38 protein-coding genes, 1 tRNA gene and 1 pseudogene are annotated in these 43,067 nt (G+C 59.2%); 29 read left to right on the top strand and 11 right to left on the bottom strand.

The genetic code is table 11. From position 1 onward, the window contains the following. Positions 1-18 precede the first annotated feature (18 nt). The 3 genes and pseudogenes from GV818_RS30235 to GV818_RS30225 form a co-directional block, all read right to left on the bottom strand. Complete coding sequence (locus tag GV818_RS30235) at positions 19-786, bottom strand: TerB family tellurite resistance protein (RefSeq protein ID WP_161778337.1); 768 nt, start codon at positions 784-786, stop codon at positions 19-21. Between the two features lies 1 nt (position 787). Then, positions 788-1,462 (bottom strand): N-acetylmuramate alpha-1-phosphate uridylyltransferase MurU, encoded by a 675-nt coding sequence (gene murU / locus GV818_RS30230; protein WP_161778336.1) that lies wholly within the window; start codon positions 1,460-1,462, stop codon positions 788-790. Positions 1,463-1,719: 257 nt separating this feature from the next. Further along, positions 1,720-2,484, bottom strand: a pseudogene (locus GV818_RS30225) (aminoglycoside phosphotransferase family protein); the annotation flags it as partial. A gap of 131 nt (positions 2,485-2,615) precedes the next feature. On the opposite strand from GV818_RS30225, the gene GV818_RS30220 reads away from it, so the two are divergent. The 11 genes from GV818_RS30220 to GV818_RS30170 all read left to right on the top strand — a co-directional run bounded on the left by GV818_RS30220 (position 2,616) and on the right by GV818_RS30170 (position 16,739). Then, positions 2,616-5,441, top strand: a complete 2,826-nt coding sequence (locus tag GV818_RS30220; protein WP_161778334.1) for an LPS-assembly protein LptD — start codon at positions 2,616-2,618, stop codon at positions 5,439-5,441. Beyond that, positions 5,422-6,738: a peptidylprolyl isomerase SurA gene (gene surA, locus GV818_RS30215; protein ID WP_161758425.1), complete on the top strand. Its 1,317-nt coding sequence runs from the start codon at positions 5,422-5,424 to the stop codon at positions 6,736-6,738. The genes GV818_RS30220 and surA overlap by 20 nt, the downstream gene beginning before the upstream one ends. Next, positions 6,735-7,724, top strand: a complete 990-nt coding sequence (gene pdxA / locus GV818_RS30210) for a 4-hydroxythreonine-4-phosphate dehydrogenase PdxA (protein WP_161778333.1) — start codon at positions 6,735-6,737, stop codon at positions 7,722-7,724. The genes surA and pdxA overlap by 4 nt, the downstream gene beginning before the upstream one ends. Next, positions 7,721-8,533: a 16S rRNA (adenine(1518)-N(6)/adenine(1519)-N(6))-dimethyltransferase RsmA gene (gene rsmA, locus GV818_RS30205; protein ID WP_161778332.1), complete on the top strand. Its 813-nt coding sequence runs from the start codon at positions 7,721-7,723 to the stop codon at positions 8,531-8,533. The genes pdxA and rsmA overlap by 4 nt, the downstream gene beginning before the upstream one ends. 125 nt (positions 8,534-8,658) lie before the next feature. Continuing rightward, the gene (gene apaG, locus GV818_RS30200; RefSeq protein ID WP_161758428.1) at positions 8,659-9,039 is read left to right on the top strand and encodes a Co2+/Mg2+ efflux protein ApaG; all 381 of its coding nucleotides are present in this window, start codon (positions 8,659-8,661) and stop codon (positions 9,037-9,039) included. Further along, complete coding sequence (locus tag GV818_RS30195; RefSeq protein ID WP_161778331.1) at positions 9,039-9,908, top strand: symmetrical bis(5'-nucleosyl)-tetraphosphatase; 870 nt, start codon at positions 9,039-9,041, stop codon at positions 9,906-9,908. Before apaG ends, GV818_RS30195 begins: the two co-directional genes overlap by 1 nt. A 34-nt stretch (positions 9,909-9,942) precedes the next feature. After that, entirely contained in the window at positions 9,943-10,272 is a 330-nt protein-coding gene (gene glpE, locus GV818_RS30190; protein WP_161758430.1) for a thiosulfate sulfurtransferase GlpE, read from the top strand. Between the two features lie 299 nt (positions 10,273-10,571). Further along, positions 10,572-12,494, top strand: coding sequence for a PrkA family serine protein kinase (locus GV818_RS30185; protein WP_161758431.1), 1,923 nt, complete (start codon positions 10,572-10,574; stop codon positions 12,492-12,494). A gap of 115 nt (positions 12,495-12,609) precedes the next feature. Next, positions 12,610-13,884: a YeaH/YhbH family protein gene (locus tag GV818_RS30180; protein ID WP_161758432.1), complete on the top strand. Its 1,275-nt coding sequence runs from the start codon at positions 12,610-12,612 to the stop codon at positions 13,882-13,884. Further along, positions 13,881-15,443 carry a SpoVR family protein gene (locus tag GV818_RS30175; protein WP_161758433.1) on the top strand — a complete coding sequence of 521 codons (1,563 nt, stop codon included), beginning with the start codon at positions 13,881-13,883 and terminating at the stop codon, positions 15,441-15,443. Before GV818_RS30180 ends, GV818_RS30175 begins: the two co-directional genes overlap by 4 nt. Positions 15,444-15,509: 66 nt before the next feature. Next, positions 15,510-16,739, top strand: coding sequence for a multifunctional CCA addition/repair protein (locus GV818_RS30170; protein WP_161778330.1), 1,230 nt, complete (start codon positions 15,510-15,512; stop codon positions 16,737-16,739). A 48-nt stretch (positions 16,740-16,787) separates the two neighbouring features. Here GV818_RS30170 and folK read toward each other — a convergent pair whose 3' ends face one another. Together folK and folB are read right to left on the bottom strand one after the other, a co-directional pair. Then, a complete protein-coding gene (gene folK / locus GV818_RS30165) occupies positions 16,788-17,303 on the bottom strand; it encodes a 2-amino-4-hydroxy-6-hydroxymethyldihydropteridine diphosphokinase (protein ID WP_161778329.1) in 516 nt (171 codons plus the stop codon). Then, entirely contained in the window at positions 17,294-17,647 is a 354-nt protein-coding gene (gene folB, locus GV818_RS30160; protein WP_161758436.1) for a dihydroneopterin aldolase, read from the bottom strand. The genes folK and folB overlap by 10 nt, the downstream gene beginning before the upstream one ends. A 74-nt stretch (positions 17,648-17,721) precedes the next feature. Here folB and plsY point away from each other — a divergent pair, with 74 nt between their 5' ends. Then, the gene (gene plsY, locus GV818_RS30155) at positions 17,722-18,291 is read left to right on the top strand and encodes a glycerol-3-phosphate 1-O-acyltransferase PlsY (RefSeq protein ID WP_161758437.1); all 570 of its coding nucleotides are present in this window, start codon (positions 17,722-17,724) and stop codon (positions 18,289-18,291) included. A gap of 47 nt (positions 18,292-18,338) precedes the next feature. Here the strand turns inward: plsY and tsaD are convergent, their stop codons facing one another. Further along, on the bottom strand, positions 18,339-19,364 hold the full coding sequence (gene tsaD, locus GV818_RS30150) for a tRNA (adenosine(37)-N6)-threonylcarbamoyltransferase complex transferase subunit TsaD (protein WP_161778328.1): 1,026 nt from the start codon (positions 19,362-19,364) through the stop codon (positions 18,339-18,341). Positions 19,365-19,564: 200 nt separating this feature from the next. Here tsaD and rpsU point away from each other — a divergent pair, with 200 nt between their 5' ends. From rpsU to GV818_RS30125, 5 genes are all read left to right on the top strand, one after another. Then, positions 19,565-19,780, top strand: coding sequence for a 30S ribosomal protein S21 (gene rpsU, locus GV818_RS30145; RefSeq protein ID WP_002551877.1), 216 nt, complete (start codon positions 19,565-19,567; stop codon positions 19,778-19,780). Between the two features lie 478 nt (positions 19,781-20,258). Then, the gene (gene dnaG / locus GV818_RS30140; protein ID WP_161778327.1) at positions 20,259-22,232 is read left to right on the top strand and encodes a DNA primase; all 1,974 of its coding nucleotides are present in this window, start codon (positions 20,259-20,261) and stop codon (positions 22,230-22,232) included. A 67-nt stretch (positions 22,233-22,299) separates the two neighbouring features. Continuing rightward, the gene (gene rpoD, locus GV818_RS30135) at positions 22,300-24,147 is read left to right on the top strand and encodes an RNA polymerase sigma factor RpoD (RefSeq protein ID WP_161758440.1); all 1,848 of its coding nucleotides are present in this window, start codon (positions 22,300-22,302) and stop codon (positions 24,145-24,147) included. Positions 24,148-24,259: 112 nt separating this feature from the next. Beyond that, positions 24,260-28,003 carry a bifunctional diguanylate cyclase/phosphodiesterase gene (locus GV818_RS30130; RefSeq protein WP_161778326.1) on the top strand — a complete coding sequence of 1,248 codons (3,744 nt, stop codon included), beginning with the start codon at positions 24,260-24,262 and terminating at the stop codon, positions 28,001-28,003. A gap of 15 nt (positions 28,004-28,018) precedes the next feature. Beyond that, positions 28,019-28,095 (top strand) — tRNA-Ile (locus tag GV818_RS30125). A gap of 48 nt (positions 28,096-28,143) precedes the next feature. Here the strand turns inward: GV818_RS30125 and GV818_RS30120 are convergent. Continuing rightward, the gene (locus tag GV818_RS30120; RefSeq protein ID WP_161778325.1) at positions 28,144-29,208 is read right to left on the bottom strand and encodes a phage integrase; all 1,065 of its coding nucleotides are present in this window, start codon (positions 29,206-29,208) and stop codon (positions 28,144-28,146) included. A gap of 2 nt (positions 29,209-29,210) precedes the next feature. After that, a complete protein-coding gene (locus tag GV818_RS30115; protein WP_161778324.1) occupies positions 29,211-29,447 on the bottom strand; it encodes a helix-turn-helix domain-containing protein in 237 nt (78 codons plus the stop codon). 92 nt (positions 29,448-29,539) lie between these two features. On the opposite strand from GV818_RS30115, the gene GV818_RS30110 reads away from it, so the two are divergent. The 6 genes from GV818_RS30110 (at position 29,540) to GV818_RS30085 (ending at position 34,494) form a co-directional block, all read left to right on the top strand. Continuing rightward, the gene (locus GV818_RS30110) at positions 29,540-29,776 is read left to right on the top strand and encodes a hypothetical protein (protein WP_161778323.1); all 237 of its coding nucleotides are present in this window, start codon (positions 29,540-29,542) and stop codon (positions 29,774-29,776) included. A gap of 117 nt (positions 29,777-29,893) precedes the next feature. Then, the gene (locus tag GV818_RS30105) at positions 29,894-32,467 is read left to right on the top strand and encodes a bifunctional DNA primase/helicase (protein ID WP_161778322.1); all 2,574 of its coding nucleotides are present in this window, start codon (positions 29,894-29,896) and stop codon (positions 32,465-32,467) included. 466 nt (positions 32,468-32,933) lie between these two features. After that, on the top strand, positions 32,934-33,227 hold the full coding sequence (locus GV818_RS30100; RefSeq protein ID WP_161778321.1) for a hypothetical protein: 294 nt from the start codon (positions 32,934-32,936) through the stop codon (positions 33,225-33,227). 8 nt (positions 33,228-33,235) lie between these two features. After that, positions 33,236-33,487 carry a hypothetical protein gene (locus GV818_RS30095; protein WP_161778320.1) on the top strand — a complete coding sequence of 84 codons (252 nt, stop codon included), beginning with the start codon at positions 33,236-33,238 and terminating at the stop codon, positions 33,485-33,487. Between the two features lie 62 nt (positions 33,488-33,549). After that, complete coding sequence (locus GV818_RS30090; protein WP_161778319.1) at positions 33,550-33,846, top strand: hypothetical protein; 297 nt, start codon at positions 33,550-33,552, stop codon at positions 33,844-33,846. A 393-nt stretch (positions 33,847-34,239) separates the two neighbouring features. Then, positions 34,240-34,494 carry a hypothetical protein gene (locus GV818_RS30085; RefSeq protein WP_161778318.1) on the top strand — a complete coding sequence of 85 codons (255 nt, stop codon included), beginning with the start codon at positions 34,240-34,242 and terminating at the stop codon, positions 34,492-34,494. Between the two features lie 791 nt (positions 34,495-35,285). Here GV818_RS30085 and GV818_RS30080 read toward each other — a convergent pair. From GV818_RS30080 to GV818_RS30070, 3 genes are all read right to left on the bottom strand, one after another. Further along, complete coding sequence (locus tag GV818_RS30080) at positions 35,286-35,549, bottom strand: ogr/Delta-like zinc finger family protein (protein WP_041984720.1); 264 nt, start codon at positions 35,547-35,549, stop codon at positions 35,286-35,288. 81 nt (positions 35,550-35,630) lie between these two features. Further along, a complete protein-coding gene (locus tag GV818_RS34680; RefSeq protein ID WP_372242137.1) occupies positions 35,631-36,497 on the bottom strand; it encodes a phage portal protein in 867 nt (288 codons plus the stop codon). Next, positions 36,409-38,466 carry a terminase large subunit domain-containing protein gene (locus GV818_RS30070; RefSeq protein WP_161778316.1) on the bottom strand — a complete coding sequence of 686 codons (2,058 nt, stop codon included), beginning with the start codon at positions 38,464-38,466 and terminating at the stop codon, positions 36,409-36,411. Before GV818_RS30070 ends, GV818_RS34680 begins: the two co-directional genes overlap by 89 nt. Positions 38,467-38,626: 160 nt before the next feature. Here GV818_RS30070 and GV818_RS30065 point away from each other — a divergent pair, with 160 nt between their 5' ends. From GV818_RS30065 to GV818_RS30040, 6 genes are all read left to right on the top strand, one after another. Continuing rightward, the gene (locus GV818_RS30065) at positions 38,627-39,574 is read left to right on the top strand and encodes a GPO family capsid scaffolding protein (protein WP_161778315.1); all 948 of its coding nucleotides are present in this window, start codon (positions 38,627-38,629) and stop codon (positions 39,572-39,574) included. Next, on the top strand, positions 39,574-40,596 hold the full coding sequence (locus GV818_RS30060) for a phage major capsid protein, P2 family (protein ID WP_161778314.1): 1,023 nt from the start codon (positions 39,574-39,576) through the stop codon (positions 40,594-40,596). Before GV818_RS30065 ends, GV818_RS30060 begins: the two co-directional genes overlap by 1 nt. Then, entirely contained in the window at positions 40,593-41,315 is a 723-nt protein-coding gene (gene gpM, locus GV818_RS30055; protein WP_161778313.1) for a phage terminase small subunit, read from the top strand. Before GV818_RS30060 ends, gpM begins: the two co-directional genes overlap by 4 nt. Before the next feature lie 99 nt (positions 41,316-41,414). After that, positions 41,415-41,876: a head completion/stabilization protein gene (locus GV818_RS30050; protein WP_161778312.1), complete on the top strand. Its 462-nt coding sequence runs from the start codon at positions 41,415-41,417 to the stop codon at positions 41,874-41,876. Beyond that, complete coding sequence (locus GV818_RS30045) at positions 41,873-42,316, top strand: phage tail protein (protein WP_065365545.1); 444 nt, start codon at positions 41,873-41,875, stop codon at positions 42,314-42,316. Before GV818_RS30050 ends, GV818_RS30045 begins: the two co-directional genes overlap by 4 nt. After that, the gene (locus GV818_RS30040) at positions 42,306-42,986 is read left to right on the top strand and encodes a phage virion morphogenesis protein (RefSeq protein ID WP_161778311.1); all 681 of its coding nucleotides are present in this window, start codon (positions 42,306-42,308) and stop codon (positions 42,984-42,986) included. The genes GV818_RS30045 and GV818_RS30040 overlap by 11 nt, the downstream gene beginning before the upstream one ends. The last annotated feature ends 81 nt before the right edge of the window (positions 42,987-43,067 follow it).

Here is a 43,067-nt window from a genome sequence, read left to right as displayed (position 1 = left end):
ACCCAACACCCCTCCCCTTCAGCGAAAGTCCCGTCGCTGGCGTATCAACGCATAGGCACTGTGCAACTCACGGGTCTTTTCCGTGGCGTCACGTACCTGGGCTGCACTGGCGCCGCTACCGGCGATCTTGTCCGGATGATGACGACTGAGCAGCCGACGATAGGCGTGCTTGATTTGCGCCGGCTCACTGGTGGCGGCAACCCCCAACACACTCAATGCTTCCTGATAGGTGATGGTCCCTTCCCCCAGGTTCTTTCTGGCCGGCCCATAGTCTTGTGCCAGCGCCTGAATCTGCTCCGTGGTCCAGCCTAGCCATTTACCCCAGAGCTGGATCAGCTCGCGCTCCGCTGGCCCCACCCGGCCATCGGCCCAGACCATACGCCAACAAGCCCGCAGCACACCTTCTGCGGCGTGAGGCTGGGTACCAAGACGCCGCAGGTACCCGCGCAGGCGATCATTGCCCGACTTGCCACGGTTAAAGGCAGCAATGGCCCGGCGCTGCCCGGCATCATTCATCTCCAGCGAACGCATTTCCTGACGCGCCTGCTGAATATGCCCATCGACTACCCGGCCATCACTTTTCGCCAGCCGTCCCAACAGTACGAACAGCAGTTCATCGTTGCGCAACGCCGGGCGACCACCCAGGCGTTCACGTACCTGCGCCCAGCTGCGCAGTTGCAGACGCCGGTCCAGCGCCTGCCCCAACAACGCACCAAGCATGGCCCCCGGAATGCTGGCAATTGCAAAACCCGCTCCGGCTCCGATCAGAGTCCCTGGCCACCACATATCAGCGACTCGCTTGCAGCAAGTGTTCAACCTGCGCCAAGCGCTCGACAGTGCCGACATCAATCCACTGCCCCTGCATATGCTCGCCGCTGACCTGTCCCTGGGCCATGGCTTCGCGAAGCAGCGGCGCCAGTTTGAAGGGGCCGGCGACACAATGCTGGAACAGCCGAGGATGCAGAACGGAGATGCCGCTGAACGTCAGGGCCGCAACGCCAGGCTGGGCATCGTGCAACAGGCCGTTCTTCAGGCAGAAATCACCGCCGCTGGGATGGTGCGCCGGGTTGTCGACCATCACCAGGTGAGCCAGCCCGGCCAGGGGGCGACGCAGAGAGGCAAAGTCGTAGTCGGTCCAGATGTCGCCGTTGACCACCAGGAACGGCTCTTCGCCCAGCAAGGGCAACGCCTGGAAAATGCCACCGGCAGTTTCCAGAGGTTGGCTTTCCGCCGAGTACTGGATATTCAGGCCCCAACGCTGACCATCGCCCAAGGCATCCTCGATCTGCTGGCCAAGCCAGGCATGGTTGATGACGATATCGCGAAAGCCCGCTGCCGCCAGGGCCCGCAGGTGGTATTCGATCAAGGGCACGCCAGCTACAGGCAGCAGCGGTTTGGGAGTGGTCAAGGTCAAGGGGCGCATGCGTTCACCCTTACCGGCGGCCAGAATCATCGCCTTCATGCATTGGCTCCCACCGGCTGGCGCAGGCTGAGCAGCAACTGCGACAACTCCACCAGTTCGGGGCGGCGAGCCAGCACTGCTTCTATATAGGCAAAGAAGCGCGGGACATCCGCCAGGTAGCGAGGCTTGCCGTCGCGATGGCAGATTCGCGAGAAGATGCCGATTACCTTGAGATGACGCTGAACGCCCATCAGATCACTGGCCCGAAGAAACTCGTCAAAGTCCTCATGGACCGCAATCCCTCGTGCCCGTGCCTGGTTCCAGTAGTCGTTCAACCAGCCCTGAACTCGCGATTCCGGCCAGCTGAGGAAGGCATCCTTGAACAAACAGGTCACGTCGTAGGTCACCGGACCGTAGACCGCATCCTGAAAGTCCAGTACCCCCGGGTTCGGCTCGCTGAGCATCAGGTTACGTGGCATATAGTCGCGATGCACCAGCACCTTGGGTTGCGCAAGGGCACTGTCGATCAGCAAATCGGTAACCTTTTGCCACTGCTCGCGCTGCTGTTGATTGAAGGTAACGCCCAACTCACGCCCGACGTACCACTCAGGGAACAGTTCCAGTTCGCGGCGCAGCAAGGCGACATCGTAGCTGGGCAATGGCGCATCCATCGGCAGTTGCTGAAAGGCCAGCAACGCTTGCAGCGCATCGTCGAAAAATGCGTCGGCATTGTTCTCGTCGATCACGTCAAGATAGGTCTGGTTGCCCAGGTCATTGAGCAAAAGAAAGCCACGAGGCAAATCTTGTGCATAAATTTTCGGCACGTTAATGCCGGAAGTCGCCAGCAAATGGGCGATATCCACGAAGGGTTTGCAGTTTTCCTGGGGCGGCGGAGCGTCCATGACCACGAAGCTGCGGCCCGCCCCCTGCCAGCGGAAATAACGGCGGAAACTCGCGTCGCTGCTGGCCGCGGTCAACGTTGCCGAGGGCACCTCGCCCCAGCCTTGTGCTGCATAAACAATCGCCAACTGCTCATCGAGCCAAACTTTCAGGTGTTGCAAGCGTACATCTTGGTCAGGCATTACAAGGGTCTCCGACGGCGCTAGCCGTCAAGCGGGTCATGCTTTATTATCCAGCATCTTTTTCAGACCATCGAGAGGCGTGCGGCCCACCACCGCGGGCAGATGGCACGCAGGAAGCCCGGACTAATAAGATGGCATTGAAATCCCCCGCGTTTCGTAAAAAATTTCCGTTGCTGGTTACCGGCAGTTTGCTGGCCCTGCAACCTCTAGCCACTTCCTTCGTGGTCGCCGCGGAACAGTATGACTGCTCGGTCTCTGCTTCGGGTGGCTGGGCCTGTGCGCCGAAAAGCAGCGCAGCCCAACTGCCTCCGCGCCCGGTCCACGACGCCAGCTCGGTCAGTTCCAGCGGTTCCACCGCGGCCGAAAGCGTAGGCTCCGGCGAAGCCAGCGGCGACAAGCCAGCACTGGTGACCCAGGCCAAAGGTCGTGGTCTGAAGTCCCGCAGTACGGACTACAGTCACCTCGACTGGGTGCCGCGTGAAAAGCTCACCGCCGCTCAATTGGCTGAAACCGGTCCTTACTGCTCTGGTTCCTATATCGAACCGATTCGTCCTGGCATGAATGACAAGACGAATAAAAGTGACGCGCCGACCTTTATCGGCGCCAAGGCTTCGCGTTATCAGCAGGAAGAACAAGTTGCGACCCTGGCCGGTGACGTGGTCATGCGCCAAGGCAGCATGCAGGTCGAGGCCGATGAAGCAAGCCTGTACCAGGCCGAGAATCGTGGCGAACTGAGCGGTAACGTGCGCGTACGCGACAATGGCGCGCTGCTGGTCGGCGACCACGCCGATGTCCAGCTGGACACCGGTGAAGCCAAGGTCGACAACGCCGAGTACGTCCTGCACAAGTCTCGGGTCCGTGGTAACGCGCTGTACGCCAAGCGTGCAGAAAACGCCATCATCCGCCTCAAGGATGGTACGTACACCACGTGCGAGCCGAATAGCAACGCCTGGCAGCTCAAGGGCAACAACATCACCTTGAACCCGGCCACCGGCTTCGGTACTGCGACCAACGTGACCCTTCGGGTCAAAGATATTCCGGTGCTCTACACCCCATATATCTACTTCCCGATCGACGATCGTCGCCAGTCCGGCTTCTTGCCACCGAGCTTCAGCTCCGGCAGCGATACCGGCTTCATGCTGGTCACACCGTACTACTTCAACCTGGCGCCAAACTACGATGCCACGTTGTATCCGCGCTATATGGCCAAGCGCGGCCTGTTGATGGAAGGCGAGTTCCGTTACCTGACCAAGAGCAGCGAAGGTCAGTTCGGCGCCGCGTACCTCAACGACGACAACACCGATCGCAGCAAGCAGACCGACTACGAAAAAACCCGCTACATGCTCAACTGGCAGCACAAGGGCGGGCTTGATTCGCGTCTGATGACCGAGGTCGACTACACCAAGATCAGCGACCCGTATTACTTCCAGGACCTGCAAACCGACCAGATCGGCGTAAAGACCACCGACTACGTCAACCAGCAAGGCGCCGTGACCTATCGTGGCGATGACTACACCGCACGCCTCAACGTGCAGGCGTATGAACTGGCGAGCGTGTCCAACATCACCCCGTACAACCGGCTGCCGCAGATCACCTTCAACGGTGCGCTGCCGTACCATCCGCAAGGTCTGGATTTCACTTACGAAACCGAACTGGTGCGCTTTGAGCGGGATCTGTTGACAGGTAACTTCACGGATAAAGATGGCGGCCCTATCGATCCGGTCAAAGGTACAGTGGGCACTCCACGACTGGATACCAATGTCGCCGGCCTGGCTCGTTCAAACGGTGACCGCTTGAACCTCAAGCCTGGTGTCAGCCTGCCGTTGAACTGGAGTTATGGCTACCTGACGCCGTCCCTCAAGTACATGTACACCCAATACAGCTTGGATCTGGATGCGCAGGGCAAACAAGACCTGCGCCTCAACAAGAACAATTCGGCAGCCTTGGGCGAATCGTTCAACAGCTCGCAGAATCGTGGCGTTCCGATCGCCAGCGTCGACGGCGGCCTGTACTTCGACCGTGACACCCATTGGTTTGGCAAGAACTACCGCCAGACCCTGGAGCCACGGGCGTTCTACCTCTATGTACCTGAGGAAGACCAGAAGAACATCCCGGTATTCGATACCGGCGAGTCCACCTTCAGCTACTCCTCGCTGTTCCGTGACAACCGTTTCTCCGGCTCCGACCGTGTCGGCGACGAGAACAAGCTGTCTCTTGGCCTGACCAGCCGCTGGATCGAAGACAACGGCTTCCAGCGCCAACGCATCAGCGTCGGTCAAGCCGTGTACTTCAAGGACCGCACCGTCCAGTTGCCAGGCATCGATTACCGTACCCGTGCTGACGCTACGTCCAACGTCTCGCCTTATGCGCTTGAGTACGAATACCGCTTCAACCGCGACTGGCGCGCCAACACAGAGTACAACTGGGATCCGGATAGCCACAGCACGCGCTCCGGCAGTGCAATGTTCCACTACCAGCCTGAAGACAACCCGAACAAGGTGGTCAACGCCGGTTATCGCTATCGCAACGACCAGATTCGTTACGACCAGAACAGCGGTACCTGGAAAATGGGTGGCGACTACGGCACCCCGGGCACTCCGGGCTACGTGAAGGACTACTACAAGATCCAGCAGCATGACTTCTCGGTGATCTGGCCGATCGTGCCGCAATGGAACGCCATCAGCCGCTGGCAGTACGACTACAACCGTAACCGCACGCTCGAGGCCTTCGGTGGTTTCGAATACGACAACTGCTGCTGGAAACTGCGCCTGATCAGCCGTTACTGGGTCAAGTATGACGAGTTCAGTCAGAACGCTCCGGAAAACGAGAAAGGCGACCGCGGCATCTTCCTCCAAATTGTTCTGAAGGGACTCGGTGGCGTCATGGGCACCAAGGTAGAGAGCTTCCTCGACAAAGGCATTCAAGGTTATCGTGAACGTGAAGACCAAGCTTTCTGATTGTCTGCGCCCGCTGATGCTGGGCGCGCTGTTCCTGAGCACTGCGGCCAGCGCCGCCGTGCAGTCCATCGACAAGGTCGTGGCCATCGTCGACAACGACGTGGTCATGCAGAGCCAGTTGGACCAGCGGGTTCACGAAGTTCAGCAAACCATCGCCAAGCGTGGCGGTGGCGTGCCGCCGACCAGCGTCCTGGAACAACAGGTTCTGGAGCGTCTGATCGTTGAAAACCTGCAACTGCAGATTGGCGAACGCTCAGGCATCCGTATCACCGACGAAGAACTGAACCAGGCCATTGGCACCATTGCCCAGCGCAACAGCATGAGCATCGAGCAGTTCCGTGCAGCCCTGGCTCACGACGGTTTGTCTTATGACGACGCTCGTGACCAGGTTCGCCGTGAGATGATCATCAGCCGTGTGCGTCAACGCCGCGTGGCTGAGCGCATTCAGGTATCGGAGCAGGAAGTGAAGAACTTCCTCGCCTCGGACCTGGGCAAGATGCAGCTCTCCGAAGAATTGCACCTGGCCAACATCCTGATTCCGACCCCGGAAAGCGCCAACTCCGAGGCCATTCAGAACGCGGCCCGTCAGGCCATGGATGTGTACCAACAGCTCAAGCAAGGTGCGGACTTCGCGCAACTGGCAATTGCCCGTTCCGGCAGTGACAACGCTCTGGAAGGCGGTGACATGGGCTGGCGTAAAGCCGCTCAATTGCCCCCTCCGTTCGATCGTGAACTGAGTGCAATGGCAGTGGGCGAAATCACTCAACCAGCGCGCACCCCAGGCGGCTTCATCATCCTCAAGCTGCTGGACAAGCGTGGCGGCGGCAATCAGGTGCGTGACGAAGTGCATGTACGCCACATCCTGATCAAGCCAAGCGAAATTCGTAGCGAAGAAGAGACCAAGCGCCTGGCGCAGAAGCTCTACGATCGCATCGAAGCCGGCGAAGACTTTGCCGAACTGGCGAAAAGCTACTCGGAAGACCCGGGCTCGGCGCTCAACGGCGGCGACCTTAACTGGATCGACCCGAACGCTCTGGTGCCGGAATTCCGCGAAGTGATGGCCAAGACCCCGCAAGGCCAGCTGTCCAAGCCGTTCAAGAGCCCTTATGGCTGGCATGTCCTGGAAGTCCTCGGCCGTCGTGCCACCGACAGCACCAGCCAGGCCCGCGAGCAGCAAGCCATGACCGTCCTGCGTAACCGTAAATACGACGAAGAGCTGCAGACCTGGCTACGCCAGATCCGTGATGAAGCCTATGTCGAGATCAAACTGCCAGGCGCGGAACAGGCGGCACATTGAAACCCAGACGTTTCGCACTGACACCCGGTGAGCCTGCGGGCATAGGTCCTGACCTTTGCCTGCTGCTCGCCTCGCAACCCCAGCCACATCCCCTGATTGCCATTACCAGCCGTGACCTGCTCCTTGAGCGGGCCACGCAACTGGGTGTGGCAGTCGATCTGCTACCGGTGACCCCGGACCAACTACCGACGGTACCCGCTCCGGCGAACAGCCTGTATGTCTGGGATACACCTCTGGGCAAACCAGTGGTCAGTGGCCAACTGGACAAGGCCAATGCCGCCTTTGTCCTGGAAACCCTGACTCGCGCTGGCCAGGGCTGTCTCGATGGGCATTTCGCCGGCATGATCACCGCCCCCGTACATAAGGGCGTGATCAACGATTCCGGGATCGCCTTTTCCGGCCATACCGAATTCCTCGCCGACCTGACCCACACCGAACAGGTCGTGATGATGCTCGCCACCCATGGCTTGCGCGTAGCACTGGTGACCACTCACCTGCCCCTGCGGGAGATCGCCGACGCGATTACCGTCGAGCGACTGGAACGAGTCACACGGATTCTGCACGCCGACCTGCAGCACAAGTTCGGGATCGCCCGGCCGCGCATCCTGGTTTGCGGGCTCAACCCCCATGCCGGCGAAGGCGGGCACCTGGGCCGCGAAGAAATCGACATTATCGAACCCACCCTAGAGCGCCTGCGCAATGAAGGCATGGACCTGCGTGGCCCATTGCCTGCCGACACTCTGTTTACCCCCAAATATCTGGAGCACTGCGACGCAGTGCTGGCGATGTACCACGACCAGGGCTTGCCTGTGCTGAAATACAAAGGTTTCGGCGCGGCTGTCAACGTAACGCTCGGCTTGCCGATCATCCGCACTTCAGTCGACCACGGCACCGCCCTGGATCTGGCCGGCAGCGGCAAGATCGACACCGGCAGCCTGCAGGTCGCCTTGGAAACCGCCTACCAGATGGCCGAGAACCGTTTATGAGCGAGCAATACCAACACCGGGCGCGCAAGCGCTTCGGCCAGAACTTCCTGCACGACGCGGGCGTCATCGACCGTATCCTGCGGGCCATCCATTCCAAGCCCGAAGACCGTCTGCTGGAAATCGGCCCGGGCCAGGGCGCCCTGACCGAAGGCCTGCTGAACAGCGGTGCGCAGCTGGATGTGGTGGAGCTGGACAAGGATCTGATCCCGATTCTCAACCAGCAATTCGCCGACAAGAGCAACTTCAACCTGCACCAGGGCGATGCCCTGAAGTTCGACTTCAATACCCTGGGTGCAGCACCCAGAAGCCTACGGGTAGTCGGCAACCTGCCCTACAACATCTCTACCCCGCTGATCTTTCACCTGTTGCAGAACGCCGGTCTGATCCGCGACATGCACTTCATGCTGCAAAAGGAAGTGGTCGAGCGCCTGGCTGCCGGCCCTGGCGGTGGTGACTGGGGTCGCCTGTCGATCATGGTTCAGTATCACTGCCGCGTGGAACACCTGTTCAACGTCGGCCCCGGCGCCTTCAATCCCCCACCGAAGGTCGATTCGGCGATCGTACGACTGGTACCGCACGCGGTACTGCCGCACCCGGCCAAGGACCACCGCCTGCTGGAGCGCGTCGTTCGCGAAGCCTTCAATCAGCGTCGCAAGACCCTGCGCAACACCCTCAAGGCCCTCCTCAGCAACGCCGAGATCGAGGCCGCAGGCGTCGACGGCAGCCTGCGCCCCGAGCAGCTCGACCTGGCGGCCTTCGTGCGCTTGGCCGACCAGTTGGCAGACCAGGTCAAGCCCGACGTCAACTGAAACGCCCCGGGCCGATAACGGGTAGGACGCCAGACAGGATGTCTGGTTTACTACCTGATACTTGACCTAGACTGACCTCCATCAGTTTTGTCCCGCGCCCGCTTTGCTTTGAAAGGCCTTTTTGCATGTCCGATCCTCGTTATCAGGTCGACGTCAGCGTCGTCACCCGCTTTCTGGCAGACCAATCGCAACCCGAGCAAAACCGCTTCGCCTTCGCCTACACCATCACGGTCCAGAACAACGGCTTGCTTCCAGCCAAGCTGCTGTCACGGCACTGGGTGATCACCGACGGTGACGGGCATGTCGAAGAGGTCCGCGGCTCTGGGGTGGTTGGCCAGCAACCGCTGATCGCCGCGGGTAAAAGCCACACCTACAGCAGCGGCACGGTAATGACCACCCGGGTTGGCAATATGCAGGGCAGCTATCAGATGGTGGCCGAAGACGGCAAACAGTTCGACGCCATCATCGCGCCCTTCCGCCTCGCAGTACCCGGAGCCTTGCACTGATGGCGACCTACGCTGTCGGCGACCTGCAAGGCTGCCTGGAGCCGCTGCAGTGCCTGCTTGAACAAGTTGCCTTCGACCCAGCCCGGGACCGCCTGTGGCTGGTGGGCGACCTGGTCAATCGCGGCCCGCAGTCGCTGGAAACCCTGCGCTACCTCTATTCAATCCGCGACTCGCTGGTCTGCGTGCTGGGCAATCACGACCTGCACCTGCTGGCTGCCTGGCGCAACATCGAGCGCCTGAAAAAATCCGATACCCTGCGCGAGATCCTGGAAGCTCCGGATTGCGAAGCGCTGTTGCAGTGGTTGCGCCGGCAAAAGCTGATGCACTACGACGAAGCCCGCAACGCCGCCCTGGTACACGCGGGCATCGCACCACAGTGGTCGTTGAAGAAAGCCCTGAAATGCGCTTCCGAGGTTGAAGAGGCGCTGCGTGACGATAACCTCTTCGAGCCTTTCCTGGACGGCATGTACGGTAACGAACCTGTGAAATGGAATAGCGAGCTCAAAGGCGTGACTCGCCTGCGAGTCATCACCAACTATTTCACCCGCATGCGTTTCTGCACCAGCGAGGGCAAGCTCGACCTCAAGAGCAAGGAAGGACTGGACACCGCACCACCAGGCTACGCCCCCTGGTTCAGTCACAAGGAGCGCAAGACCCGCAACCTGAAGATCATCTTCGGCCATTGGGCGGCCCTGGAAGGCCATTGCAACGAACCCGGCATCTTTGCCCTGGACAGCGGTTGTGTCTGGGGTGGAACCATGACCTTGCTAAATGTCGACACCGGCGTGCGCCTGACCTGCGACTGCGATGCACACGGCCACACAGCACCTCTTTCCCCAGACCCCTTGCCCGTCCCGGCAACGCGCTAAACGCGCGCTGATCATCAGGCTTCAGGAGCCCGCCATGAGCGAATTCAAACGCATCCCCCCAGAACAGGCCCAGGCATTGCGCGAGCAAGGTGCGGTAGTGGTGGACATCCGTGATCCGCAGACCTATGCACTGAACCACATCAGCGGCTCGCACCATCTGGATAACCACTCCATATCCGACTTCATCCGCGGTGCCGACCTTGACGCCCCGCTGGTGGTGGTCTGCTATCACGGCAACTCCAGCCAGAGTGCAGCGGCGTACCTGGTCAGCCAGGGCTTTTCCGACGTTTACAGCCTCGATGGAGGCTTCGAACTCTGGCGTAGCACCTACCCTGCGGAAATCGCCCAAGGCAACGCCGAATAATTTTTTTCTGCAGCTCTAGCCCGCGGATTACACGGGCTGACGCTGCACCAGACGAACGGTAGTCCGCAACTAATTCCCCATCTCTCCTTGACCTCTCGGATTCCGAACTATCCTTAGCCTCAGGCCATCCAAATCAGGGGAGAGCCGGTACACCGGCGAGCGGGTCATCGGTACTAGCTTTCAAGGTCGATAGCTTTGAAAGTGTTCTGGGGGGTAAACAGCAGCTGGAAACTCAGCTGCATGCCAGCACTTGACTGACTGATCCGACGCCGGCTCCACGTATCGAGCGAGGTGACGTCATGAGTATTTTTAGCCACTTCCAACAACGCTTCGAATCCACACGCCAGGAAGAGCTTTCGCTGCAGGAATACCTGGAACTGTGCAAAAAGGACCGCAGCGCCTATGCCTCGGCCGCCGAGCGCCTGCTATTGGCCATCGGCGAACCCGAACTGCTGGACACCTCGACCAACTCGAGACTGTCGAGAATCTTCTCCAATAAGGTGATCCGGCGTTATCCGGCCTTTGAAGACTTCCATGGCATGGAAGAGTGCATCGACCAGATCGTCTCCTATTTCCGCCACGCCGCTCAGGGCCTGGAAGAGAAGAAACAGATTCTTTACCTGCTGGGCCCGGTGGGCGGTGGCAAGTCGTCCCTGGCCGAAAAGCTCAAGCAACTGATCGAGAAAGTGCCTTTTTACGCCATCAAGGGCTCCCCCGTCTTTGAGTCGCCACTGGGCCTGTTCAACGCCACGGAAGATGGTGCGATTCTAGAAGAGGACTTCGGCATCCCCCGGCGCTACCTCAACACCATCATGTCGCCTTGGGCCACCAAGCGCCTATCAGAGTTCGGCGGCGACATCAGTCAGTTCCGAGTGGTGAAACTGTATCCATCGATTCTCAACCAGATCGCCGTGGCCAAGACCGAGCCGGGGGACGAGAACAACCAGGACATCTCGGCCCTGGTGGGCAAGGTGGATATCCGCAAGCTGGAAGAGTTCCCGCAGAACGATGCTGACGCCTACAGCTACTCCGGGGCACTGTGCCGGGCCAACCAGGGCCTGATGGAATTCGTCGAGATGTTCAAGGCGCCGATCAAGGTGCTGCACCCCTTGCTGACCGCGACCCAGGAAGGCAACTACAACAGCACCGAAGGCCTGGGCGCAATTCCGTTCACCGGCATTCTGCTGGCCCACTCCAACGAATCGGAGTGGCATACCTTCCGCAACAACAAGAACAACGAAGCGTTCATCGACCGGATCTATATCGTCAAGGTGCCGTACTGCTTGCGGGTCACTGATGAGGTGAAGATCTACGACAAGCTGCTGTTCAACAGCTCCCTGGCCAAGGCCCATTGCGCGCCCGACACCCTGAAGATGCTCGCGCAATTCACCGTGCTCTCGCGCCTCAAGGAGCCAGAAAACTCCAATATCTACTCGAAGATGCGGGTCTATGACGGCGAAAACCTGAAAGACACCGACCCCAAGGCAAAGTCGATTCAGGAATACCGCGACAGCGCCGGTGTAGATGAAGGGATGAACGGCCTATCAACCCGCTTTGCCTTCAAAATCCTGTCGAAAGTCTTCAACTTCGACCCCCATGAGATAGCCGCCAACCCGGTGCACCTGCTGTATGTACTGGAACAACAGATCGAACAGGAGCAGTTCCAGGCGGAAACCCGCGAGCGTTATCTGCGCTTCCTCAAGGAATACCTGGCACCACGCTACATCGAGTTCATCGGCAAGGAGATCCAGACCGCCTATCTCGAGTCCTACAGCGAGTACGGCCAGAACATCTTCGACCGTTATGTGCTGTACGCAGATTTCTGGATTCAGGATCAGGAGTACCGCGATCCCGAAACCGGCGAGATTCTCAACCGCGTAGCCCTCAACGAGGAACTGGAAAAGATCGAGAAGCCGGCGGGCATCAGCAACCCGAAAGATTTCCGCAACGAGATCGTCAATTTCGTCCTGCGCGCCCGAGCCAACAACAATGGCAAGAACCCTACCTGGCTCAGCTACGAGAAGCTGCGGGTGGTTATCGAGAAGAAGATGTTCTCCAACACCGAGGACCTGTTGCCGGTCATCAGCTTCAACGCCAAGGCCAGCAAGGAGGATCAGCAGAAGCACAACGACTTCGTCACGCGGATGGTCGAGCGCGGCTACACCGACAAACAGGTACGCCTGCTATCCGAATGGTATCTGCGGGTCAGAAAATCGCAGTAAGGCAGTGAAGCAGCAGCCAGCAGCAAGCTGAAAGCACCAAGTACGTCCATCGTGATTGCGCTTGCGCTTGCTGCCTGGAGCTGCTGGGAACTTGAAGCTGCCCGGAGGGCTCCCCATGAGCTATGTGATCGACCGACGACTCAATGGCAAGAACAAGAGCACGGTTAACCGCCAGCGCTTTCTGCGGCGCTACCGTGACCACATCAAGAAGGCCGTCGAAGAGGCCGTCAGCCGCCGTTCCATCACCGATATGGAACATGGCGAACAAATCAGTATTCCCGGGCGGGATATCGACGAACCGGTGCTTCACCATGGGCGTGGCGGCAAGCAGACCGTCGTTCACCCCGGCAACAAGGAGTTCACTGCAGGCGAGCATATAGCCAGACCCCAAGGGGGCGGCGGCGGAGGCGCAGGCCGTGGCAAGGCCGGTAATTCTGGCGAGGGCATGGACGAATTCGTGTTCCAGATCACCCAGGAGGAATTCCTCGAATTCATGTTCGAGGACCTTGAACTACCCAACCTGGTCAAACGCAACCTGACCGGCACCGACACCTTCAAGACCGTACGCGCCGGCATCAGCAATGAAGGCAACCCAGCACGCATCAACATCATCCGCACCCTGCGTTCAGCCCACGCCCGAAGGATTGCCCTCTCTGGCAGCAGCCGGGCGAAACTGCGGGAAGCCAAGGAAGAACTGGCGCGGCTAAAACGTGAAGAACCAGACAATTTCGGCGATATTCAGGAAGTCGAGGCGGAAATCGAACGTCTTAGCGCCCGAATTCACCGCATTCCGTTCCTCGACACCTTCGACCTGAAGTACAACCTGCTGATCAAACAGCCCAACCCCAGTTCCAAGGCCGTGATGTTCTGCCTGATGGACGTGTCGGGCTCCATGACCCAGGCCACCAAAGACATCGCCAAGCGCTTCTTCATCCTGCTTTATCTGTTCCTGAAACGTAATTACGACAAGATCGACGTGGTCTTCATTCGCCACCACACCAGCGCCCGCGAGGTGGATGAGGAAGAGTTTTTCTACTCCCGGGAAACCGGCGGCACCATTGTCTCCAGTGCCTTGAAGCTGATGCAGGAGATCATGGCCGAGCGTTATCCGAGCAACGAGTGGAACATCTACGCCGCCCAGGCTTCCGATGGCGACAACTGGAACGACGACTCACCCATCTGCCGCGATATCCTGATCAATCAGATCATGCCGTTCGTGCAGTACTACACCTATGTGGAAATCACCCCACGGGAACACCAGGCCCTGTGGTTCGAATACGAGCGAATTGCCGAGGCCTTTGCCGACACCTTCGCCCAGCAACAACTGGTATCGGCCGGGGATATCTATCCGGTCTTCCGTGAACTCTTCCAGCGCAGGTTAGTGACATGACCGCCAGAGAGCAGAAGCGCCAACCCATCTCCACCGGCTCGGAATGGACCTTCGAGCTGATCCGGGCCTACGACCGCGAAATCAGCCGTATCGCGGCACGCTATGCCCTGGATACCTACCCCAACCAGATCGAAGTGATCACTGCCGAGCAGATGATGGATGCCTATGCCTCGGTGGGCATGCCACTGGGTTACCACCATTGGTCCTATGGCAAACACTTCCTAAGCACTGAAAAGTCCTACACCCGCGGCCAGATGGGCCTGGCCTACGAAATCGTCATCAACTCAGACCCCTGCATTGCCTACCTGATGGAGGAAAACACCATCTGCATGCAGGCCCTGGTAGTGGCCCATGCCTGCTACGGGCACAACAGCTTCTTCAAGGGCAACTATCTGTTCCGCACCTGGACCGATGCCAGCTCGATCATCGACTACCTGGTGTTCGCCAAGCAGTACATCATGCAATGCGAGGAGCGCCACGGGATCGATGCCGTGGAGGACCTGCTGGACTCCTGCCACGCCCTGATGAACTACGGAGTCGATCGCTACAAGCGCCCTTACCCGATTTCCGCCGAAGAAGAGCGGCGGCGACAGAAGGACCGGGAAGAACACCTGCAGAAACAGATCAACGACCTGTGGCGTACGATCCCCAAAGGCGCAGACAAGTACAGCGATAAGGACAATGCGCGGTTCCCCAGCGAACCCCAGGAAAACATCCTGTATTTCATTGAAAAACACGCACCGCTACTGGAGCCCTGGCAGCGGGAAATAGTGCGCATCGTGCGCAAAATCGCCCAGTACTTCTATCCGCAGCGCCAGACCCAGGTGATGAACGAAGGCTGGGCGACCTTTTGGCACTACACCCTGATGAATGACTTGTACGACGAGGGCCTGGTGACCGACGGCTTCATGATGGAGTTCCTCACCTCCCACACCAGCGTGGTGTTTCAACCCGGCTTCGACAGCCCTTACTACAACGGCATCAACCCCTATGCCCTCGGGTTTGCCATGTACCGCGATATCCGGCGCATCTGCGAAGACCCCACCGAAGAGGACCATCGCTGGTTCCCGGAACTGGCAGGTACCGACTGGCTGTCGAGCATCAAGTTCGCCATGAGCAGCTTCAAGGACGAAAGCTTCATCCTGCAGTACCTCTCGCCCAAAGTAATCCGTGACCTCAAGCTGTTCAGCATCATGGATGACGACCAGAAGGACGACCTGCTGGTGCCCGCCATCCACGACGAGAGCGGCTACCGGATCATCCGTGAAACCCTGGCTGCGCAATACAACCTGGGCAACCGCGAACCCAACGTGCAGATCTGGAGCATCGATCGGCGTGGAGACCGCTCGTTGACCCTGCGGCACCAGCAACATGATCGCAAACCTCTGGGAGACTCCACCGACGAAGTGCTCAAGCACCTGCACCGTCTCTGGGGCTTCGATATCCATCTGGAGACCCTACAGGGCGATCAGATAATGAAAACCCTCCACGTGCCGCCAAAGAGCGATCACAACGAAAATGACTATGGTCGGCTGGACCTGGCTGTAATCCACCTCTAAGCCCGACAACAAGCCTCCGAAAGCGCGACACAAGGGTTATCCTTGTCGCGCTAACGGAGGTTTTTTATGCAGATTTACAAAGTCGGCGGTGCCGTACGAGATCGCCTGCTGGGCAGGCCGGTCACTGACATCGACTGGGTGGTGGTCGGTGCCAGCGCGGAAGAAATGGTCGCCAAGGGTTTTCGCCCAGTGGGCGCCGACTTCCCAGTGTTCCTGCACCCAAAAAGTGGCGAGGAATACGCCCTGGCCCGAACCGAGCGCAAAAGCGGACGCGGCTATGGCGGCTTCACCTTTCACGCCAGCCCGGAAGTCACCCTGGAAGAGGACCTGATTCGCCGCGACCTGACGATCAACGCCATGGCCGAGGATGCTCAAGGTGTGCTTACCGATCCTTACAACGGCCAGAAGGATCTCGAAGATCGGCTGTTACGCCACGTTTCCCCGGCATTCGCCGAAGATCCCTTGCGTGTACTGCGAGTTGCACGGTTCGCTGCTCGCTACGCCAGCCTCGGTTTCAGCGTGGCACCAGACACCCTTGAGCTGATGCGCCAACTCAGCCAGTCAGGCGAGCTTCAAGCCCTGACAGCCGAGCGCAGTTGGAAAGAGATATCCCGCGCACTGATGGAAGATCAGCCACAGATTTTCGTCCAGGTACTACGCGACTGCGGTGCCCTGGCAGTGCTGATGCCGGAGGTCGACGCCCTGTTCGGGGTTCCCCAGCCACCGGCCCACCACCCGGAAATAGACACAGGCCTGCACACCCTTAGCGTTTTGCAGCAAGCGGCATTGCACCGGCAGCCACTCAATGTCCGCTGGGCCTGCCTGCTGCACGACCTTGGTAAAGGCTTGACCCCTAAAGAGGAATGGCCACGACACATCGGCCATGAATACACGGGCATGGAGCTGATCAAGGAGGTCAATGAGCGCTTCAAGACTCCAAGGGAATGCCAGGAACTGGCACTGCTGGTAGGCCAATATCACACCCATGGGCACAAGGCGCTGGAGCTCAAGGCCTCGACATTGCTCGAGTTGCTGCAGAGCTTCGACGTATTCCGGCGCCCGCAGCGCTTTGAAGAGTTCATTGCCGCCTGTGAAATGGATGCCCGCGGCCGACTCGGGCTCGAATCGCGCCCTTACCCCCAAGCCGATTACCTGCGCGGCGCGGCAACCACTGCTCGCGCGGTTGCAGTTCAACCCTTGTTGGAGAAGGGCTTCAAGGGTCCGGAGCTGGGTGAAGCGCTGAGACTGGAGCGACTGAGAGCACTCAAGGCCTACAAGGAGCAGCACGCGCCATGATAGACGCGGGCAAGGCCCAAGCCTTGTCCGCGCTCTAACTGACCACCGCTACAACTCAGAAGGCGTCAGCTGCTGGCCCCGCCACTCGAAGGCTACGGGCGCCAGTACCTGATCAATCTGCGCCTCATCCCAAAGCATTCCCAGGCTCTTGCCTGCCAGCGGATGCACGCGTTCGGGAGCCATCAGCGACAACGGCCAAAGTACAAAGGCGTTCTTTAGAATCTCGGCACGGGGCAATACCAGCCCATCGAAATTGCCGGTCAGATCACCGTACAGCAACACGTCGATGTCCAACGGCAGGCCTTTACGATCAGGAGCATAACGACCGTTGTCCGCCTCGATGAGTTTCAATCGGCGGTCGAGTTCAGTCAGTGACAGATCGGTAAAAGCCGACACCACCAGATTGAAGAACGGACCGCTCTTGATCCCGACCGGCTGGCTTTCGAACACCGCCGAGCAGCGCATGTCCACCAGGAAACCGGCCAAGGCATCGAGTCCAGCCCGCAAGTGAACTTCACGCTCGATATTGCTACCGAGCCCCAGATAAACCTGAGTCAGCGACATCCGCGCTCGATCTCCACGCCCACACCCGTGGCAGCCGGAACGGCACCTGGCTTGGTCAGCTTCAAGCGCAGCCAAGGGATGTGAAATTCGCTCATCAAGACTTCAGCCAGACGCTCGGCAAAGGTTTCCACCAACTGGTATTGGGCATGCTCGGCGAACGCCTGAACCCGGGTAGAGACACTGGCATAGTCCAACGCCAGCGTCAGATCATCTCCTGCAGCGGCAGGGCGATTGTCCCAGGCAAAGCTCAGATCAAGACGCAGACACTGTCGGATGCCACGCTCCCAGTCGTAGGCACCAATCACAGTGTCCACTTCCAGTCCTTCGATAAACACTCTGTCCAAGCACTCTTCTCCGCTGCACGACAAGGGCGCAATGCGCCGTTAGAATCAGGGCATCCTCGCCCGGAATAGTTAGCATGTTTTGGTTACTGGCGATTTTCGCCTACCTGCTTGGCTCTCTGTCCTTCGCCATTTTGCTCAGCCGCATTACGGGCAATCCCGACCCGCGAATGAGTGGCTCGGGCAATGCCGGCGCCACCAACATGTTGCGCCTGGCCGGCAAAAAACTCGCGATCCTGACCCTGCTGGGGGATCTGTGCAAAGGCCTAGTACCTGTACTGATCGCTCACCTAGCCGGGCTCTCACTGCAGCAACAGGCCTGGGTCGGGCTCTATGCCGTACTCGGTCACCTGTTCCCGCTGTACTTCCGCTTCCGGGGCGGCAAAGGTGTCGCCACCGCCGCCGGCATGCTGCTGGGGCTCTACCCCCCCGCCGCCTTGCTGGCCATCGCCGCCTGGGCGCTGACCTTCTACCTCACTCGCACCAGCTCGCTGGCCGCCTTGATCGCTACGCCGCTGACCCTGCCGCTACTGGCCTGGCAGGAACCTGAGGCACTGCTGCCGATGAGCGTGCTTACGCTGCTGATCGTCTGGCGCCATCGCGGCAATTTACGCGACCTGTTTGCCGGGCGCGAACGGCATTTTTGAATCCTGCCGATGAAAAGGCTTCAGCTTGGCAGTTGCCTGTGCCCCCGTCAGAGGGCTGACAACTGCTCCATCGGCCAACGGGCCTGCACAGTGATCGCCAGGTTTTCCTGTTGTCCGGCCTGTAAACGCTGACAGCCGGCAAAGGCAATCATCGCGCCGTTGTCGGTGCAGAACTCGGGACGGGCATAGAACACATTGCCTTTCATTTCAGCGAGCATTTTTTCCAGCGAGGCCCGCAAAGCCTGGTTTGCGCTTACGCCCCCGGCAATCACCAGACGCTTGAGACCGGTCTGCTTCAAGGCGCGCTTGCATTTGATGGTCAAAGTTTCCACCACCGCCTGCTGGAACGCGAGAGAGATGTCGCAACGGGTTTGCTCACCGTCGTCTCCAGCGCTGACACACTGCTGCCAGGTGTTCAAGGCGAAGGTTTTCAAGCCGCTGAAGCTGAAGTCCAGCCCAGGGCGATCGGTCATCGGCCGCGGGAAGACAAAACGCCCCAACACACCCTGGGTCGCCAGACGGGCGATTTCGGGACCACCGGGATAATTCAGACCGAGCATCTTCGCTGTCTTGTCGAATGCCTCGCCCGCCGCATCATCCAGAGTCTCGCCCAACAGCTCGTATTGGCCGATACCATCAACCCGAACCAGCTGTGTATGACCGCCTGATACCAACAAAGCGACGAACGGGAATTGCGGCGGTCGTTCTTCCAGCATCGGCGCTAGCAGATGGCCTTCCATGTGATGCACCCCCAGGGCCGGAATGCCCCAGGCAAAGGCCAGAGCCTGGGCACAGGAAGCACCCACCAACAAGGCGCCAACCAGGCCGGGACCCGCAGTGTAGGCGATGGCATCAATCTCGGTGGGCACGCAGTCAGCCTCCGCCAACACTTGGCGAATCAGCGGCAGCATGCGCTTGACGTGATCACGGGAGGCCAGTTCCGGCACCACGCCACCATAAGCGCGATGCAGGTCGATCTGACTGAACAGCGCGTCGGCCAGCAGGCCCCGCTCACTGTCGTAAAGCGCGACGCCGGTTTCGTCGCAGGAGGTTTCTAATCCCAGTACTAGCATGGGTTTGCGCCTTGTAGAGGCTGAATTCGAAGGCGCGCATAATAGTCGCCACTCCCGCGCCCGACCAGCGGTTTTCGATCAGAGGCTTTGCATTCCGAGCGTTGAGGGGTTAACATCCGCAACCCTTAAAAACCGACGACCTCAGCCGCGATTTTTGCGACGAGAACGTTGACCCCGGTAATGAATGAAGGTAGCTCTGGATGCCAGCCGTCAAAGTTAAAGAGAACGAACCCTTCGACGTAGCTCTGCGTCGTTTCAAGCGCTCCTGCGAAAAAGCCGGTGTTCTGGCTGAAGTTCGTAGCCGCGAATTTTACGAGAAGCCGACTTCTGAGCGTAAGCGCAAAGCAGCAGCAGCTGTTAAGCGTCACGCCAAGAAAGTTCAGCGCGAACAGCGCCGCGCCGTACGTCTGTACTAATACACAGACGTTCGCTGCAAGCTTCTGCCAAGCCCGGCCCTCAGCCGGGCTAATGGCATTTGCGGATTACGCTTGATGCTTCACCGTCAAAGCCGCACATGCGACCCAGACGAACCTGCTTCACCACGTCAGACCTGGCTCCTGCCAGCGGTGCACGTCTTTTCTGACGAGCCTTCCAAGGCTACTGACGAGCACACCCTTACTGATTCCTGCAGACGATCAGCCCAAGGCGCCCTTCTCCAGCGCCCGCTTAATGAGCTATCCGAGGCCTTCCAATGGCCACTGTCGGACTCAGCGCAACACCTTCAAGTCGAATACTGATTGAAACTAACGTCAGTGGACGTTCGGCAGATACACTTCCCGACTGCGATCACGCCGAAAACCAGGGTCAAGCCGCGCAAGGTCAAAGCCTCGCTGCACCTGATCTTTCGATAGCGTCGCCAGGGCTATTTTTCCGCGCAGTGATGACGAGAACGCCATGGCCGGGCTCATTCCCCAGAGCTTTATTGACGACCTTCTGAACCGCACCGACATCGTCGATGTTGTCAGCTCGCGCCTGCAGATCAAAAAAGCCGGCAAGAACTACACCGCCTGCTGCCCATTCCACAAAGAAAAGACCCCCTCCTTCAGCGTCAGCCCCGACAAGCAGTTCTACTACTGTTTTGGCTGTGGCGCGGGCGGCAATGCCCTCGGTTTCATCATGGACCACGACAACCTGGACTTCCCCCAGGCCGTCGAGGAACTGGCGAAAGCCGCAGGCATGGAGATCCCTCGAGAGGAAAGCAGCCGCGGCGATAGAAAACCTCGGCAACCTACCGATTCGCCGCTGTACCCGCTGCTCACAGCAGCCGCTGACTACTATCGCCAGGCACTAAAAAGCCACCCGGCACGCAGGGCGGCGGTCGACTACCTCAAAGGGCGCGGCCTCACCGGCGAAATCGCCCGGGACTTCGGCCTGGGCTTTGCTCCGCCCGGCTGGGACAACCTGTTCAAGCATTTGAGCAGCGACACCCTGCAGCAAAAGGCCATGATCGATGCCGGCCTGTTGATCGAAAACGCCGAGACCGGCAAGCGCTACGACCGCTTTCGCGACCGGGTAATGTTCCCGATCCGCGACTCTCGCGGCCGGATCATTGCCTTCGGCGGCCGAGTTTTAGGGGACGACAAACCCAAATACCTGAACTCGCCGGAAACACCGGTATTCCATAAGGGCCAAGAGCTCTATGGCCTATTCGAGGCCCGCAAGAACAATCGCAATCTCGACGAGATCATCGTCGTCGAAGGCTACATGGACGTGATCGCCCTGGCCCAACAGGGCTTGCGCAATGCCGTCGCAACCCTGGGCACCGCCACCAGCGAAGAGCACCTCAAGCGCCTTTTCCGCATAGTGCCCAATGTCCTGTTCTGCTTTGACGGCGACCAAGCCGGGCGCAAGGCCGCCTGGCGCGCCCTGGAAGCAACCCTGACCTGCCTGCAGGATGGACGCCGCGCGCGCTTCCTGTTCCTCCCGGAAGGCGAAGATCCGGACACCCTGGTTCGCTCCGAGGGCACTGACGCCTTCCGCGCCCGGATCAATCAACATGCACAACCGCTGGCCGATTACTTTTTCCAGCAGTTGATCGATGAAGCAGACCCGCGCTCACTGGAAGGCAAGGCTCATCTTGCAACCCTGGCCGCACCGCTGATCGAAAAAATCCCCGGAGCCAACCTGCGGACCCTGATGCGCCAGCGCCTCAGTGAAATCACCGGCCTGACCCATGAAACGGTCAACCAGTTGGTCCACAGCGCCCCACCAGAGGCGTCGCCGGCCTATGACGCAGGCATCAATTACGACGCCATGCCGGATTACGCCGACTACCATGAGCCTCACCAGGAAGCCTATGCCCCTCAACAGGAGTGGACACCGAAGAAAAGCGGTGGCGGCAAGAAATGGGAAAACAAGCCCTGGGACAAGAACGGCAAGGGCAAGCGCCAAGAAGATCGCGACCAACCTAGAGGCCCGCGCGTACCGGCGGCAGTAGAGCCTCCGACGCTGTCAGCCCTGCGAACCTTGCTACATCACCCGCAATTGGCAGAAAAAGTTGAAGATGCCGGATATTTTGCCGATGACGACAACACCAACACTCAGTTGCTGGTGGCCCTGATCGAAGCCGTGCAGAAAAATCCTAAGCTACGCTCTATTCATCAGCTGATGGCGCGTTGGCACGGCACCCAGCAAGGGCATCTGCTTACTGCACTGGCGGAAAAAGAATGGCTGATCGACGGAGATAACCTTGAACAACAGTTTTTCGACACCATTAATAGTTTGTCCGCTCGCCAACGTGAGCGTGTTTTAGAGCAACTTCTCAGGAAATCGCGTCAAAGCGAGCTCAGCGGCGAAGAGAAAAAACAGCTGGTTGAGCTTCTAAAACGCAATGTTCCCGCATCAAACCCGACCTCAACTGGCGCGTGAGGTCATAGCTCGGGTATAATCCTCGGCTTGTTTTTTGCCCGCCAAGACCTTCAGTGGATAGGGTGTTATGTCCGGAAAAGCGCAACAGCAGTCTCGCCTCAAAGAGTTGATCAGCCGTGGACGTGAGCAGGGTTACCTGACTTACGCGGAGGTCAACGACCACCTGCCGGAGGATATTTCAGATCCGGAACAGGTGGAAGACATCATCCGCATGATCAACGACATGGGGATCAACGTATTCGAGAGTGCTCCGGATGCGGATGCCCTTTTGTTGGCCGAAGCCGACACCGACGAAGCAGCAGCTGAAGAAGCCGCCGCAGCGTTGGCGGCTGTGGAAACCGACATTGGTCGCACTACCGACCCAGTGCGCATGTATATGCGCGAAATGGGTACGGTAGAGCTGCTCACACGTGAAGGCGAAATCGAAATCGCCAAGCGTATCGAAGAGGGCATCCGTGAAGTGATGGGCGCAATCGCGCACTTCCCTGGCACGGTTGATCACATCCTCTCCGAATACACTCGCGTCACCACCGAAGGTGGACGCCTGTCTGACGTTCTCAGCGGGTACATCGACCCGGATGACGGCATTACGCCGCCTGCCGCCGAAGTGCCTCCTCCTGTCGACCCCAAAACCGCGAAAGCGGACGACGACAGCGAAGAAGAAGAAGCTGAAGCGACCGAAGAAGAGGAAGAAACCGAAAGCGGTCCGGATCCGGTCATCGCCGCACAGCGCTTTGGCGCCGTCTCCGATCAGATGGAGATCACCCGCAAGGTACTGAAGAAGCACGGTCGTGATAGCAAGCAAGCTATCGCCGAAATGCTGGCCCTGGCCGAGCTGTTCATGCCGATCAAACTGGTACCGAAGCAATTCGAAGGCCTGGTTGAACGTGTACGCAGCGCGCTGGATCGTCTGCGTCAGCAAGAACGCGCCATCATGCAGCTCTGTGTACGTGATGCTCGTATGCCGCGTGCTGACTTCCTGCGCCAGTTCCCGGGCAACGAAGTCGATGAAAGCTGGACCGACGCCCTGGCCAAAGGCAAGAGCAAATACGCCGAAGCCATTGCTCGCCTGCAGCCGGACATCATCCGTTGCCAGCAGAAGCTGACCGCTCTTGAAGCTGAAACTGGCTTGAAGATCGCTGAGATCAAGGACATCAACCGTCGCATGTCGATCGGTGAGGCCAAGGCCCGCCGCGCGAAGAAAGAGATGGTTGAAGCCAACCTGCGTCTGGTGATCTCGATCGCCAAGAAGTACACCAACCGTGGCCTGCAGTTCCTCGACCTGATCCAGGAAGGCAACATCGGCTTGATGAAGGCGGTGGACAAGTTCGAATACCGTCGCGGCTACAAATTCTCGACTTATGCCACCTGGTGGATCCGTCAGGCGATCACTCGCTCGATCGCCGACCAGGCCCGCACCATTCGTATTCCGGTGCACATGATCGAGACGATCAACAAGCTCAACCGTATTTCCCGGCAGATGTTGCAGGAAATGGGTCGCGAACCGACCCCGGAAGAGCTGGGCGAACGCATGGAAATGCCTGAGGACAAGATCCGCAAGGTATTGAAGATCGCTAAAGAGCCGATCTCCATGGAAACCCCGATCGGTGATGACGAAGACTCCCACCTGGGCGACTTCATCGAAGACTCGACCATGCAGTCGCCAATCGATGTGGCCACCGTTGAGAGCCTGAAAGAAGCGACTCGCGAAGTACTCTCCGGCCTCACAGCCCGTGAAGCCAAGGTACTGCGCATGCGTTTCGGCATCGACATGAATACCGACCACACCCTTGAGGAAGTCGGTAAGCAGTTCGACGTGACCCGTGAACGGATTCGTCAGATCGAAGCCAAGGCGTTGCGCAAGCTGCGCCATCCGACGAGAAGCGAGCATTTGCGCTCCTTCCTCGACGAGTAAGCCCAAGACCCCCAGCCCTGCTGGGGGTTTTGCCTTTTGCAGCTCCTCCCTCTCCCCCCGCCGCATAGCCCGTCTACACTCGAAACATTCCCCGTGCCATAACGAGACGGTTATGCCCAGACTGTCGGCCATGCTCCTGCTGGCGCTGCTTACCTGGACCGCAACGGCTGGCGCACTGACTCTCACCGACGAAGAACGTAGCTGGCTCAAGACTCACCCGGAACTGCGCCTGGGTGTTGATGCTTCGTGGCCACCTTTCGAGTATCGGGACGAGGAAGGCCGCTATCAGGGCTTGGCAGCGGACTACATCCATCTGATCCAGGAACGCCTGTCAATCACCCTCAAGCCCGTCGAGCCCGCCAGTTGGACCGCCGTGCTCGAGGACGCCAAGCAAGGCAAACTGGACCTGCTGCCGGGAATCATGTCGACCCCGGAGCGCCAGAGCTACATGGCCTTCACTCGTCCCTATCTGGACTTTCCCATCGTGATTCTCGCTCACGAGGGCGGTGCGCAACCCCATAACCTCCAGGACTTGTACGGCCTGAAAGTGGCCGTGGTGGAAAACTACGCCCCCCACGAGCTACTACGGACCCATCACCCGGACCTGAACCTGGTGGCCCTGCCCAATGTCAGCTCGGCACTGCAAGCCCTGGCCACCGACGAGGTGGACGCCGTGGTCGGCGACCTGGCTTCCAGTGTCTGGAGCCTGCGCCAGCTCAAGCTCGATGGCCTCTACGTCAGCGGCGAAACCCCCTATCGCTACCAACTGGCGATGGGCGTGCCCCAGGCCAACAAGATTCTGGTAAGTATTCTCGACAAGGTCCTTGCGGACCTCAGCCCTGATGAAATCAGCGCGATTCAGCAGCATTGGGTAGGCAGCGTGCTCGACCATCGAACCTTCTGGTCCGATGTACTGCTTTACGGTCTGCCGGGCTTGCTGCTGCTGGTCACCGTGCTGGCGGTGGTGATCCGTATCAACCGCCGCCTGAGCTCGGAAATTTCCCGCAGAGTCGCGCTGGAGCAAGAACTGCGTAGCAGCGAATACCATTACCGCGGCCTGGTAGAAAGCCTCTCTGCCATCGCCTGGGAAGCCTGTATCAGCGATTTCACCTACAGCTATGTCTCGCCCCACGCCGAAGCCCTGCTGGGCTATCCCTTGTCCCATTGGCTGATCCCCGGGTTCTGGCGCAACATCATTCACCCCGCCGACCTGACCCGCGCCCAGGCGTTCTGTGACCACGAAGTGCAAGCCGGGCGTGATCACAGCCTCGACTATCGGGTGATCACCGCCGACGGGCGTTGCCTCTGGGTGCGTGACATCGTCAGCCTGATCGAACACGGCCACGAGCCGGTGATGCGTGGCCTGATGATCGACATCAGCGAGGCCAAGCACACCGAAGAAGCGCTGCGCCTGTCCGAGCAGAAGTTCGCTTCAGTGTTCCGGCAATGCCCGGACATCCTGGTCATTGCACGCTTGTCCGACGGCTGCCTGCTGGAGGTCAACAAGGCCTTCGAGGAGCAGATCGGCCTGAGCGCCAAGACAGTGATAGGCCAGACCGCCACCGAGTTGAACATCTGGGGCATCCACGGTGTCGGCCCGAGTCTCTTGCAGCGTTTGCAGGCCGGCAGCATCCGCAACCTGGAAATGCCATTCCGCCGTCACAACGGCCAGCTCTTCACCGGCCTGATCTCCGCCGAACCCTTCGACCTCGACACCACCCCGGCGCTGGTGGTGGTGGTGCGCGACATCAGCCAACTCAAGGAAACCCAGCAGCAGTTGCAGACCTCCGAGGAGAAGTTCGCCAAGGCATTCCATGCCTCACCGGACGGCCTGTTGCTGACCCGGCAGCGGGATGGACTGCTGATCGAGGTCAACGATGGCTTCAGCCGTATCACCGGTTTCAACAGCGCCATGTCACTGGATCGCTCAACCCTTGACCTGGGAATCTGGGTCAATCTCAACGAACGCAAACAGATGCTCGACCTGTTGCTGCGCGATGGTTTCGTCCGTGACTTCAGCTGCCATATCCGCCGTAACGATGGTCAGATCCGCCTTTGCGAACTGTCCAGCCGGCCGCTACCCATTGGCGACGATGACTGCATGCTGACCATTGCCCGGGACATCACTGACCGTCACCTGATGCAGGAAAAACTGCAGCAGGCCGCCACGGTGTTTGAAAGCACCGCCGAGGGCGTGATGATCACCGATACCCAGCAGCGCATCAGCGCGGTCAATCGCGCCTTCAGCGAAATCACCGGCTACAGCGAAAGTGAAAGCCTTGGTCACACCCCGCGCCTGCTAGCCTCCGGCCTGCATGACAGCGCCTTCTACGCGGCGATGTGGCACCAGTTGACCCTTGAAGGCCACTGGCAGGGTGAAATCACCAACCGCCGCAAGACCGGCGAGCTCTACCCCAACTGGCTGACCATCAATGCGGTGCGCAACAAGGATCGGGGGATCACCCATTTCGTCGCGGTATTTGCCGACATTTCCAGCCTCAAGCACGCCCAGGCCCGACTCGATTACCAGGCTCACCACGATCCACTGACCGGCCTGCCCAATCGCACGCTGTTCGAAAGCCGCTTGCTGACAGCGCTCAACAGCCAACAGGACAGCGGCGGCCAAGGTGCCGTGCTGTTCCTCGACCTGGATCGTTTCAAGCACATCAACGATAGCCTCGGCCACCCGGTGGGCGACCTACTGCTCAAAGGCATTGCCGTGCGCCTCAAGGAGCAACTGCGGGATATCGATACCGTGGCTCGCCTGGGTGGGGACGAGTTCATCATCCTGCTCCCGGGCCTGCACCAGGCCAGCGACGCGGACGCTATCGCCAGCAAGCTGCTGAACTGCTTTAGCGCACCATTCCAGGCGGGCGAACATGAGTTCTTCATCAGCGCCAGTATCGGCACCAGCCTGTACCCCGAGGACGGTGGCGACGTCGCCACCCTGATCAAGAATGCCGACGCCGCCATGTACCGCTCCAAGGCCAAGGGACGCAACCGGGTCGAGCACTACACCCGCGACCTCACGGCCCAGGCCAGCGAGCGAGTGGCCCTGGAGCATGAGTTACGACGAGCCATCGAACGCAATGAACTGTTCCTGTATTTCCAACCCAAGATCAGTCTCAGCACCCATGAACTGGTAGGCGCCGAGGCCCTGATCCGCTGGCGTCACCCCAACTTCGGCGATGTACCTCCAGAGCACTTCATTCCCCTGGCCGAAGAGAACGGCATGATCCTGCTGATCGGTGACTGGGTGCTGGAGCAGGCCTGCCAGCAACTCAGCGCCTGGCGCCAGGACTACGAAAGCTTCGGCCCACTGTCGGTGAACCTCGCCGGTGCGCAGTTGCGCCAACCCAATCTGCTGGGACGCATCGAACAACTGCTGCGTAACTATGAGTTGCCGCCTGGAATGCTGCAGTTGGAAATCACCGAGAACTTCATCATGAGCCAAGCCGAAGAAGCCCTGGAGGTGCTGCATCAACTCAAGCATCTGGGAGTGCAACTGGCCATCGATGACTTCGGCACCGGGTATTCATCCTTGAGCTATCTCAAGCGCCTGCCACTGGACTTTCTCAAGATCGACCAATCGTTTGTCCGCGGCCTGCCGGACGACCCCCACGACGTGGCAATTGTCCGCGCCATCATCGCCCTGGGGCGCAGCATGCAATTCACGGTCATTGCCGAAGGCGTGGAAAACCAGGACCAGCAGACCTTCCTCGCTATGGAAGGCTGCGAACAGATCCAGGGCTACCTTGTCAGCCTGCCCCTGGATGCCGAGGAGTTCTGTGCGACGTTCCTGCAGATCCGGGTTTCCGATTTTTCGGATAGCACAGCCGAGAAACCATCGTTATAATCCGCCGCCTACTGAGGGCCTATAGCTCAGTTGGTTAGAGCAGAGGACTCATAATCCTTTGGTCCACGGTTCAAGTCCGTGTGGGCCCACCAACTCCAAAGCCGCGCACTGCGCGGCTTTCGCGTTTCTGGCATCTGGGTTTAGGCCGTCTCAACTGCTTCCAAAGCGGTGATAGTGTCCACCGAGTGTCCACCTCGAAACGCCAAAGGGTTGAGATTGACCACTTCGGCCATGTGACCAGGACTGAAATGTGCGTACTTCTGAGTCATGGCCAGGGTTGCGTGACCAAGTACTTTTTGAAGGGTGATGATGTCGCCGCCATTCATCATGTAGTGGCTGGCGAAGGTATGACGCAAAACGTGGGTCAACTGCCCAGCTGGTAGATCCAGCTTCGCAATTTCGACAGCCCGCCGGAATATGTCATAGCAAGGCTTGAACGGTAGGGCCTTCAACAGACGCTGCTCCAGCGCCTTGGTGATTGGCACAGTGCGATTCTTGCTCGACTTCGTCTTGTGGTACTGGATGCGCTGCTGGCGCACCTGGCGCGGCTGTAGCCCCTCTGCCTCGCCCCAACGGGCCCCCGTGGACAAACACACCTCCGCGATCAACAGCGTGTCGCTGTCCAGGGCTTGCACGCACTCTAGGAACGACCCGATCTGTTCAAGAAGCAGATACGCCATCTCAGTTTCATCAAACCGAAGCCCGCGGACGTTGCCCAACGGGTTGTCCCCGTCCCATTCCCCTAAACGCTTCAGCTCGTTGAACACGGCCCGCATGTAAGCCAGTTCATGGTTAAGCATGTTTGCGCTTATGGGTCTGCCTGGCTGCCCCTTCTTGGTGTACCTGGAATGCTTGCCCTCGGCACGCTCAGCACGGTATTGCGCAAAGTGGGATGCGCTGAACTGCGAGGCCATGGGGTTGCCCATGCGCTCGGCCATCAGATCCAGCAGATCCCGGCGCTGCTGCCCACTTTTCAACGTCTTGCCGTGGAGCGAGTACCAACGATCGATCAAATCCGTCAGCCTGCGCGGGTCGATCTTGGGTTTCTTCTCGAACTCCCCCCGCGCACCATCGCCCATGACGCGATTCTGGTAATAGAGCGCTTCATTTTTGCTTCGGAACTTCTTCCGAATGCGCGGCCCGTTTCGCCCCTCTGGCCGGCAGTCCACCAACCATTCACCGTCCGCCGTTTTCTTAATCGACATGATTAAACCGGGCTGACCTGGCCTGACTCCGGCGCAACATCGCCAGTCACCAGCCATAGAGCGTATTTCTTGAAACGCGGGTGGTTTGCGACCTTGAGGAACGGTGCAAGCCCCATCTCAGTTATGCCAGCGTCGTACTTCTTCCAACTGCTGATGCTGATTTCCAGTATTTCGCAGAACTCACTCTGAGTGAGGCCTTCCTTAGCTCGTATGGCTTTCATTTTTGCCGGCAAATCCAATGTGCACCCCTCTTGACAGGTTCCAATCTTGGAACCATCATGGTTCCATTCTTGGAACTTTGATCCCCAATATACCGACAGAGGTTAGCAGAATGCAGATCACCATCGACACGCCCTACGTCACTGTAGGCGAATACGCCAAGCGCTCAGGACAGTCAGATTCCGCCATCCGGCGCGAGATCGAGCTGGGTCGCTACATCATTCGCCCGAAGACCGAAGGGTCCAAATCCGCTGTGCTTATCAACATGGTGCATATCGCCATGGAGGCTGCCGAACAAGCCGAGCGCACACGCGGCGGCAAGTGCAGCAAACCAGCGGGCGAGGTTTAAGTGGTCAACGAGACAAAACGCAACCGGCCCGATTTCGACAGCATCTATCGCAATGAGGTTGTCGACGCCCTGAAAAATGACCTGGAGCTGGACTTCAAAAGCATCAGCGAAAAGTCCATGCAGAAAGGTATTTGCCCCAACTGTGGCGAGCGCCGGCTGTTCATCAGCGTCAAGAAACCATGGGTGCTGATGTGCAATCGGGAGAACGAATGCCGTTTCACCGAGAAGACCCGCGAGCGCTACAGCTACCTATTTGAAAACCTTAGCGAGCGTTTTCCCAGGACTCTGGAGAACCCTAACGCTACGGCCGATGCATACCTTCAGCGCAACCGCGGCTTTGATATCAGCAAGTTGTCTAGCTGGTATGAGCAAGGCCGCCGCCAACTGCCCAATGGCACCTGGGCCGACACGGTGCGGTTCGCCCTGTGCAACGGCTATTGGGAACGCCTGATCGACGCCAAGGCTGTGGAGCTGCACGAAGGCAAGAAAGCCCATGTCAAATACGGCACCGACTACCAGGGCAAAGGCTGGACTCCGCCTGGTATGACCATCGAGAAAAGCGATCGGGTGTATGTGGTGGAGGGCATCTTCCACGCTATCGCTCTGTACCTTGCCGGCTTTAAGGCCATTGCCTCGATCAGCTGCGTCAACTTCCCTTGGGAAGTCGTCGAGGCCAATAAAGGCAAGCTGGTCACCTGGGTCATTGGCCTGGACGATGACGCCGCTGGCCATAAGTACATTCCCAAATACCTGCGCCAGCTCCGGGAAATGCGCGAGATTGGTTGGGTTGCCCTGGCCGGCGAGCAGGATTGGGACGACGTGCACCGCGACGGCAAGCTGGACGAGAGTTTCATGGATGACGCCTGTTATCGCGGGCGCCTATTCACTGCAGATAGCGCCCGGAAACTTGCGTACCTGGTCTACCTCCGTCGCCCTTCCGGGTTCTACTTGGTGGAGTTTCGCAACCAGCTGTTCTCTGTTCGCGTCAACCAGGCCGAGCTGACTAAAGCGTTGGGCGATGACAAGTTGGAGGGCAATCGAGAGATTTTCTACAGCACGTCACGCATTGACCAAGTATCCAACTGCATTCCAGATCTGGACTACCTGGAAAAGGACAGCATCACCGGCGAGCAACGCTACCACTTCAGCTTTGCGTTTCCGGATCGGAGCAGGAACTGCCAGGCCGCCTTGTCGTCCGGAGCGATCGCAGATCCCCGCGGCTTCATCAAGGGCATGCTCGACTTCACACCAGGCGGAAACTTCGAAGGTGGTGCGCGCGAACTGGCCATTCTCAAGGCGAAGTGGCTCAACGACGTGCGACGACCTGTACGCACCGTTCGCAGCCTGCCTTTCCTGGGCTACGACGAGGACACCGGTACCTACTGTTTTCCTGAGTTTGGGTTCCAGGGCGGCCGCGAGCTGCCGGTGAACAGCCATGGCTTTATCGAGGTAAAAGGCCAGGGCATCAAGACGGCGCTATCCACCATCAAGTTCGAACGGGGCGAGGACTTCGATCCGTCCTGGTTCCCTGACTTCCTGGCAGTGAACGGCATGAACGGCCTGGGCGCATTGTCCTGGTGGACGGCTTCCCTGTTCGTCCAGCAGATCGCCAGCGAGCAAGCATCGTTCGGCTTCCTGGAGCTGACCGGCGAACCTGGTGCTGGCAAGTCTTCCCTATTGCGCTTCCTGTGGCGATTGCTGGGCCGCGAGAACATGGAAGGCACCAAGCCCAGCGGCTCAGGTGCAAGCGCGGTGGGTTTGCTCCGAGCTTTCGCCGAGGTGAGCAATCTACCCATGGTGCTGATCGAGTCTGACCGGACCTATACGGACGCCCAGGGCCGCACCGTGACAGTGCAATTCACCTGGGACGACGTGAAACCCATGTTCGACTATCACGCCCAACTGCGTGTGACCGGCGTAAAGACTGGAGGCAACGAGAAACGGGTGGACATATGGCGCGGTGCGCTGGCGATCTCGCAAAACGCGAGCGTGACGGGCGACGAAGCCACCCTATCCCGCATCGTCCACTTCCATTGCACCAAGGACGGCCACAGCTTGACTCTCAAGCCCTTGGCCGACCGCCTCAGGGCCATGAAAGCAAAGGAGCTGGGTGGCTACCTCCGTCACTGCCTGACCAATGAAAAGCTGTGGTTGGAACGCTACTTCGAAGCTTTCCCCCGGTATGAGCGTCAGTTGATGGCGAATCCTGCAATCAAGGAAATGAGGATCTACCAGTCCCATGCCCAGGTCATGGCCGCTGCCTACGCCACGCAGGCTTTCTTCCCGGACTGGACTGATCGGGACACCGACAACCTGGCCAAACACATTGAGGCACGGGCCATCGATCGCCAGCAACGATGCAAGTCCGAGGACCCCACGGCCGCGAAGTTCTGGCAGATCTACCACTACCTGAATGAGGACGTGGTGGCGATCAGCGACAGAGACGGTGACCGCGAGGAGGTACGCGAGACTTTGAATCACAGCATCGACAAAGAACTGATTGGCATCAACATCGAGCACTTCCAGCAACGCTGCAAGCTGGCCGGCCAAGAAATCATTCCAGATGCCCTGCTACGTCGCGCCTTATCCAGCAGTACCACGCACAAATTCATTGAGATACGCAAAGCACGCTCTCGCATAGAAAAGCGGTCGCTGAACTTGTGGTTTTTCAGCAAGCGTGAGGGGGGCTGAAAAGTGTGGGGCAGCTATGGCCAGAGGGGTTTTCTTAGGAGGCCATGGCTTTTGTGCGAAGTCCCGAGTTCTGTCCGGAACATCCGGAACATTTCTAAATTGATAATAAAAAAATCAATAAATACAGATGGTTAAGCAATAAAAAATGTTCCGGTAGTGCCGGAACACACTGGAACACACCGGAACAAAATCCGTTCCGGCATGTTCCGGCAATGTTCCGGCTGGGACCTTTCACCGGAACATGGCTACAGCCCTTATCCCACGTGGCCTGTAGCCATTTTCGGTAGAAACCATGTTCCGGCATGTTCTGGTAGTACCGGAACATTTTTAGTTTGCTGAAGGCCCCGTAAATCAAGGGCTCCAGCAAACCATCTTTCAGATGTTCCGGATGTTCCGGACGCAAGAAGGGACTACACGTTTTTATTTGCGCGGGAACTCCGCGTCACCACCAGAGAGAGGTAACACCATGCAAGTTCAAGTCATAACCGGCGGGATGGCTACCGGCAAAACAACGCGTCTCCGTGCCATTCAGGAAGAGCTGAAACACCAGGGCTTACCCGCTGAAATCTACGTCGGGGCGAGCTGCACTACTCCCTACTTTGTGAACCTGGTCCGCGATAAGGCCATGGCCGGAGCCAAACACTTCCTGGCTGACGACTGCACACAGTTTCAGATCAAGGCCGTCATGGAGCTGAAAGCCCAGGGCCTGCACTCCGGCATTCCATCCGACTTTGTGCTGCACCTGGTGCGCCAGGCATAGGGGGAGAAATGATTATTCGCTACAGCGCCAACGCGTTGGTGGGTCAGCTTTCGTTGCCGTCGAACTACGTCGATATGTGTACACCCGAGGATCTGGCGGAGTTGGCCGCCGTGGCTCACTGGCAGGACCACCCCGAGGAAGCCCCGACCTTCATCACCGTCGTGCACCTGCAGGACGTGGACGGTCACGACTTGGGATTGTTTGAAGTGCGCTGTGAACAGCGCCCGGTCTTCACCGCCAGCCAGTTGCAGCAGGCGTGAAAAGAGACGGTGTCGAGGAGTTGCAGCTCCCCGACACCAACCACCACAAGAGGAACAGCACAATGCAAGCACAGCACCCAAGCAGCAGCGAACTCAAGGCTACCACAGCCCCCGCCCAGCACGCTGAAAGCACGTTCAAACCGACACGACGGATGCTGGCCACCGCCATGATCGGCGCCGCACTGATCAGCTATCTGGTGCACAAGAGCCCCGATGCCCGGCAACACCTGGCAAGCCTGACAAACAAGGCCTCACGCCTGGGGGATTTATCGGACCGGGACGCGGCCGTGGTGGCCGATCTGCTGGCCAAACCGATCATCCCGACCCACATACAGGGAGAACCACGTTATGTCTTCTGACCCTCTTTACAGGCGCTTTCAGATCATGGGGCGCGTCCACCACAACCCGGAACATGCTGAGCCTGTCCGGGCTGTCCTGAACTCACTTGGCCGAACCCTTCCGGATGGGGCACCTTTGTTTATTCATCCAGCGGGTGATTCAACCACGAACCAACCTATGCGTTTGGTTTATCCGCCTCGTCAGTTTGCTGACGACAGGGTGCCCGATTTACTGGTCATTCTCATGGCAAATGTTGAAGACGCTTTGCTTGAGGCAGGAGGTGTTCCAGGAGTCGATTACGGCCGGGCTGACCTACTACAGGCTGCTACCCCGTTTGTAGTCAGCATGTTCAACCTCGGCGGGACGAACCCCGTGAGGTTCATCACTGAATGGCCAGCGTTGGAGGCACGGAAATGCTGATCGACGGCCAGATCATTGCGATCAACGACACACAGTACGATCTTGCACGGCAGCAGATGGGGCTCCCGTCGGGTTACACGCTCGTCCAGGCTACGGGGCTACTCATTCACGACACCGGGAACGGCTTGGTACAGATCCGTCTTCCTGCCGGCCTGGTAGTCGGGGAGTTTGAGAACCTGGACGGCCATCGCTGTTACGGGGTTGTATCGCTCATTGGCCTGGAAAGCATCGAGCAATTTAGCCGCTAAAATTCTGGACTGATCAATCACCACTTTGGGCGCTTCGGCGCCCTTTTTTGTAGCCGTCTAATTAAAAAACAGAGCAATGTCTACGCATGAATCCGATAAATCATGCAGAAGTACCAGAGTCATCCTGGTCTGCAGGACGCTACAAAAACCATTGCAAAACTATACAACGCTGACCATCAAACATTCAGTTCAACCTTGAAATGCAATCAACATATCGAAACCACGAACAGCCACAAAGCCAGCAAATACTGCTGAACACCTCGGCATAATACAACCACACCAAAGCGCATATTTTCTTAATCACAAAAACATAACGGCATAACAACATAAAAGTACATTGGTACAAATGTACATACGCGCGCATGCATGAAAGTAGAGATTCCTGCATTCCACTAATCCGTTATTTCTTCACGACCGGCGGTACTACGGTAGTACCGCGTCCCTTAGGCTCTCTCCTCGCAGTTCCCGTTGTGCTAGAAGCCCCTCAAAAAAATATTCCACATGATTTTTGAAGTTTTTCAAGTTCATAAAAATTACTTGACTCGCCAAAAAGCCACTATCTAAACTTCACCCAATCGAGACGTGCCAAACATGGAGTTTTAATAGCGTATGAGAGCGGTAGAATTCAGAGAGTTTCGGGAAGAGCTACAGGAAAGCAGAGACTCCGTTGCACTAGTCTTGGAAATAGCGATGTCCGACGTTGAGTTTTCCGAAGAGGCAAAGAAAGGACTTACCCAACTCGGAATTAACACCCGAGCACAACTAAATGCCGTAGTGAAAAAAATTTGCGATTACACAGAGGGAAATACCGCAAGTTGCTCGAACAACTCCCGTTGCTGAGCGCGGGGCATTTCTCGTAAGCGATCGAATAGCAGGCGGTCCACCGCCTGCGCTGACGGGCTCAGCGTATGGGAAAAGGTGAGATTGGCCACCCAGGTATGCCCGCAGGTGGTTGCATTGGTGCACTGGCAGTAGAGTTTCGCAAACTCCTTCGACAGATCCTCGCGCGACACAATCCGCCCCTTGCTCTGACATTCCTTGCAGTACACCCGCATTCTCTCCCCTCCCCCAGGGTTCCGTTTAAGGCACTATTTTGACACAACATCTCGTGTCTTCAGTGAGTTACGCCCGCTAGATCAAGGATTTTCTCCAGACACCGTGGGCTCTCGCCAAGCAATCCGGCGATCTTCGCGCAGTCGCTCATTCACCTGGTCGAACAGCTGACAGATCGGCCTGATCTCGTTGCTGGTATAAACCCTGTCGATCTTCTCTATATCCCCGAAACCGCCGCTGTTTTCCGGAATAATCCCCGCCAGCGCCGGGTTCATCCGCCAGGCGGCGATGATGTCGTTCCTGGTGATGTTCTTGACCTTCTCCAGTTCGTCCCGGGCCTGAAAGTCGCCGACCGGGATAATCTTGATTGCGTTCTCCTGGCCACCTGGGATGTTCACGAACATTGAGCGGAAGTTGCCCACGCCTTTGCTTGCGCTGATCTGTGCGCGTAGATCGTCCTCGTCTTCCTCCGACAGGTTCGGGTCGTTGGTGTAGAAGATGTAACCGGCATGGGCGCCATTGCTGTAGTAGCGCCGGCGGAACAAGGTCGCGGCTTCATTGAGCAGCAGCGCCTGCAGGCCGCCCAAGTAGTCCGGAATCCCGTAAATGTTCTGTTCTACGTCGTAATCTTTGATCTGGATAATCTCGTCCTGGTCGAACTCCTCCTGATGTCCGTTCGGCAGCAGCATCACAAAGCCGCCGTCTACCCGTACCCGCATGTTTATGGCGGGCAAGTGCTCAAGCTCCAGGGCCTGGTCCGCGAAGTTGAAGTGGACCAGGAAGTACGCCTCCCCGAACACCATGTAATCCAGGGCAGCGCATCCCATGGTGTGTGTGCTGCAGCCCGCTGACGGGATGAACTCACGCAGCAACAGGTTTCGCTTGAACTTCGGAATAGCGCCGTGGTGCGCGTTGGCCCGCAGCAGCTTGGCCAGGCCGGCTCGCGACACCGGCGGCTTGTACAGTCGCCCGTCGTCGGTGGGGAACACGCCCAGGTATTCCCCGATATTGGCGGTCAGTACCTGTTCCGGCTCCCCGAACGTGAACATGCGCGTGGGCTGTTGGGTTCGTTGTTGAGTGGGCTGGTTCTTTTTGCGTGGTCTGGCCATGTGTTCCGCTCGTTAGATAGCGGCTACGGCGCCGCCTGTTGGTGTTCAAAGGTTCGTTGTAGAGCGCGTGCATGACCGCCCAGGCAACGTCGGCGTGCCCGGTGGCGTCGGTGCGAGACGCGCTGTAGGTCACCTGACCGCTGCCAGTGGTGCCGCGCTTGATCGTGAGGAAGGCCTGGGCAATGTCAGTCCAACCGGCGTCCCATTCGATGCGGCTGCCCTGGATCGTGTCCTGGGCCTTGAGCACCAGGAGGTTTTTCGTCTCCAGGCTGTAGTGGATCGAGACGGCCCGGGGGTAGAAGTCGCGCACCAGGTCAAACACGCCGTAGCCGATGCCGGTGGTGTCGATGCCGATGTGCTGCACGTTGAAGCGCTCGGTGAGTTTCTTGACCTGCTCGGCCTGGTACTTGAAGGACTGGCCCCGCCAGCTGTGCTTCTCCAGGATCCGGAACTTGGCCCCGGGCTCCAGCGGTGGTGCGATGACCACGCAAGTGGCGTCGTCGCGGGTGCGGCTTGGGTCGTAGCCGATCCATACCGGGCTGCTGCCATAGGGGCGGTCCGCTTCGGGATCGTAGTCGTCCCACAGCGTCATGTCGGAATAGCAGCGCTCCAGGTCTTTGAGGGAAAACGCGCTCTGCGTGCTGTCGATGAATTTGCACATGAACAGCTGCTGGAATCTGTCCTCGTCATACTCCAGCTGCAACTGCTCCAGGTTGAATAAATCGCAGCCGCCGGCGAGCGCATCCAAGATCGTGATGATCTTGCGCCAATGCCCATCTGGGCATAGCGCGCCCGCTGCGATCTGGTCGTCACTGGGCCATGGTTTCTTGGCGTCCTTGTGCTTGCCGTTGCGGAATTTCTCTCCGGTCCAGAACGGATAAGCCTGATGCGACACCGCGCTGGGCGTCGAGAAATAGGTTTTGCGCCATTTGAAGTGGGTGCCCATGGCGCTGGCGGTGTTGTTCAGCTTCTCGAAATCACGGATCCAGAAATATTCATCGACATACACATGGCCGTGATAGCCCTGGGCGGTCGCTCCGTTCGTGCTGAGAAAGCGCAGCTCGGCCCAAGGCTTGCCGTTTTTGCTCAGCACTATCGGGTTGCCGGTCAGTTCCAGGCCGAACCACTCTTGAGCAAAGGCGATGATGTAGCTACGGAATATCTCAGACTGGGCGCGGCTGGCAGACAGAAAGACTTGGTTATCCCCGGACAGAACCGCATCCATGAATGCCTCGCCGGCGAAGTAGTAGGTCAGGCCTACCTGGCGGCTTTTGAGGACGTTCCGGATCCGCATCGTCAGCGGATTCTGTTTGGCCGCGAACAACTCTTTCTGGTAGCCGTACATCTTGGAGATGAACTTATCCAGGAAGTCCACTTCCGTGAGGTCGCTCACGTCGTTCTTGGCCTTTTTCTCCCGCTTCTTGCCGCCACCCTCCCCACGGCCGGAACGGTCGCCACGCGATCGTTGACGGGGTTCCTGGGGCTCGTCCTGGTTGTCGCCGAGAGGGGGCGCCGGTGAAGGCCTCGCTGCTTGTTTCTGCAGGCGTTCCCGGATGGTGGTCAGCCGGTCCAGCTCGTTGAGGTCGTCCTTGGTCAGGCTGGTGGCCTTCTCCAGGAGCAGGGTGATTCGCCGGCTGACGGCGGTCAGCGGTTCTTCATCCGACAGCATGTCTTCCCACCCGCCCTGGCGGATCCAGTAATAGACGATCCGGATATTGGGCAGGTTGAGCTGTGCCTGAATTTCCTTTGCCTTGCAGCGGCGTAGAAACAGGCGTTTGGCGGCTTCTTTAACTTCGGTCGAGTAGTACATGGGGCCGCAGTCTATGCGGCGATCATCGGCGAAACGCACGCTAAAAAACCGTTTTCCTCCTATCTTCACGAAATAGGAGAAGGCCGAAAGTAAAGCGATTGGCCGGAGGCGATCGGCTGCCTAAGGTGGCGCTCAACGACCACCACCGAGCGCTTCACCCATGCCCCGATCCCTTGTTTCGTTCTGGAAGCGCGTAGCTGTCAGCGGCCCGACCGCTGATAACCGCGAGATCACAGTTCAGGAACTGCGCGACTGCGCGGACAGCTACAAGCTGTCGGTTTACACGGCGGTGATCTGGAGCGAACACGAACGTTGGCCGGGCTCCCACGGCACTGTCTATGCCGTGCGTCTCGTAGAAGACGACCCCGAACTGGAGCCTGGCCAGGTGGCCCTGGAAGCGCAGCTCAAACCCAACGACAAGTTGCTGCAGTTGAACGACCAGGGCGAAAAGCTGTTCACCAGCGTGGAGATCACGCCGAACTTTGCCAACACCGGTCGCTACTACCTCACCGGCCTGGCCGTCACCGACTCGCCGGCCAGCCTGGGCACCCAAGAGCTGTATTTCTCCCGGAAGGCCGACAAAGGACACCGCTATGCCCGTACCTCCTACTACGGCAGCGCCGTGGCCCTGGGCTCGCTGCGCGAAGGCGGCCAGCAACATGGCGAGATCCGCCGCTTCTTCTCCGCCCTGGGCGGCCTGTGCAAGCGCTTCGCCGACATCACCAACCCCGACACTCCCTCACCTGACGAGAACAAACCGATGGATGAAGCAACTGCCAAGGCGCTCAAGGCGCTGTATGAACAATTCGTGATTCTGCTGGCCGGCCTGCAGGCGGTGCTGGAGCCCGTCGTGGAAGACGTGGACACCAGCGACACCCAGGAACAGGTCGATGCTGTGGGCACCGCCGTCCAGGACGTGGTGGACCAGGCCGACGAGGAACGCGGCGAGTTCAAGAAGAACGGCGGCAAGAACATCAAGGAGCTGAGCACTCGCATGGCCGAGCTGGAGCAGACCATGACCAAGATGTTCAACACCCCTGCCAATCGCCGCCAGGTGCCACGCACCACTGGCGCCACTGGCAAGCAACGTAGCAAGGGCCTGCGCTAATGGGCGCCCTATCTCAACGCGCTGCAGCGGAGTACCTGCAGCTCCAGGAAGACCTGGCCGAGGCCTACAACATCGGCGACACCGCGCGCACCTTTGCCGTGGAGCCAACCCATGCCCAGGAACTGAACGACCAGATCACCGAGCGCGTGGACTTCCTCGGCCGCATCAACGTCGTGCCCGTCAGTGAAATCAAGGGCGAAAAAGTACTGCTGGGCCTGAACGGGCCGGCCACCAGCCGCACCGACACCGACAAAAAAGACCGCGAGCCACGCAGCCTGCTGGACCTCAAGAACAACATGTACGAGCTGTTCCACACGGAAACAGACGTTGCCTTGAAGTTCGCCACCATCGACGCCTGGTCGAAGTTCCCCGACTTTGCACAGCGCTACCTGGCGGCGGTCCAGAAACGGATCGCACTGGACCGAATCCTTACCGGGTGGCACGGCCTCACCGCAGCCCAGCAGACGGATCTGGCCAAGTACCCGATGCTCCAGGACGTGAACAAAGGCTGGCTGCAGATCGCCCGCGAGCAGATCCCGGAACAGATGCTTTCCACCGGCGACCCTGCCAAGAAAATCATGCTGGGCAAGGGCGGCGATTACGCCAACCTCGACGCGGCGGTGCATGACGTCAAGCAGATGATCGATCCGGTGTATCGCGACGAGGGCGACCTGGTGGCCATCATCGGTTCGGACCTGCTGGCCCACGACAAGGGCAAGCTGTACGCGGCCCAGGGCCAGACCCCGACCGAGAAAGAACGCATTGAAGATGCCCAGGTGATCGCCACCTATGGCGGCCTGCCGTCTTTCCTCATTCCGTTCTTTCCCACCAAGGGCATCGTGGTCACCTCCTGGGACAACCTGTCTATTTACTTCCAGGACACCAGCTGGCGCCGCCACTTGTTGGAGAACCCGAAGCGCTCCCGCGTCGAGGACTACAACGGCCGCAATGAAGGCTATGTGATCGAACAGCTCGGCAAGTTCGCCGGTCTGGAATCGGACTCTGTGGAGCTTGTGAAGTGAGCCTGGCCCTGGAGCACAAGCGGCGCATCCTGGCCGAAGGCGTGGCGGCAGTGGTGAACACTGCAGCCGCCGCTGCCTTGCCCTATTCACCGACCGAGGCGCTGAGCAGCCCAGCGAACGCCCGCAAGCACCTGGCGCTGATGGAGGCTGCCCTGGACCAGGACCTGGAGCGCCTGAGCGCGATTCAGGGCCTGGCCACCCGCCAGGATCTGAAGCGCCGCGAGCTGCTGCCCAAGTACCAGGAGTACGTCCAGCGCTACATCGAGTCCGACCAGGTCTTTGCCAACCGCGTGCTGGTCCAGGTGATCGTCTGGCTGTTCGATACCGCCCAGTTCGAGGACGGCCTGGAGCTGGCAGATATCGCGATCGCCCAGGGCCAGCAGATGCCCGAGCGCTTCAAGCGCCGGGACATCCAGACCTTTGTCGCGGACGCGGTCTGTGAATGGGCCTATGACGAGTACAAGGCCAACCGCAGTCCTGAGCCCTATCTCTCCGATCTGCTGCCCCGCGTGGATGGCGAATGGCAGCTGACGGAGCAGATCCCGGCCAAGTTCCACAAGTTGATCGGCATCCGCGCCCAGGAGGCCAAGGAGTGGGCCACCGCGCTGCAGCACCTGGAGCGAGCCCAGCAGCTGTATTCCAAGGTCGGTGTGGACACCCGGATCGAGAACTGCCGCAAGGCCCTGCGCAAGCAAGAGGCCGCCACCGGCGCCCAGTAACCAACGACTACCCCCCCAGCGGGAACCCGTGAGACGAGTCAGCCATTTATGGCCCGCCCCGTTGAAACGGTGTTTCCCGCCCTATTTGAGCGGCCAGCAATGAGCTTTTCCGGGAAACCCACCACCTTTGTGGACCTGACGATCGAGAACGACGGCTTCTGGCCAGATCTCTCGCTGGCCGAGTTCCAGAAGGAACAGCGCCTGCCGGCGGAGTACCTGGTGGAGCTGCTGACCGAAACCCTGACCATGGCCATGGTCGAGGTGAACGACGACCTGGCCAAGTGCAAGGCCCGCTGGCAAGGCGCTGGCATCACCAACGTGGAAGCCGCGGACCCTCTGCTACTGCCTGAGCGCGCCTTCAAGGCCAAGCTCTACAAACGCGCCGTGTACAACCGCGCCAAGGCCCAGGCACTGCCCCAGTTCGCCACGGTGACCCGCCGCGAAAGCGCCGAGAACACCGGCAAGGAAGCCCCGGAGCGGGCTGAAACCTTCCTCGCTTTCAGCCAGCAGGCCGTGCGCGCCCTGCAGGGCCGTGGCCGCATCACGGCGGCCTTGCTATGAACAAGCTGCGCGCCTTGACCACATTCCTGATCGATCGCCAGCTGGTGGCGCCGGAGCAGGTCGATAGCTTCGCCGAGCAGGTAAATCTGGACCTGTTCTGGAAGAACGGCGCCAAGGGGCTGCACATGGGTGACATGCGCTATCGCGCTGTCCTGGTGCTGGATCGGTTCGCCGAAAACCCGGCGCTGCTGATGGCCCTGGTAGGCAGTTGGCTGGAAACCCACGACCCAGACCGCGACGACCTACCGGCGCCGGCGTTCGTGATCGAGCAACTGGATAGCGACCTGGCCGACGTCGAGCTGACCCTGGAGTTCATCGAGCCCCAGCACCTGGCCGAAGACCCCAACGGCTCTATCGACGCCTTCGGCAAGAAGTGGGGCCTGGTGGACTTTGAGCTGTGGACTGCAGAACAGGGCGAGGTCCGCAGCCATGGCGCGTAGCACCTTTGAGCTGGACGCCCGGGGTTACCTGGGCGTGCGCGAGCAATTGGCCTTGCTGAGTCTGCCGCCGCAGCTTCGCCGGCGGCTGCTGAACAACGTCTCCAAGCGCGTGCGGACCATGTCCCGCAAGCGCATCCGCGAGCAGCAGAACCTGGACGGCTCCCCGTTTGCCCCTCGGCGTAACCCCGAGAAGGGCAAAAAGAAGATGGAGGCCGGCCTGGGCAAGCTGCTGCAGGTGACCCGGGTCAGCCCGGACGAGGCCACCCTCGGGTGGCGCAACGGCCTGACCAGTTGGGTGGCCGCCCAGCAGCACAACGGCGCATCGGAGCGCCGCACCGCCGCGCAGATGCGCCGGTGGAACAAAGTCCCGGATGGCCTGGCCGCGACCGACAAGCAGGCCAAGCGCCTGCGCCGGTTGGGCTTCAAGGTCCGCCAGGCGGGCAAAAAGCGCCTGTCCCGGCCGCCCGTGGCCTGGATACAGGAACACGTCGGGTACGCCCAGGCAGGCCTGCTGATCCGCATTCTTTCCGATGAAAAGGCCGAGAGCACCGGCGCACAGAGCTGGGAAATCACCCTGCCCAAGCGCCAGTTCCTGGGCGTCAGCAGCGAACGGGACACCAGCGCGCTGGTGAACCAGGTGCTGCAACAAATCCTCAATTCTCCCCGCTAACGAGGCACAGCATGGCACTCGGCAAAGTCAGCGTTCATAACCTCAACCTCGGCCAGGGTGCCGTGACCGAGATCGAGCGCT

It is taken from the genome of Pseudomonas sp. Fl4BN1 (assembly GCF_009908285.1).
Lineage (GTDB): Bacteria > Pseudomonadota > Gammaproteobacteria > Pseudomonadales > Pseudomonadaceae > Aquipseudomonas.
Note: the sequence above shows the minus strand (reverse complement) of the source record. Positions and strands in the feature narration are given on the sequence as shown.

What these genes read in the sequence shown, in the direction of transcription:
- GV818_RS30235 (WP_161778337.1), bottom strand. Translation starts at nt 786, where the DNA reads ATGTGGTGGCCAGGGACTCTGATCGGAGCCGGAGCGGGTTTTGCAATT.
- murU (WP_161778336.1), bottom strand. Translation starts at nt 1,462, where the DNA reads ATGAAGGCGATGATTCTGGCCGCCGGTAAGGGTGAACGCATGCGCCCC.
- GV818_RS30220 (WP_161778334.1), top strand. Translation starts at nt 2,616, where the DNA reads ATGGCATTGAAATCCCCCGCGTTTCGTAAAAAATTTCCGTTGCTGGTT.
- rsmA (WP_161778332.1), top strand. Translation starts at nt 7,721, where the DNA reads ATGAGCGAGCAATACCAACACCGGGCGCGCAAGCGCTTCGGCCAGAAC.
- apaG (WP_161758428.1), top strand. Translation starts at nt 8,659, where the DNA reads ATGTCCGATCCTCGTTATCAGGTCGACGTCAGCGTCGTCACCCGCTTT.
- GV818_RS30195 (WP_161778331.1), top strand. Translation starts at nt 9,039, where the DNA reads ATGGCGACCTACGCTGTCGGCGACCTGCAAGGCTGCCTGGAGCCGCTG.
- glpE (WP_161758430.1), top strand. Translation starts at nt 9,943, where the DNA reads ATGAGCGAATTCAAACGCATCCCCCCAGAACAGGCCCAGGCATTGCGC.
- GV818_RS30185 (WP_161758431.1), top strand. Translation starts at nt 10,572, where the DNA reads ATGAGTATTTTTAGCCACTTCCAACAACGCTTCGAATCCACACGCCAG.
- GV818_RS30180 (WP_161758432.1), top strand. Translation starts at nt 12,610, where the DNA reads ATGAGCTATGTGATCGACCGACGACTCAATGGCAAGAACAAGAGCACG.
- GV818_RS30175 (WP_161758433.1), top strand. Translation starts at nt 13,881, where the DNA reads ATGACCGCCAGAGAGCAGAAGCGCCAACCCATCTCCACCGGCTCGGAA.
- GV818_RS30170 (WP_161778330.1), top strand. Translation starts at nt 15,510, where the DNA reads ATGCAGATTTACAAAGTCGGCGGTGCCGTACGAGATCGCCTGCTGGGC.
- folK (WP_161778329.1), bottom strand. Translation starts at nt 17,303, where the DNA reads ATGTCGCTGACTCAGGTTTATCTGGGGCTCGGTAGCAATATCGAGCGT.
- plsY (WP_161758437.1), top strand. Translation starts at nt 17,722, where the DNA reads ATGTTTTGGTTACTGGCGATTTTCGCCTACCTGCTTGGCTCTCTGTCC.
- tsaD (WP_161778328.1), bottom strand. Translation starts at nt 19,364, where the DNA reads ATGCTAGTACTGGGATTAGAAACCTCCTGCGACGAAACCGGCGTCGCG.
- rpsU (WP_002551877.1), top strand. Translation starts at nt 19,565, where the DNA reads ATGCCAGCCGTCAAAGTTAAAGAGAACGAACCCTTCGACGTAGCTCTG.
- dnaG (WP_161778327.1), top strand. Translation starts at nt 20,259, where the DNA reads ATGGCCGGGCTCATTCCCCAGAGCTTTATTGACGACCTTCTGAACCGC.
- rpoD (WP_161758440.1), top strand. Translation starts at nt 22,300, where the DNA reads ATGTCCGGAAAAGCGCAACAGCAGTCTCGCCTCAAAGAGTTGATCAGC.
- GV818_RS30130 (WP_161778326.1), top strand. Translation starts at nt 24,260, where the DNA reads ATGCCCAGACTGTCGGCCATGCTCCTGCTGGCGCTGCTTACCTGGACC.
- GV818_RS30120 (WP_161778325.1), bottom strand. Translation starts at nt 29,208, where the DNA reads ATGTCGATTAAGAAAACGGCGGACGGTGAATGGTTGGTGGACTGCCGG.
- GV818_RS30110 (WP_161778323.1), top strand. Translation starts at nt 29,540, where the DNA reads ATGCAGATCACCATCGACACGCCCTACGTCACTGTAGGCGAATACGCC.
- GV818_RS30105 (WP_161778322.1), top strand. Translation starts at nt 29,894, where the DNA reads ATGCAGAAAGGTATTTGCCCCAACTGTGGCGAGCGCCGGCTGTTCATC.
- GV818_RS30100 (WP_161778321.1), top strand. Translation starts at nt 32,934, where the DNA reads ATGCAAGTTCAAGTCATAACCGGCGGGATGGCTACCGGCAAAACAACG.
- GV818_RS30095 (WP_161778320.1), top strand. Translation starts at nt 33,236, where the DNA reads ATGATTATTCGCTACAGCGCCAACGCGTTGGTGGGTCAGCTTTCGTTG.
- GV818_RS30090 (WP_161778319.1), top strand. Translation starts at nt 33,550, where the DNA reads ATGCAAGCACAGCACCCAAGCAGCAGCGAACTCAAGGCTACCACAGCC.
- GV818_RS30085 (WP_161778318.1), top strand. Translation starts at nt 34,240, where the DNA reads ATGCTGATCGACGGCCAGATCATTGCGATCAACGACACACAGTACGAT.
- GV818_RS30080 (WP_041984720.1), bottom strand. Translation starts at nt 35,549, where the DNA reads ATGCGGGTGTACTGCAAGGAATGTCAGAGCAAGGGGCGGATTGTGTCG.
- GV818_RS30070 (WP_161778316.1), bottom strand. Translation starts at nt 38,466, where the DNA reads ATGTACTACTCGACCGAAGTTAAAGAAGCCGCCAAACGCCTGTTTCTA.
- GV818_RS30065 (WP_161778315.1), top strand. Translation starts at nt 38,627, where the DNA reads ATGCCCCGATCCCTTGTTTCGTTCTGGAAGCGCGTAGCTGTCAGCGGC.
- GV818_RS30060 (WP_161778314.1), top strand. Translation starts at nt 39,574, where the DNA reads ATGGGCGCCCTATCTCAACGCGCTGCAGCGGAGTACCTGCAGCTCCAG.
- GV818_RS30050 (WP_161778312.1), top strand. Translation starts at nt 41,415, where the DNA reads ATGAGCTTTTCCGGGAAACCCACCACCTTTGTGGACCTGACGATCGAG.
- GV818_RS30045 (WP_065365545.1), top strand. Translation starts at nt 41,873, where the DNA reads ATGAACAAGCTGCGCGCCTTGACCACATTCCTGATCGATCGCCAGCTG.
- GV818_RS30040 (WP_161778311.1), top strand. Translation starts at nt 42,306, where the DNA reads ATGGCGCGTAGCACCTTTGAGCTGGACGCCCGGGGTTACCTGGGCGTG.